The sequence below is a fragment of the Pantoea sp. SOD02 genome (assembly GCF_024707505.1).
GTDB classification, from domain to species: Bacteria; Pseudomonadota; Gammaproteobacteria; order Enterobacterales; family Enterobacteriaceae; genus Pantoea; species Pantoea symbiotica.
The window spans coordinates 1,895,790-1,952,506 of the sequence record NZ_CP102604.1; the positions used below are offsets into that span (position 1 = coordinate 1,895,790).

55 protein-coding genes (2 of these 55 cut by a window edge) are annotated in these 56,717 nt (G+C 57.1%); 35 read left to right on the forward strand and 20 right to left on the reverse strand.

Going from position 1 to position 56,717, the window contains the following annotated elements:
• Positions 1-628, reverse strand: the 5' portion of a protein-coding gene (manA, locus tag NR302_RS08875) for a mannose-6-phosphate isomerase (RefSeq protein WP_258145020.1). Its footprint begins 548 nt before the window's first position; 628 of the gene's 1,176 nt are visible here — the first part of the coding sequence; its start codon is at positions 626-628; the stop codon falls past the left edge of the window.
• 197 nt (positions 629-825) lie between these two features.
• Between manA and fumC the strand changes: the two genes are divergently transcribed.
• Entirely contained in the window at positions 826-2,223 is a 1,398-nt protein-coding gene (gene fumC, locus NR302_RS08880; protein WP_258145021.1) for a class II fumarate hydratase, read from the forward strand.
• Between the two features lie 44 nt (positions 2,224-2,267).
• Here the strand turns inward: fumC and NR302_RS08885 are convergent, their stop codons facing one another.
• The 4 genes from NR302_RS08885 to tus all read right to left on the reverse strand — a co-directional run bounded on the left by NR302_RS08885 (position 2,268) and on the right by tus (position 5,094).
• Positions 2,268-2,912, reverse strand: a complete 645-nt coding sequence (locus NR302_RS08885) for an anti-sigma factor domain-containing protein (RefSeq protein ID WP_258145022.1) — start codon at positions 2,910-2,912, stop codon at positions 2,268-2,270.
• Positions 2,909-3,463 (reverse strand): sigma-70 family RNA polymerase sigma factor, encoded by a 555-nt coding sequence (locus tag NR302_RS08890; RefSeq protein WP_008110146.1) that lies wholly within the window; start codon positions 3,461-3,463, stop codon positions 2,909-2,911. The genes NR302_RS08885 and NR302_RS08890 overlap by 4 nt, the downstream gene beginning before the upstream one ends.
• A 43-nt stretch (positions 3,464-3,506) precedes the next feature.
• On the reverse strand, positions 3,507-4,070 hold the full coding sequence (locus tag NR302_RS08895) for a fasciclin domain-containing protein (RefSeq protein ID WP_008110148.1): 564 nt from the start codon (positions 4,068-4,070) through the stop codon (positions 3,507-3,509).
• 94 nt (positions 4,071-4,164) lie between these two features.
• Positions 4,165-5,094, reverse strand: coding sequence for a DNA replication terminus site-binding protein (gene tus, locus NR302_RS08900; protein ID WP_258145023.1), 930 nt, complete (start codon positions 5,092-5,094; stop codon positions 4,165-4,167).
• Between the two features lie 157 nt (positions 5,095-5,251).
• Here tus and NR302_RS08905 point away from each other — a divergent pair, with 157 nt between their 5' ends.
• Complete coding sequence (locus tag NR302_RS08905) at positions 5,252-6,451, forward strand: MFS transporter (RefSeq protein ID WP_312664799.1); 1,200 nt, start codon at positions 5,252-5,254, stop codon at positions 6,449-6,451.
• 158 nt (positions 6,452-6,609) lie between these two features.
• The gene (locus NR302_RS08910) at positions 6,610-7,095 is read left to right on the forward strand and encodes an Rrf2 family transcriptional regulator (RefSeq protein WP_008110154.1); all 486 of its coding nucleotides are present in this window, start codon (positions 6,610-6,612) and stop codon (positions 7,093-7,095) included.
• A 216-nt stretch (positions 7,096-7,311) separates the two neighbouring features.
• On the opposite strand, the gene oqxB is transcribed toward NR302_RS08910, so the two are convergent.
• The gene (gene oqxB, locus NR302_RS08915) at positions 7,312-10,464 is read right to left on the reverse strand and encodes a multidrug efflux RND transporter permease subunit OqxB (protein WP_258145024.1); all 3,153 of its coding nucleotides are present in this window, start codon (positions 10,462-10,464) and stop codon (positions 7,312-7,314) included.
• Positions 10,465-10,482: 18 nt separating this feature from the next.
• Entirely contained in the window at positions 10,483-11,637 is a 1,155-nt protein-coding gene (locus NR302_RS08920) for an efflux RND transporter periplasmic adaptor subunit (RefSeq protein ID WP_008110157.1), read from the reverse strand.
• Positions 11,638-11,930: 293 nt separating this feature from the next.
• On the opposite strand from NR302_RS08920, the gene NR302_RS08925 reads away from it, so the two are divergent.
• The 3 genes from NR302_RS08925 to NR302_RS08935 all read left to right on the forward strand — a co-directional run bounded on the left by NR302_RS08925 (position 11,931) and on the right by NR302_RS08935 (position 13,074).
• Positions 11,931-12,278 carry a helix-turn-helix domain-containing protein gene (locus NR302_RS08925; RefSeq protein ID WP_008110158.1) on the forward strand — a complete coding sequence of 116 codons (348 nt, stop codon included), beginning with the start codon at positions 11,931-11,933 and terminating at the stop codon, positions 12,276-12,278.
• A gap of 86 nt (positions 12,279-12,364) precedes the next feature.
• Complete coding sequence (locus NR302_RS08930) at positions 12,365-12,799, forward strand: ribonuclease domain-containing protein (protein ID WP_258145025.1); 435 nt, start codon at positions 12,365-12,367, stop codon at positions 12,797-12,799.
• Positions 12,800-12,801: 2 nt separating this feature from the next.
• A complete protein-coding gene (locus NR302_RS08935) occupies positions 12,802-13,074 on the forward strand; it encodes a barstar family protein (protein ID WP_258145026.1) in 273 nt (90 codons plus the stop codon).
• Position 13,075: 1 nt separating this feature from the next.
• On the opposite strand, the gene NR302_RS08940 is transcribed toward NR302_RS08935, so the two are convergent.
• From NR302_RS08940 to NR302_RS08955, 4 genes are all read right to left on the reverse strand, one after another.
• Positions 13,076-15,448, reverse strand: coding sequence for a virulence factor SrfC family protein (locus NR302_RS08940; RefSeq protein WP_258145027.1), 2,373 nt, complete (start codon positions 15,446-15,448; stop codon positions 13,076-13,078).
• Complete coding sequence (locus NR302_RS08945) at positions 15,445-18,417, reverse strand: virulence factor SrfB (RefSeq protein ID WP_258145028.1); 2,973 nt, start codon at positions 18,415-18,417, stop codon at positions 15,445-15,447. The genes NR302_RS08940 and NR302_RS08945 overlap by 4 nt, the downstream gene beginning before the upstream one ends.
• A 2-nt stretch (positions 18,418-18,419) precedes the next feature.
• Positions 18,420-19,760, reverse strand: a complete 1,341-nt coding sequence (locus tag NR302_RS08950) for an SrfA family protein (protein WP_258145029.1) — start codon at positions 19,758-19,760, stop codon at positions 18,420-18,422.
• Positions 19,761-19,912: 152 nt separating this feature from the next.
• Positions 19,913-21,091, reverse strand: a complete 1,179-nt coding sequence (locus tag NR302_RS08955) for a benzoate/H(+) symporter BenE family transporter (protein WP_258145030.1) — start codon at positions 21,089-21,091, stop codon at positions 19,913-19,915.
• 96 nt (positions 21,092-21,187) lie between these two features.
• Here NR302_RS08955 and NR302_RS08960 point away from each other — a divergent pair, with 96 nt between their 5' ends.
• The 3 genes from NR302_RS08960 (at position 21,188) to NR302_RS08970 (ending at position 22,851) form a co-directional block, all read left to right on the forward strand.
• Positions 21,188-21,733, forward strand: a complete 546-nt coding sequence (locus tag NR302_RS08960; RefSeq protein ID WP_258145031.1) for a helix-turn-helix domain-containing protein — start codon at positions 21,188-21,190, stop codon at positions 21,731-21,733.
• A 120-nt stretch (positions 21,734-21,853) separates the two neighbouring features.
• A complete protein-coding gene (locus NR302_RS08965; RefSeq protein WP_258145032.1) occupies positions 21,854-22,279 on the forward strand; it encodes a MarR family winged helix-turn-helix transcriptional regulator in 426 nt (141 codons plus the stop codon).
• A 17-nt stretch (positions 22,280-22,296) separates the two neighbouring features.
• On the forward strand, positions 22,297-22,851 hold the full coding sequence (locus tag NR302_RS08970; RefSeq protein ID WP_154152342.1) for an isochorismatase family protein: 555 nt from the start codon (positions 22,297-22,299) through the stop codon (positions 22,849-22,851).
• A 123-nt stretch (positions 22,852-22,974) separates the two neighbouring features.
• Here the strand turns inward: NR302_RS08970 and pqqU are convergent, their stop codons facing one another.
• Positions 22,975-25,086: a TonB-dependent receptor PqqU gene (gene pqqU, locus NR302_RS08975; protein ID WP_258145033.1), complete on the reverse strand. Its 2,112-nt coding sequence runs from the start codon at positions 25,084-25,086 to the stop codon at positions 22,975-22,977.
• A gap of 219 nt (positions 25,087-25,305) precedes the next feature.
• Between pqqU and NR302_RS08980 the strand changes: the two genes are divergently transcribed.
• Positions 25,306-26,169 carry an NAD(P)-dependent oxidoreductase gene (locus tag NR302_RS08980; RefSeq protein ID WP_258145176.1) on the forward strand — a complete coding sequence of 288 codons (864 nt, stop codon included), beginning with the start codon at positions 25,306-25,308 and terminating at the stop codon, positions 26,167-26,169.
• 1 nt (position 26,170) lies between these two features.
• Complete coding sequence (locus NR302_RS08985) at positions 26,171-26,953, forward strand: helix-turn-helix transcriptional regulator (RefSeq protein WP_258145034.1); 783 nt, start codon at positions 26,171-26,173, stop codon at positions 26,951-26,953.
• On the opposite strand, the gene leuA is transcribed toward NR302_RS08985, so the two are convergent.
• Complete coding sequence (gene leuA, locus NR302_RS08990) at positions 26,904-28,589, reverse strand: 2-isopropylmalate synthase (protein ID WP_258145035.1); 1,686 nt, start codon at positions 28,587-28,589, stop codon at positions 26,904-26,906. The genes NR302_RS08985 and leuA overlap by 50 nt on opposite strands.
• Positions 28,590-29,251: 662 nt before the next feature.
• Between leuA and NR302_RS08995 the strand changes: the two genes are divergently transcribed.
• From NR302_RS08995 to pqqF, 8 genes are all read left to right on the forward strand, one after another.
• Positions 29,252-30,184 carry an ABC transporter substrate-binding protein gene (locus NR302_RS08995; RefSeq protein WP_258145036.1) on the forward strand — a complete coding sequence of 311 codons (933 nt, stop codon included), beginning with the start codon at positions 29,252-29,254 and terminating at the stop codon, positions 30,182-30,184.
• A gap of 78 nt (positions 30,185-30,262) precedes the next feature.
• Positions 30,263-31,288: a dipeptidase gene (locus tag NR302_RS09000; RefSeq protein WP_258145037.1), complete on the forward strand. Its 1,026-nt coding sequence runs from the start codon at positions 30,263-30,265 to the stop codon at positions 31,286-31,288.
• A 148-nt stretch (positions 31,289-31,436) separates the two neighbouring features.
• Entirely contained in the window at positions 31,437-31,508 is a 72-nt protein-coding gene (gene pqqA / locus NR302_RS09005; RefSeq protein ID WP_002905689.1) for a pyrroloquinoline quinone precursor peptide PqqA, read from the forward strand.
• Between the two features lie 55 nt (positions 31,509-31,563).
• Positions 31,564-32,490 carry a pyrroloquinoline quinone biosynthesis protein PqqB gene (pqqB, locus tag NR302_RS09010; RefSeq protein ID WP_258145038.1) on the forward strand — a complete coding sequence of 309 codons (927 nt, stop codon included), beginning with the start codon at positions 31,564-31,566 and terminating at the stop codon, positions 32,488-32,490.
• A complete protein-coding gene (pqqC, locus tag NR302_RS09015; protein WP_179451032.1) occupies positions 32,487-33,242 on the forward strand; it encodes a pyrroloquinoline-quinone synthase PqqC in 756 nt (251 codons plus the stop codon). The genes pqqB and pqqC overlap by 4 nt, the downstream gene beginning before the upstream one ends.
• Positions 33,243-33,246: 4 nt before the next feature.
• Complete coding sequence (gene pqqD, locus NR302_RS09020) at positions 33,247-33,525, forward strand: pyrroloquinoline quinone biosynthesis peptide chaperone PqqD (protein ID WP_061720121.1); 279 nt, start codon at positions 33,247-33,249, stop codon at positions 33,523-33,525.
• Positions 33,512-34,651: a pyrroloquinoline quinone biosynthesis protein PqqE gene (pqqE, locus tag NR302_RS09025; protein WP_258145039.1), complete on the forward strand. Its 1,140-nt coding sequence runs from the start codon at positions 33,512-33,514 to the stop codon at positions 34,649-34,651. The genes pqqD and pqqE overlap by 14 nt, the downstream gene beginning before the upstream one ends.
• Positions 34,651-36,972: a pyrroloquinoline quinone biosynthesis protein PqqF gene (gene pqqF / locus NR302_RS09030; RefSeq protein ID WP_258145040.1), complete on the forward strand. Its 2,322-nt coding sequence runs from the start codon at positions 34,651-34,653 to the stop codon at positions 36,970-36,972. The genes pqqE and pqqF overlap by 1 nt, the downstream gene beginning before the upstream one ends.
• 159 nt (positions 36,973-37,131) lie before the next feature.
• On the opposite strand, the gene dld is transcribed toward pqqF, so the two are convergent.
• The gene (gene dld, locus NR302_RS09035) at positions 37,132-38,832 is read right to left on the reverse strand and encodes a D-lactate dehydrogenase (protein ID WP_258145041.1); all 1,701 of its coding nucleotides are present in this window, start codon (positions 38,830-38,832) and stop codon (positions 37,132-37,134) included.
• Positions 38,833-39,267: 435 nt separating this feature from the next.
• Between dld and NR302_RS09040 the strand changes: the two genes are divergently transcribed.
• The 7 genes from NR302_RS09040 to NR302_RS09070 all read left to right on the forward strand — a co-directional run bounded on the left by NR302_RS09040 (position 39,268) and on the right by NR302_RS09070 (position 44,128).
• Positions 39,268-40,248 (forward strand): 6-phosphofructokinase, encoded by a 981-nt coding sequence (locus NR302_RS09040; protein ID WP_258145042.1) that lies wholly within the window; start codon positions 39,268-39,270, stop codon positions 40,246-40,248.
• A 10-nt stretch (positions 40,249-40,258) separates the two neighbouring features.
• Positions 40,259-40,573: a PTS sugar transporter subunit IIB gene (locus NR302_RS09045; RefSeq protein WP_008110086.1), complete on the forward strand. Its 315-nt coding sequence runs from the start codon at positions 40,259-40,261 to the stop codon at positions 40,571-40,573.
• Positions 40,566-41,939 (forward strand): PTS sugar transporter subunit IIC, encoded by a 1,374-nt coding sequence (locus NR302_RS09050; protein WP_258145043.1) that lies wholly within the window; start codon positions 40,566-40,568, stop codon positions 41,937-41,939. The genes NR302_RS09045 and NR302_RS09050 overlap by 8 nt, the downstream gene beginning before the upstream one ends.
• Positions 41,926-42,768 carry a class II fructose-bisphosphate aldolase gene (locus NR302_RS09055; RefSeq protein WP_008110083.1) on the forward strand — a complete coding sequence of 281 codons (843 nt, stop codon included), beginning with the start codon at positions 41,926-41,928 and terminating at the stop codon, positions 42,766-42,768. The genes NR302_RS09050 and NR302_RS09055 overlap by 14 nt, the downstream gene beginning before the upstream one ends.
• A gap of 62 nt (positions 42,769-42,830) precedes the next feature.
• Positions 42,831-43,100 (forward strand): hypothetical protein, encoded by a 270-nt coding sequence (locus tag NR302_RS09060; RefSeq protein ID WP_008110081.1) that lies wholly within the window; start codon positions 42,831-42,833, stop codon positions 43,098-43,100.
• A 9-nt stretch (positions 43,101-43,109) separates the two neighbouring features.
• Positions 43,110-43,547: a PTS sugar transporter subunit IIA gene (locus tag NR302_RS09065; protein WP_091003163.1), complete on the forward strand. Its 438-nt coding sequence runs from the start codon at positions 43,110-43,112 to the stop codon at positions 43,545-43,547.
• The gene (locus NR302_RS09070) at positions 43,544-44,128 is read left to right on the forward strand and encodes an AAA family ATPase (protein WP_061720113.1); all 585 of its coding nucleotides are present in this window, start codon (positions 43,544-43,546) and stop codon (positions 44,126-44,128) included. Before NR302_RS09065 ends, NR302_RS09070 begins: the two co-directional genes overlap by 4 nt.
• On the opposite strand, the gene NR302_RS09075 is transcribed toward NR302_RS09070, so the two are convergent.
• Positions 44,101-45,006 (reverse strand): LysR family transcriptional regulator, encoded by a 906-nt coding sequence (locus tag NR302_RS09075; protein WP_258145044.1) that lies wholly within the window; start codon positions 45,004-45,006, stop codon positions 44,101-44,103. The genes NR302_RS09070 and NR302_RS09075 overlap by 28 nt on opposite strands.
• Before the next feature lie 113 nt (positions 45,007-45,119).
• Between NR302_RS09075 and NR302_RS09080 the strand changes: the two genes are divergently transcribed.
• The 7 genes from NR302_RS09080 (at position 45,120) to NR302_RS09110 (ending at position 51,231) form a co-directional block, all read left to right on the forward strand.
• A complete protein-coding gene (locus NR302_RS09080; RefSeq protein WP_308713894.1) occupies positions 45,120-45,428 on the forward strand; it encodes a serine hydrolase domain-containing protein in 309 nt (102 codons plus the stop codon).
• Positions 45,425-46,594, forward strand: coding sequence for an MFS transporter (locus NR302_RS09085; RefSeq protein WP_258145045.1), 1,170 nt, complete (start codon positions 45,425-45,427; stop codon positions 46,592-46,594). Before NR302_RS09080 ends, NR302_RS09085 begins: the two co-directional genes overlap by 4 nt.
• A 79-nt stretch (positions 46,595-46,673) precedes the next feature.
• Entirely contained in the window at positions 46,674-47,468 is a 795-nt protein-coding gene (locus NR302_RS09090) for an SDR family NAD(P)-dependent oxidoreductase (protein WP_154183430.1), read from the forward strand.
• 140 nt (positions 47,469-47,608) lie between these two features.
• Positions 47,609-47,965, forward strand: coding sequence for a hypothetical protein (locus NR302_RS09095; RefSeq protein ID WP_154152305.1), 357 nt, complete (start codon positions 47,609-47,611; stop codon positions 47,963-47,965).
• A 49-nt stretch (positions 47,966-48,014) separates the two neighbouring features.
• On the forward strand, positions 48,015-50,015 hold the full coding sequence (locus NR302_RS09100; protein WP_258145046.1) for a protein-disulfide reductase DsbD: 2,001 nt from the start codon (positions 48,015-48,017) through the stop codon (positions 50,013-50,015).
• Positions 50,015-50,737, forward strand: coding sequence for a DsbA family protein (locus NR302_RS09105; protein WP_258145047.1), 723 nt, complete (start codon positions 50,015-50,017; stop codon positions 50,735-50,737). Before NR302_RS09100 ends, NR302_RS09105 begins: the two co-directional genes overlap by 1 nt.
• Entirely contained in the window at positions 50,734-51,231 is a 498-nt protein-coding gene (locus tag NR302_RS09110; protein WP_258145048.1) for a protein disulfide oxidoreductase, read from the forward strand. Before NR302_RS09105 ends, NR302_RS09110 begins: the two co-directional genes overlap by 4 nt.
• Positions 51,232-51,247: 16 nt before the next feature.
• On the opposite strand, the gene NR302_RS09115 is transcribed toward NR302_RS09110, so the two are convergent.
• Positions 51,248-51,577 (reverse strand): cupin domain-containing protein, encoded by a 330-nt coding sequence (locus NR302_RS09115; RefSeq protein WP_008110063.1) that lies wholly within the window; start codon positions 51,575-51,577, stop codon positions 51,248-51,250.
• 128 nt (positions 51,578-51,705) lie between these two features.
• Between NR302_RS09115 and NR302_RS09120 the strand changes: the two genes are divergently transcribed.
• The gene (locus tag NR302_RS09120) at positions 51,706-52,344 is read left to right on the forward strand and encodes an RpiB/LacA/LacB family sugar-phosphate isomerase (protein WP_258145049.1); all 639 of its coding nucleotides are present in this window, start codon (positions 51,706-51,708) and stop codon (positions 52,342-52,344) included.
• Between the two features lie 176 nt (positions 52,345-52,520).
• Positions 52,521-53,546 (forward strand): Fic family protein, encoded by a 1,026-nt coding sequence (locus NR302_RS09125; RefSeq protein ID WP_258145050.1) that lies wholly within the window; start codon positions 52,521-52,523, stop codon positions 53,544-53,546.
• 142 nt (positions 53,547-53,688) lie between these two features.
• On the opposite strand, the gene NR302_RS09130 is transcribed toward NR302_RS09125, so the two are convergent.
• The 4 genes in view from NR302_RS09130 to NR302_RS09145 are tightly spaced (at most 18 nt apart) and all read right to left on the reverse strand, a layout consistent with a single transcriptional unit that may run on beyond the window.
• The gene (locus NR302_RS09130; protein ID WP_258145177.1) at positions 53,689-54,444 is read right to left on the reverse strand and encodes an ABC transporter ATP-binding protein; all 756 of its coding nucleotides are present in this window, start codon (positions 54,442-54,444) and stop codon (positions 53,689-53,691) included.
• Between the two features lie 18 nt (positions 54,445-54,462).
• On the reverse strand, positions 54,463-55,329 hold the full coding sequence (locus NR302_RS09135) for an ABC transporter ATP-binding protein (protein ID WP_258145051.1): 867 nt from the start codon (positions 55,327-55,329) through the stop codon (positions 54,463-54,465).
• Positions 55,301-56,206 carry an ABC transporter permease gene (locus NR302_RS09140; protein ID WP_061720102.1) on the reverse strand — a complete coding sequence of 302 codons (906 nt, stop codon included), beginning with the start codon at positions 56,204-56,206 and terminating at the stop codon, positions 55,301-55,303. Before NR302_RS09140 ends, NR302_RS09135 begins: the two co-directional genes overlap by 29 nt.
• Positions 56,203-56,717, reverse strand: partial view of an ABC transporter permease gene (locus NR302_RS09145; protein WP_258145052.1) — the 3' portion only. The gene runs 511 nt beyond the window's last position; the window shows 515 of its 1,026 coding nt (coding positions 512-1,026); its start codon lies beyond the right edge, outside the window — the gene reads right to left on this strand; its stop codon occupies positions 56,203-56,205. Before NR302_RS09145 ends, NR302_RS09140 begins: the two co-directional genes overlap by 4 nt.

Sequence of the window (56,717 nt, forward strand, 5' to 3'; positions counted from 1 at the left end):
CTTCACGCGCGTTGAGCGCCGATTTCAACACGCCAATAGCGCGCGATTTGGCCTCGTCCTGCAGCGAAAGTAGCGTGGCGAACAGTTTTGCCAGATTGGCTTCATCAGCATTCTCGAGGAAGTGAGCGATTTGCGGATGCGCACCGGCCACCGGTTCCAGCAGCGAAACAATTTCATGCAGCTCGCGGAAACCGTTCATCGCCTGGAATGGCGTCAGCGCATACACCAGCTCGGGCTTGTGATTGGCGTCTTTATAGTTACGTTCAGCGGCGCTGAGTGGAATGCCAGCAGCGTTTTCACGCGCAAAACCCTCTTCAGCAGCGGCTTTGCTCGGATGTACCTGAATCGACAGCGGCTGATCGGCGCACAGCACTTTAAACAGGAATGGCAGCTCGCCGAAACGTTCCGCCACCGCATTGCCTAGCGTGGCGATTTTGTCGGCATCAATCACCTCACGCAGCGAACGCGCTTCACCGTTGATCTCAACGGTCGAAGGGCTTTTCGGGTGTGCGCCCATCCACAGTTCCGCCATCGGCAAACCTTGTGGATTTTCGATGCCGTAGAGTTCTGTCAGCGCAGTTTTGCTGCCCCAGGCGTAATTTTGCAGCGAATTGTTCAATTTTTGCATCGTTTACCCTTAATAACCGTAAGTAAATAGGCTTATTAAAGCAGAAAGTGCCATAGAAAATACACGAACAAGTGCAATAAAGGCGATAGGCTCGCATAATGTTAAATTCTTGTATGTGACAATCTTGCTCGCTCAACGGCGTCGCGGGAAGGCGTTTAGAGCGGAAACCTCAAAATCTGAGCTAAGGAGACGTAGTCATGGCAGCCAATCGCATTGAAAAAGACTCAATGGGACCTATCGAAGTACCGGCAGATAAGTTGTGGGGCGCACAAACCCAGCGTTCGCTGGAACATTTCAAAATCTCAACCGAGAAAATGCCAGTGGCATTGGTGCATGCGCTGGCGCTGACCAAGCGTGCGGCGGCGCAGGTGAACCAGGATCTCGGCTTGCTTCCTGCCGATCGCGCTCAGGCGATTCTTAAAGCCGCCGACGAAGTGCTGGCAGATAAACACACCGACGAGTTCCCGCTGGCGATCTGGCAGACTGGCTCCGGCACCCAGACCAACATGAACATGAATGAAGTGCTGGCCAACCGCGCCAGTGAAATTCTTGGCGGCGAGCGTGGCATGTCGCGTCTGGTGCACCCCAATGACGACGTGAATAAAAGCCAAAGCTCCAACGATGTGTTCCCCACCGCCATGCACGTGGCCGCGGTCATCGCCGTGCGGGAGCAGCTGATTCCGCAGATTCACGTGTTGAAAAAGACGCTGAGTGAGAAGTCCGACGCTTTCAAAGATATCGTCAAGATTGGTCGTACCCACTTGCAGGATGCGACCCCGCTGACGCTCGGCCAGGAGATCTCCGGCTGGGTGGCGATGCTCGAGCACAATCTTAAGCACATCGAAAACAGTATTCCGCACGTGGCGGAGCTGGCGCTGGGCGGCACGGCGGTTGGTACCGGCCTGAATACCCATCCGGAATACGCGGTACGCGTGGCGAAAGCGCTGGCCGATTTGACCAAACAGCCGTTTGTTACCGCGCCGAATAAGTTTGAAGCGCTGGCGACCTGCGATGCGCTGGTCCACGCGCACGGTGCGCTGAAAGGTCTGGCGGCTTCGTTGATGAAAATTGCCAACGATGTACGCTGGCTGGCTTCTGGCCCGCGTTGCGGCATCGGCGAACTGGCGATCCCGGAAAACGAACCTGGCAGCTCAATTATGCCGGGCAAAGTGAACCCGACGCAGTGCGAAGCGCTGACCATGCTGTGTTGCCAGGTGATGGGCAACGACGTGGCGGTGAACATTGGCGGCGCGTCCGGCAACTTTGAGCTCAACGTATTCCGTCCGATGGTGATCCACAACTTCCTGCAATCGGTGCGTCTGCTGGCCGACGGTATGGACAGCTTCAATCACCACTGCGCGATTGGCATTGAGCCGGTACGCGAGCGCATCGATCAGTTGCTGAACGAATCGCTGATGCTGGTGACTGCGCTGAATACCCATATCGGTTACGACAAAGCGGCGGAAATCGCCAAGAAAGCCCATAAAGAGGGCCTGACGCTAAAAGGCTCGGCGTTGAAGCTTGGGTATCTGACCGAAGAGCAGTTCGATGAGTGGGTACGTCCGGAAGAGATGGTTGGCAGCATGAAGCAATAGTTGCTGAACAAGCTAAGGCCGTTCATTTGAACGGCCTTTTTCGTTTACAGCTGACCGCTATACAACACCGGACCGGTTGGCTGCCCAGTTGGCGAGCCGCCGCGCGGTTCAAGGCTGATAGCGATCACGCCTGAGCGGGAAATCGTGCTATTCAACGCAACATCGGTTGCCTTCTGGTTATTCAGTAAACCCAGCGAAATCGGCGCTTTGCCCGGCGGAATCAGCCACAGCTGCAAACTGTTGTTATCGGCGATGGCCACCGGATGTAACGGCGTTAGGCTCAGCTGCGCCAGCTTGCTGTCCGCGCTGACCACCCATTGCTGTTGATGCTGAGCATCGTTCAGTACCGTCAACGGCGTTAACGTCGGCTGCTGCAGGAACAGTGAGGCGAGCAGGGCGATCGCCGCGATACTGGCGGCCGCCAGCCAGCCGGCATAATGACGTTTGGCTTGAATCGCGCGTTGCTCGGGCAAGCTCAACGTAATCTTCTTCCACACCTTTTCCGGCGGCGTGACCGGCGCAAGCTGATTATCAAGGCCCGCCAGCATGGTTTGCCAGCGTGCGACGTTAGCCGCAAGCTCGGGCTCGTTACGCAGCCGGCGCTCAAAGCGCAAACGCGCCAGCTCGCTTAAAGTACCCAGCGCATACTCGGCCGCTAAGGCATCATCACGTTGTACGTTATCGTTCATAGGCCCACACACTCCCGCAGATGCTCCAGCGCGCGGCGAATCCAGCTTTTTACCGAGCCAACCGGCTGTTGCAGCCAGGCGGCAATATCACTGTGGGACATCCCCTGATAATAGGCGAGCGTGATGCTTTGCTGCTGTTCGCTGCTCAGATGACCAATGCAGTGTCGCAGGCGATCGGCTTGCGCCGGATCGTGCCAGGTATTCTGTTCGTCTTCCGCCGTTATCTGCAGCAGATCGTCAAACTCTTCTGTATTTAGCGTCATGCGCGCTTGTCCGCTGCGTAACCCGTCAATGCAGCGATTGCGCACAATGTGCGTCATCCATGTCATCGGCGCGCTAAGGGCGGCATCATAGGCGTTGGCGCGGTTCCAGATAGTGAGATAGCAATCGTGCAGCACCTCTTCAGCCCAGCCTTGCTGGCGTAACATACGCAGGGTGAGGGCGAAAAGATGTGGCGAAGTCAGTCGATAGAGTTGTTCAAACGCGCGGCGATCGCCCTGTGCGATCGCCGGCAATAACGTCACTAGCTGTTCTGTTAGCCTATTATCCATAATCTTCCCGGTTGGCTAAAATGCCCAATCCGAGTATAGGCAATTACTTAGGCATTAAGACGGTATCAATCACATCAATCACACCATTTTTCTGATTGACGTCATAAGTGCTGATATTCGCCACATTGCCTTGACCATCTTTCAGCTGAATATTGTGCGGGCCATTATTCATAATCCACAACGGTTGGCCGTTGACAGTTTTCAGCTCGGCATGACCGCCACCTTGCTTGATTTTCATCTCCAGCGCTTTCATGTCGTATTTGCCCGCCACCACATGATAAGTCAGGATGCTGGTCAACTTCGCTTTGTTCTCCGGTTTCACCAGGCTATCAACGGTGCCCGCTGGCAACTTGGCGAAGGCGGCATTGGTTGGCGCGAAGACGGTAAACGGACCTTTACCTTCGAGGGTTTCCACCAAACCCGCCGCTTTAACAGCAGCAACCAGCGTGGTGTGATCTTTAGAGTTCAGCGCGTTTTCAACGATGTTCTTTTGCGGATACATCGCCGCTCCGCCTACCATCACGGAGCCATTATCCATCGCGGCGAATGCACCTGCGGTGAACAGTAAAGTGCTGGATACGACTGCAATGCCCATTAGCTTTTTCATCATAAATCCTCGTAGTAGGGAGCGAAGAAGTTGCTCACACTCTGATATACGAGGACAGGTGATGAATTGGATGCAGTGATTTTGAAATTTATTTTTAAACCTGCCGATCGCTCCATAAATGCAGGCGCGGAATGATCAGATGCAGCGGCTCGGCCAGCGGTTTGTGGCGATAAGCCACGTTATCGGCATCGTAATTCAGCAGCTCACCCAGAATCGGTACCTGGGTGCGATCGCGGCACAGCACCAGCAGCGGAGAAGGGCAGGCAAGCTGCACCTGTTTCTTTTCGCTGGCGCGCCACACGCGGGCAATCGGCTGCACCTTAACCGGACGTTTGATTTTCAGTTTCGCACCCGCCGGTAACGCGAGGATCGCTTCCAGCTCCAGCTGCACTTTTTCCGCCCACTGCTCACGCGTCCACGGCGCCTGAGCGCGATTGGCCTTCAGGCTGCGCTCCAGCTGTTCAACCACCTCATCACGCGTGACGTTTTTGATGATATTTTTATTTGCCCAGCCGAAGCGCAAACTGTCTGGCGAATTCATTAGTGTCACGCTGCGGTAAGCATTGAGCGTAATTAACCCGCGCAGATGCTGGTGGACGAACTCAAAACGCGCCTCGCTCGGCAAGCCCGACTCCACGGTAATCAGCTGTTCCAGCCGCTGCTTTAGGGTATTTATCTCCGCAACCTGTTGCGTAATTTGTTCATGCACATCGCCATCGGCTTCGATGCAAATCGCGCCCGGCAAGCGCACGGCAGCTTTGGTGCTGAGCTTTTCCGATTGATGCTGCATAAACAGGCGGCAATAGTGCGCCAGCGCCATATCGCGCGCCGTTTTGCCAAGATGCTGCGTCACCGCGATGCGTTCAATTTCATCATGCTCGCGGCCTTTCTCAATTTCCGGCAGGCCAAACACGCGCGCAATCAGCAGCGGTTGCTGCTCAATCTGTTGACGCAACGCACCTAGACCCGCTTCCAGCGCGTTGACGCAGTCGTGCAGATCGGCAACCAAATCATAACGAGCCATAAATGGCCTCCATAGTTACAACATACTTTTAAGTGTACTGGCTTAGGTGCCGGTCTGCCAGCGCAGCGCAAGGATTTTGTTAAGCAGCCAACGGCGGGATTTTTCCAGCGGGATGAACGTGTTATAACAATGCTTTGCCTGCTAATGGATAATTGTTGTGAAGCCTCAGCCAAAGCCACCTGCCGCCGCCATCGTTACGCTTGGATTAGTGCAAATCCTGTCATGGGGCGGATCCTTCTATCTTATGGCGGTGATGGCTAATCCCATCGTGGCGGAAACCGGCTGGTCGCAACAATGGGTGTATGGCGCGCTATCGCTCGGCATGCTGATTTCCGGTTTGCTGGCACCGCTGAGCGGGCGACTGATTTCCCGCACTTATGGCCGCGCATTGCTGGCGGCGAGCGGGGCGGTGATGGCGCTCGGTCTGGTGATTATGGGATTGAGTCATAACCTGCCGCTGTTTCTGTTTGCCTGGCTGATTATCGGCATTGGCATGGCGATGGGCCTGTACGATGCGCTGTTTGCCACGCTCGGTACGCTTTACGGCGGCCAGGCGCGCGGTGCGATTACCGGCATCACGCTGATCTCCGGTTTTTGTACCACCTTAGTGTGGCCGGGCACCGCGCTGCTGATTCACTGGCTGGATTGGCGCGGCGCCTGTTTTGCTATCGCCGGATTGCTATGTGTTTCAGTGTTGCCCGCGTATCTTTACGCGCTTCCCGCGCCGGAAGGTAAAATCGCCGCCGCCAAAGCAAAACCAACCGCGCAGGGCGACGAACTGGCGCCAACGCTGTTTTGGCTGCTATGCAGCATCTTCACTCTCGCATCGGTGATCATGACGGCCATTTCGGTGCAGCTGATCACCTTGCTGCAGGCCAGCGGCCACACGCTAGCGTCGGCGTTGGCCATCAGCGCGATTCTCGGCCCGTGTCAGGTGGGATCACGCATCGTGGATATCGCCTTTAAGCGTGGTCACCCGATCTGGACCACCTTTTTCTCGGTGGGATTAGTGGCGCTCGGCTTGCTGCTGCTGGCGTGTTATCCGCAGTTTGCGGTGCTCAGCATGGTGCTGTACGGTGCCGGGAATGGTTTGCGTGCCATTGTGCGGGGAACTTTACCGCTGGTGATGGTCAAACCAGAGGCTTACGCGATTGTGGTAGGGCGCATGGCGCGTCCCGCTTTAATCGGCCAGGCATTGACGCCGCTGGTTGGCGGCTATGTGTTTCAGCACCTCGGAGCCAGCGCCACGCTGTGGTTGTTATGCGTTCTGGCGTTGATTAACGTGCTGTTGGTGGTGCTTTTGCAGCAGAAGTTGCCGCAGGCCATCCCACAGTCGGAAAGGGGAGTGATAAACTAAGCAGCCTGTGCGCTTCTGCCCGATTAAATGGGGAATACGTGCCTGGATCACGGACGTTGACTTCTAAAAAGCAACAGTGTTTGTTATATTTATTGCTCATTGATTACTCACTGTCGCGGCATAAAAACAACAAGATAACCGCAACTCAGGATATTGAAATGCTTGATTACCGCTTCCCGACAGCTTTGCAGATGGTTTTGAGCGTAGCGATGGCGGAGCAACTGGGTAAACGCTCGACCAGTGCCATATTGGCGTATGGTCTTGAAGCGAACCCCAGTTTCATTCGGAAACTTATGGTTCCGCTCACGCGTGACGGCATCATCGTCTCAACGCTTGGCCGTACCGGCTCGATTCATTTGGGTCGCCCGGCCGCTGAGATCACGCTGCGCGACATTTATACTTCTGTGATCGAAGATAAAAAACTCTGGGCATCGCGCCCTGATGTGGCACCGCGTTGTCTGGTCAGTGCCAACCTGTGTTGGTATTTCAAATCGATTGCGGAAGAGGCTGAAGAAGCGTCGTTAAAAGTGCTGGAAACCCGCACCGTCGCGGACGCGCTGGCCGAACTGAAGCATAACGACACCAGCAACTGCGAAGAGCTGCCCGATCTCGAACTCGCTGATCTGTGTAAGAAAGGTCGCTAAAACCACACCCCGTAGGGTCGCCATTCATGGCGACCTTTTTTATTGCTTCGAACTCCAGCCATCAAATCCAATGCACATTGGCGTATTGCACTTCATTTTTAGCGAATTGGTCACCATAAATGGCGACCCTACGGTTGTTTGACAAGGTTTCTGTAGGCTGCACATTTATAAAAAATCCGGGCACTTGGCCCGGATTGTTCATTTCACCTAAAACCCTTACACGGTTTGCACTTCACCCTGTGGCTGCTTACGCGTCACCAGCTTACGCAGCGTCACATAAAACACCGGCGTCAGGAACAGACCAAATAGTGTCACGCCCAGCATGCCGGAGAACACGGTAATTCCGGTAACGCCGCGCACTTCCGCGCCTGCACCTTCGCCAAGAATCAGCGGAATGGTACCGGCGATAAAGGCAATCGAGGTCATGACGATGGGACGCAGACGCAGACGACAGGCTTCCAGCGCCGCATCGACAATGCTCTTGCCCTGCATCTCCAGCTCGCGCGCAAACTCAACGATAAGAATCGCGTTCTTACACGCCAGCCCCATCAGCACCACCAGCCCAACCTGCACAAACACGTTGTTATCGCCACCGGTCAGCCACACGCCGACCAGCGCAGAGAGCATGGTGACCGGCACAATCAGGATCACCGCCAGCGGCAACGTCCAGCTTTCATACAGCGCTGCCAGCACCAGGAACGCCAGTAAAACGGCGACCGGGAAGACGATCAGTGCAGTATTGCCCTGCGTTGATTGTTGATAGCTCAGGTCGGTCCATTCAATGTTCATGCCGTTTGGCAGCACCTGCGTCGACATCTCTTCCAGCTTCTGCATCGCCTGCGCCGAAGAGAGCACGCGTGGGTCGGCATCGCCAATCAGGTCCGCTGCCGGATAACCGTTATAGCGAATCACCGGATCCGGGCCGTACGTGGTGGTGATATTCACCATGCTGCCAATCGGCACCATTTCGCCGCGATCGTTTCGGGTACGCAGATTACCGATATCCTGCACGCTATCGCGGAAATCGCCGTCCGCCTGCGCCATTACGCGCCAGGTACGACCAAACTTATTGAAATCGTTAACGTACGACGATCCCAGATAGGTTTGCAGCGTGCTGAATAGTTCGGTCAGCGACACGCCTTGCGCTTTGGCTTTATCACGATCCACCTGCACATCCAACTGCGGCACGTTGGCCTGGTAGGATGAAATCGGGAACATCATGCCCGGCGTTTGTAGCACCGCACCCGTCATGGTGTTGATGGCGGTTTGCAGCGCACCGTAACCCAAGCCTGCGCGATCCTGCACATACAGTGAATAACCCGAACCTTGTCCCAGACCCAAAATCGGCGGCGGCATAATCGAGAAGCCAAAGCCTTGCTGGATTTTCGAGATTTTGGCGTTGATCTCGGCATTGATCTCCGCCGCACTGCGCTTACGCTCGTTGAACGGTTTCAGGCCAAAGAACACCGTACCGGTATTCGGCGTGTTGGTGAACTGCAACGCATTCAGACCGGGGAAGGCGACCGAATAGGCCACGCCTTCAGTGTTCATGCCGATTTCGCTCATCTTGCGAATCACTTCATCGGTACGTGCCAGCGATGAACCTTCCGGCATCTTCACGCCGCCAATCAGATAGAGCTTATCCTGCGTCGGAATAAAGCCGCCCGGCACGGTATGGAACATAAAGCCCGCACCGGCCAGCAGCAGCACGTACACGCCGAACACCGAACCACGACGACGCAAGGTTTTACCCACCAGCGATTCATAGCCATCCGAACTGCGCTGGAAGAAGCGGTTAAACGGACGGAACAGCCAGCCGAGCAGGCGATCGATAATACGCGTCGGCATATCCTTCGCGGCATCATGCGGCTTCAGCAGCAGCGCCGCCAGCGCCGGTGACAGCGTCAGCGAGTTGATGGCGGAGATCACCGTCGAAATGGCAATTGTCACTGCAAACTGCTTATAGAACTGACCGGTAACGCCGGACAGGAACGCCATCGGCACGAACACCGCACACAGCACCAGCGCAATGGCGATAATCGGTCCGGACACTTCACGCATCGCCTGATGCGCCGCCGCCGTCGGCGACAAGCCTTGTTCGATATTACGCTCGACGTTCTCCACCACCACGATGGCATCATCCACCACGATACCGATCGCCAACACCAGCCCGAACAAACTCAGGGTATTGAGCGAAAAGCCGAGCAGATAGAGGATGCTGAAGGTACCGACCACCGAAACCGGCACCGCCAGCAGCGGGATGATCGACGCGCGCCAGGTTTGCAGGAACAGAATCACCACCAGCACCACCAGCACAATCGCTTCGAACAGCGTTTGCACCACGGCACGGATAGAATCACGTACAAACACCGTTGGATCGTACGGCGCGGCCCACTGCACATCGTCCGGGAAGCGGGTTGCCAGTTCAGCCATTTTGTCGCGCACCGCATTCGACAGGTCGATAGCATTGGCGCCCGGCGCCTGGAAGATACCAATACCCACCGCATCTTTGTTGTTCAGCTGCGAACGCAACGCGTAGCTGCCGGAACCCATCTCGATGCGCGCCACATCACGCAGGCGCACCAGCGTGCCGTCGTCGGCGGTTTTCAGGATGATATTGCCGAACTGCTCTTCGCTCTCCAGACGACCTTGGGTGTTGATCGACAGCAGGAAATCACTCTGTTTCTTCAGCGGCTCCGCGCCAAGCTGACCGGCAGAAACCTGCACGTTCTGCTCCTGCATAGCGCTGACCACATCGGACGCGGTCAAGCCACGCGCCGCCACCTTATTGGGATCGAGCCACACGCGCATCGCGTATTCACCGGCCCCGAAGATCTGAATCTGACCCACGCCCGGCAGGCGCGCCAGTTCATCTTTCACCTTCAACGTGGCGTAGTTGCGCAGATAGAGCGAATCGTACTTGCCGTGCGGCGAGAACATGTGCACCACCAGCGTCAGCGTTGGTGACATCTTCTGCGTGGTGAGGCCGAGTTGTCGCACCTCTTCCGGCAGACGCGCTTCAGCCTGCGCCACGCGGTTCTGCACCTGAACCTGCGCCTGATCCGGATCGGTGCCTGGACGGAAGGTCACGGTGGTGACCAGCACGCCATCAGAACCGGCCACGGATTTCATGTACATCATGTTTTCTACCCCGTTAATGGCTTCTTCCAGCGGCGTCGCCACGGAATCTGCAATCACTTTGGGGTTGGCGCCGGGATATTCCGCGCGCACCTGCACGCTGGGTGGCACCACGTTGGGATATTCACTGATCGGCAGCAGCGGAATGGCGATCAGTCCGGTGGTAAAGATCAAAATCGACAGCACCGCGGCGAAGATCGGTCGGTCGATAAAAAAGCGGGAGAAATCCATAAAAGGCAGTCTCGAAGGTTATTGAGCGGAGCGCATCGCCACCGGTTGGGCGGTCACCGGCATGCCAGGCATAAAGACTTTTTGCAAGCCGTTAACGATCACCTTGTCGCCAGGTTTCAGGCCTTGCTGCACAATGCGCAGGCCATCGGCTAAATCACCGGCCTGAATATCGCGGCGTTGGGCTTTACCTTGCGCATCAACCACGTAAACGTACTTACGATCCTGATCGGTGAGCACGGCTTTATCGTCGATTAACAGGGCGGTGAAGTCGGCGCTGCCCGGCAGGCGCACGCGGGCAAACAGGCCTGGCGTGAACTGACGCTGCTGATTATCCAGCGAGGCGCGCATGCGGATGGTGCCGGTGCTGGCGGTCAGCTGGTTATCAAGGAAATCCACGGTGCCGCGATGCGGGAAACCCTCTTCGCCGGTCAACGCCACTTCCACCGGCAGCGATCCGCGATTTTCGCCTTTACGCGCCATCGCCTGATAATGCAGATAGGTGGCTTCATCGACATCGAAATAGACGTACATGCGATCCTGCGACACTAACGTGGTCAGCACGCTGGCGCTGTCACCGGCGGTAACTAAGTTGCCGGTGGTGATCATCGCGCGGCTGGCGCGACCTTCAATCGGCGCGGTGACACGGGTGAAATCGAGGTTCAGCTGCGCCATATCTACCGCCGCCTGTGCCGACAGAACGCTGGCCTGCGCCTGATTGGCCGCCGAGCGACGCTGTTCCCACTCTTCGCGTGACACCACATTGGTGCCGATCAGTTTATCGGTACGCGCCGATTCACTGCGGGCCAGCGTGGCCTGGCTGCGCGCATTGGCGAGTTCAGCCTGCGCCTGCTCGAGCGTGGCGCGATAGGTGCGATCGTCAATAGTGAACAGCACCTGACCTTTTTTCACCTCGTCGCCTTCGCGATAATTAACCTGATCGATATAGCCGGAAACGCGCGGCCGCAGCTGCACGCTCTGCACCGCTTCGAAACGGCCATTGAAGCTATCCCATTGGCTGACTTTCTGCTCTACCACCTGCGCGACACTTACTTCGGGCGGCGGCGGCGGGGCGTTTTGCGCCACCCCGCGATCGCAACCGGCCAGCAGGCTTCCCAGCAACATCACTCCTGACAGGCTTACCGCCCATTGAACCCTATATGTTTGCAGATGCATTGTTGTTATTCCGCATTGGTGAAAAAGAAAGGAGACGTACGAAAAATCTGCAACTTTTATGATTGCATTAAAACGCCACGAGTGTAGGCTTGCTCAAACTGCATCTGCAAGAATATCTGATACACTTTATGTGCTGTTTTGATCATTACGTTGCAGAAGGATCAAAGCCCCTACGCGCAGTGCGGCATTTAATGCAATAATAAAACTTGCATTAACTGGCATAGTCGTTCAACCTTAAAGTGTAATTGCAACTGATACTGATACTGTTCGCAACGGCGACCGGAGAAAACGAGATGATGACCACCGCATTTATTCACGATTTAATCGACTGGATTGACAACAATATTGAAACGCGTCTGGATCTGGATACCGTAGCGGGGCGCGCCGGTTATTCGAAATGGCACCTGCAACGTATGTTCAAAGAGCACACGGGTTTGCCTCTGGGCGAATACATTCGTGAGAAGAAGCTGAAAAAGTCAGCGGATCGCTTGACCACCAGCAATGAACCGATTCTTAACGTGGCGATTTCACTCGGTTTCGACTCGCAGCAGTCGTTTAACCGCAGCTTCAAACGCCAGTATGGCGTAGCGCCGGGAGCATGGCGTCGTCACGCCGCGCCATCCGCCAGCGCAATGCAGTAAACCCCGCCAGGGCCAGCAGTGCTGGCCCGCGTTTTTCCCTGCCTTAAATCTGTTATTATCGTCGTCCTGTTTTTCAGGATGCCACCATGTCAAAAAAACTCTGGATTGCCTTAATTCTGGTCCTCGCCGCGCTGTGGCTCGGGCTGAAACCGCGTTTGTCCGATAAATGGTCAGCCAGCCATCCCGATATCTCGCAGCTCACCGATGCCAACACCGTGGCGCGTTGGGTGCAGCAGCATCACAAATTACCCGATCTCTATCTCACCAAAAATGAAGCGCGTCGTCAGGGCTGGAATCCCAGCAAGGGCAACTTGTGTGAGGTATTGCCGGGCCGCGCGATTGGCGGCGATCGTTTCAGCAATCGTGAAAAAAGGTTGCCGATGCAGGCGGGCAGGCAGTGGTATGAAGCGGACGTGAATTACGATTGCGGTCACCGCGATGCCGATCGTCTGCTTTACTCTTCCGATGGGCTGATTTTCCTCACCACCGATCACTATCGCAGCTTCAAACAGGTGCCTTAACCATGTTGACGCTCCATTTTGACTTTGAAAACTTGTCGGATCGCCAGGCGTTTTACCGCGCGCTGGTGCAGCAAAGTGCCTGCCCAGTGGATTTCGGCAACAATCTTGATGCGCTGTGGGATTGGCTGACCGGCGGCATGGCGCTGCCGGCGACTTTCTATTTAGCGCATGCCGATGACGCCAACGAGAGTGCCGAATTCGCGCCGGTGCTGGCGTTACTGGAAGAGGCGCAGCAGCAGTTAGAAGGCGAGCTGCGCCTGGTGCGTGGCGAGTAAATTACGCGTGCAGCGGTAACAGCAAAATCGCCAGCATCTGGCGGGCATTGGCGGGCAAATCGCCGCCGCCGGTATAGCCGTTATTCTCAACGATCACCGAATTCAACCCCACCAGCCAGTCATAGATGTAGTAAGCGGTATGATTGGCGGGTGCGGCCGACAGACGCGTCAAACGCTGTCCCGGCGAGAAGCTGACGCTTGGTGCAGGCGGACGGGCAAAAATCGTCTGACCGCGATTGACGCGACTTTCAGGACGTTCGCTCTCCGGGCGCTGTAAAAAGCCCAGCCACGCGACAAAATCACCCAGCACCGTCATGGCACGAGAAACCTGACGATCGGTTCGCGCTTCGTGGGCGCTGGCCTGCGCATCCGGCTCATTCAGCGCACTCTGCAGTTTGCTCAGCACTTTGAGACGGAAGCTGGCGGTAATCAACTCTTCCACCAGCATCTCCAGCGTCGGTTTATCGACGTTGAGCAGTGCCAGCAGGCTGCGGCTCTCCGGCAACTGACGCAAATGCTCTAGCCACAGCGCAAACACCTGCTGCGGAAATTGCTGATCGCGCTGACCGCCCGAGCTACGCGGCTCAGCGGCGGCCACCGGCTCGTCTTTAAACAGATCGAACTCGAAGCCGATGCCAAAATAGCTCTGCTCAGCGGCTGCGGTTTTGGCGCTATGTTGAGTATGATTGCTGCTGCTTTGGCTCAGCCACAGCTGACGCACCGCTTCGCGTGACGGCTGCAAACGTTCTAGCAGTTCACCGTGCAAACCGGTGCGATGTTGCAAACATTTCAGCAACGTATCGGAGATCGCCTGCTTGCGTGCCGCCTGTTCTGGCGTGGCGCTGGATTCGGTCCACGGCTGCAAACGTTCCACCAGCTTCTGCTGCAGCGCGCCGAGCTGCAGCGCCAGACGATCGCGGCGCGCTTCCGGCTGCATCTCATCCTGCAACCAGCTGCCCATGCGATCGACGCCTGCGCGATCCAGCGCCAGCATCGAACCCCAACTCTGTCCCGGCTGACCAATCTGCCGTTGCACCGCTTCATCAACGTTAATCTGCTGCTGCTGATAGCGCGCGTCATGCGGCGTGATCGCCCAAATCAGACGCGGCTTTTCACCGCTGGCAGCGATGGTTTGATGCATGTGCCACTCGCGCAGCGCGCTGGCGGCGACATCGGTATCCTGACGCTGGCTGGCGGCGGTACAGATCAGCATCAAATCAATGCCCTGACGCGCGGCGTACAGGCCCGGCAGCAGCGCACGTTTCTGTTCCAGCAGCGTGGCGCGCAGCGGATCGCGTTTGCGCAGCTGCGCCAGTTCATCCTGTTGGGCGCGATCGGCTGGCGTGCCCGGCGCGGGCAGCTCGAGCATATCCGCATCATCGTACAGCGCCTGACGCGGCGTGGAGCTGAGCGGCAAAGTGATCTCCAGCGTCAGCAGCGACAGCAATCCCAGCGGCACATGCTGCGCTTTCCCCGCGCGATTGGCGACGATCGGACACACTTCGATCATTTCTTGCCAGTCGGCATCGTTGCCAATCAGTTTTTCTGCCGGCAGCGCAGCATCGTCCACCAGCACGCTAAGCGGTGCTAACACGCGCGGTGCGTGGCGCAGCTGGTGACGCAAGTGCATCAGGCTGCGCAGGCTTTCGTTCAGCGCGTTTTGGCCCGGCCACAGCAGAGCAAACAGCTGTACGCGATCGTCGACGTTGAGCCACGGCGCCAGCGCAATCGCCTGCGGCCAGAAGTGGCGATCGAGAATCTCGGCATGACGATGATGACGACGGCTCCAAGCCCACAGCGTGATCAGCGCATCGCTGTCGAGGCCCGGCTGAGGTTCATCCTGGCGATGGCGCTGCAAACGCTGCAAAGCGGCATCGATCTGCACGGTGTCGGGCTGAAGCTCGGTTTTGGCGCAGGCCAGCATCAAACGAATCAGTTCCACTTCGCTCAGCAGCGTCATCTCCAGCGGCCAGGCGTTGGATTGGGTTTCGCGCTGATGGCTGAAGCGGGTAGCGATAGCGAAATCGAGATTGCCGGGATTGATGTTCTGGAAATAGTTCAGGGTTTTATCGCCGAGACGCGCAATAAGTTGGCCCTGCGCATCGCCGACCATCTCACTCAGCAGCCAGGCTTTGCCCGCCTGCGACTGACCAAACAGCGCCAGCGTCACCGGACGCGCCAGCTGGCGCGCCAGTGCATGGCTTTCCACCCGCGCGCGGCGCAGCTGCAGCGTCAGGGTTTCGGCTTCCAGCGCCAGACGCGGTGCGTGCGCCTGATGGGTTTCCACCCAGTTCAGCGCGCCATCCAGCGTTTCCTGCATCAGGCTCAGACGTTTCGCGGGCGTAACCGGCGAGGCTTTTTTGGCAGTTCTCATCGTTTGCAGACGCTCCCGCTGTCGATCCAATATTGCGCATTCGCGTTGCCGGTGGCGGAAAGCGTATTCAGTTTCAGACTCAGCTGCTCCAGCGGCACGCGCGTGCCGTCATCCATGCGTGCATCGCTTAACACTAAGCGTTCAGGGCCGAGATTATCCGGGCCCGGCTGCACCGCCAGCTTGATGCGCAGTACGCTTTCACCGGCAACCTGACGCGCCAGCGTCGGGTCGACAATGCTCAGGCTATACAGCGGCGATGCCGGCCAGCGATCGTTCTCCAGCTGGCGGAAGCCAAGGCAAACGTTGCCGCGAATGCGGAAGCTGCTTTTGCGATCCAGCGCGAAACTGCTGCTGTCGAGGTCGATTTCGCTGTAGCACAGATTGTCGTCGCTGAGCGCCGAGGTCTCATCCAGCACGCCGAGATAGCGAATGGTGGAGTAAGGTTCGAAATCACCGGCACGGAACCAGAAGCTGCTGAGGCGCAAATCGAGCGCCAGCAGGCACAGCATCGCGCCCACCGCGGCGGTGGATTTCGGGTTATCAATACGGCCTTGCTTGTTGAACGGATACCAGTCGCTGGTGTGATAGCCTTCCAGCGACAAAATACGGCTGCCCGGCAAGGGTTGCAGATGGCGCACCAGCGCCTGAATGCCGGGGAAGCGTGACGGGCGACCGGTGAGCAGCAGCACATCGCACTGATACAAAGACACCACTTCGCACATCGCGCGCAGCGCCGGAATAATCGCCATGCGGTGTTGCAGGAACTCGCCGTGCAGCTGCGCCATGCTGACCACCAGCGGCACCTGAAGCAGATCGAAACGGCTATCGCCGCCGAGCGTGCGCTGAATTTCACCGTTCACAAACGCCAGCACGCTGCTGGCCGGTTTTTGTGGCACCAGCTCGCCGAACAGCGCATTGATTTCGCTGTGGCTGTCGAGCGGATCCCAGTTTTCATACTGCTCCAGCACCGCCTGCGCCAGCGGAATAAACAGCTGCAGCGTCACTTGCTGACGCAGCGTGGCTTGACCGTCCATGCGGCTGTCGTGACCAAACAGCTTGTTCATTAGCGGTTCGGCCAGTTGCAATCCGGCTTTCTGCAAGCTCTGCTGCAATGCCGGCAGAATCCACAGCTGAATCACGTCCAGCAGAATATCGTCACCGGCGACTTTGAAGCCTTCGCGGAACAGCAAGCGCGGGGTTATTTTGACGTTGTTGCCCTGGCCGTCATCGAGGCGATATTGGGTGATGGCTAAATCAGTGGTGCCGCCGCCAATATCAATCGAGGCGATGCGCAGGCTTTTACCCGGCAGCTCATCGACTTCACGCGGGCGATCCGGGCGCGCCATGCTGCTGAAGAAATCTTCTGCGCGACCAGCAAAGTTGACCTGAGTTTCGTTGAACAGCCACACCATTTGACCGCAGGTAGCTTCGTCCCACTCCATCTGCACATCCGGCACCGGACGCAGGCTGGTTGCCTGGCTGGCGGCGGTGAACTCTTCTTCGGCGGGATGCCAGCCTTCGGCTTTCCATACCAGCGCGATGGCTTCCTGCATGCGGCGACGGAAAATCTCACGCTCCGGCTTCGGCATCGCCGACGGCAGCGTCAGAATCACATGACGCAGCTGGCGCGGTGCCTGGCTTTGCGGCATGCGCTGGCGCTGCGCCACGCTGTTCATCTGCATCATCGCCTGCGCCAGCAGTTCGCACAGCATAAAGGTCATCAGCGAACTGCGGCTGTAGCTGGCGGAGAACACTGGCAGACGATCGTCTTCCGCCAGCGCGTGCAGCGGCTGGCCTTCGTCATTGATCAGTAAAGTGAACGGCAGCGCAGTCGCCTGCGGCTCATCGCTGCTGCCGTTGGCGTTGAAGCGCCAGCCTGGCTGATAGCGCGCTTCATCCCATAAATAGCGGCGCGGACTGGACAAGCCGGTGCTGCCTTCGGTGCCAGCACGCAGCAGCGCCAGACGGCTGGCTTCACGGCCCACGCGCGTCAGCGACGGCCACATAAAGGCATTTTCACGGCCGCTCTCTAGCGAGAAGTTAGCCTTGCCGAAACGGGTTTCCGCAAACTCCAGACGGCTGTCGAACAGTTCGTTGTACACCTGATGCGGCTCAGAGAGATCGCGCAGCTGCAGCTCGTAGGTTTGACGCAGGCCGCTGCTCTCTTCGGCGTGATCTTCCACCAGAATGCCGCAGGTGTGCGAGTTGCCGACGTCGAGAATGATATCGACGTTGACCGCCGGCGTTTGCAGCGACGTCGCCTGAATATAGATCTCCGCCAGATCGAGCTGTTCGCCCAGCAGTTCCAGCAGGTTGAGATAGTGCGCCTGATATTCGAACTCACGCAGCGCCTGGTTTAGCTCCTGCTCACGGCGTGATTCCAGCGCATGCACTTGCTGGCTAAAGGTTTCACGCAGCCAGCCATCGACCCAGGTGTGATCAAGAAATTCGCCCAGCTCGTAGTTGTGCCAGGCGAGGGCGAAACTGACGCCGTTCTGCGCATCGGCTTTGCTTAAACCGTGCTGCTCACCGCCATCTTGTTCTGAAACAATGCGCGTATCGAAGGCGAGGGTAATGCGATGAGTGTTGCCTGCCGCATCAGGTTGGGCGAGCGGCGCCAGATGCAGACGCGCCCAGTTATCCGGGCCGCCAATAAAACGACGTCCGCTGGTGCAGCGCAGCACCGGCAGCGGCAGCCATTGATGAGCCAGCAGCTTCAGCGAATCGGCCAGCGCGATATCCGTTTCCGGTCGCACCACTTCCGCCGCGCCGCCATCTTCTGGATAGAGCAGGAACTTGCCGCTGTTGCCGTCGACGTTGAGGCGCAGCAGCGGGCCGTTGGCGGTTTGACGCACGAACTGGCGGCGAGCCTGCAACGCAGGCAAACGCAAACCGAAATCAAGAAACTGCACACCGCTATCTTCAATCAGCGTGATTTTCTGTTTGTCATCGATGAGGGGAGCCAACATGTTTACTTACTCTCACGCTTAATCGTCAACGGGAAGACCTGATCTGCGCCGTATTGCGCAGTACAGCTGGCGATGCCATCACCGGCTTTACACACCAGTTCCGGCATGCGGTAACGCGATTTATCGCTGCAGGTCGCAGTATAGCGGCTGCGCACTTCCATGCTGCCGGCGCTGGTCATCGCGGCGGTGACATCGGCTTTGCAGCGGATGTTGTCGCCCTGGGTAATGGTGGCGGAGCCTTTGCCGTTGCGGATCTGATAGCGCAGGCTTGGCGGTTTGCCGGTCGGCAGATTGGTTTGACGCAAGGTCACGCGCCAGGTGCCATTGATAAATTTCACCGAGCCAACGCGCGCGTCTTCGGTGGTCATCACCAAATCATCGGCTTTGGCCGGTTCGGTGTGTTCAGCGACCACCTCAGGCGGTGCGACAGGCGCAGCAACCGGCGCTGGGGCGGCAATGACGGTGGCGGCGGTTTGTGGCAGCGTGGCGGCGAGCTTTTCCGCTTTAACCATCACGGCTGGCGGCTTACTCACCGGCACAGGCACATCGGCAACGCTAATCGCAGCCGGTTGTGGTGCGCTGTGCAGCCAGAAGGCGACGCCCGCAGCGACCACCGCCGCAACCGGCAACAGCAGCATCAGTGGACGCACGGCAAAGGCGCGACGTGGCGGCACAACAGGTGCCGGTTCAGGCGCTGGCTCAGGAATGACTTCGGCTTCTGGTTCTTCGACTTCAGGTTCCGGCTCGATCAGCGGTTCGGCAGCAGCAGGCGGCACGTCGATCAGCGGCGCAATCACTGGTGCCACCACCAGCGGAGCGGGCGCTGGCGGTTCCGGCAATAGCGGCGGCAGTTCATCTTCCAGCGAATCACGCAGGCAAGCCAGCGCGTCATCACGCGAACGCGCCTGCGGATCGACAAAGCCCCAGAAGGTGATCACCGGTTTGCCATCCACCAGATAAACGTACTGCTGATCCGGGAACTGCAACGTCTTGCTCAGCAACGCACCAAACAAGCGCATCGCCGGATTCTCCGCGTCGCGCGCGCGCAGGCTCAGCGCTTGCAAATCTTGCTGGTTGAGCGTCAGCAGTTCCAGCGCCTGACGGCGCTCGTGATCGCTGGCACCCAGCCAGGATTTTACTTTGCCATTAAACGGGGCGTACCAATCGAGGCGGTCACCGCGCTCGTTGACCTGCGGAATCGCGAGGCAATTGGCCAGCGTGGTTTGGCGGCGCAGGCGCAGGGTTTCACGGATTTGCAGCGCGGACGTCCAGACCGGCTGGCCGTTTTCACCCAGTGCCAGTACCGTGTCCAGATTGCCGCTGCGCAGAAAAGTTTTTGCCACTCGTTGGGCCCTTATCGGTGGTTGTCTGAGGCAGAACAGTGTGTGTTTTTGGCGATGATAGTGATCTTAAGCCAAATGCTGCGAAATCAAACGGCTGATAAAGGGGGAAAAACAGGGCGTTTTTCCCGGGTGCGGAGAAGATTGCTGAAATTTTAAGCGCGGCGTTGTGGGGAAAGAATCAAATAGGTCAGCATGCCGCCGAGCAAGCCCCAAAAGGCGGAGCCGATGCCCAACAGCGAAATGCCGCTGGCGGTGATCAGGAACGCCACGATGGCGCTATCGCGCTGATCCGGCTCCGCTAAGGCGCGCTGCAAGCTGCCGGAGAGCGTGGCCAGCAGCGCCAAACCGGCCAGCGTGGCGATCAATACCGGCGGCAAGGCGCTCAGCATGATGGCGATCAATCCGCCGGTAAATCCGGTCAGCAGGTAGAACACGCCCGCCAATGCGGAGGCCATCCAGCGGCGCGCCGGATTCGGATCGACATCGTCGCCCATGCAGATGGCGGCGGTAATGGCGGCGATACACACCGAAAATCCACCAAACGGCGACAGCACTAAGGCGATAAATCCGGTCCAGCCGGTCAGCGCCGAAACCGGCGGCTGGTAACCGTGCGCCTGCAAGGTGGCGATGCCCGGTGCGTTTTGCGACGCCATGGTGACGAGGAAATAGGGCAACCCCACGCCAATCAGCGCTGCCAGATTAAACTGCGGCATGATGAATTCGGGACGATTGATCGCCAGCGCATGCGGCGGAAAGTGGATCGATTGCTGGCCCAGCGCCACCAGCACGCCGGCGATCAACGCCAGAATAATCGCGTAGCGCGGCAGCCAGCGACGGCTCAACAGCCACACCAGACACATGCTGCCGCACAGCGCGAAATTGCTCTGCAAACCGCTAAAGGTGCCGATGCCAAACTTCAGCAGAATCCCGGCCAACATCGCCGCCGCCAGCGACTGCGGAATGTGATTCATCAGACGAGCAAACAGGCCGGTGACGCCGCACAACACAATCAGCAGGTTAGTCGCGACAAATACGCCAACCACTTCATTCAGCGTCAAACCCTGCACGCTGGTGGCGAGCAGCGCCGCGCCAGGCGTTGACCATGCGGCGAGGATTGGCATGCGTGTCCACAGTGATAAGCCGAACGAGGCCAATCCCATGCCGACGCCAAGCATCGACAGCCAGCCACCAATCTGCTCCGGCGAAGCGCCCGCCGCCTGCGCCGCCTGAAAAATCAGCGCCGCCGTGCTGCTGTAGCCCACCAGCACGGCGATAAATCCAGAAATCAGCATCGGGAAAGAGAAAGCACTGCGCTTGGTGGCGGTTGTCATCAGGTCACATCCAGTTGTGCGTTATAACGCACATAGTGGCATGGAGCGTTATAGCGCACAAGTGTTACACTGCGCGCGAGCTTTTCGGGAGAACACATGGAAAATTTGCATCAACATTTGAGTCTGGCGCTGAAGCAGCTGCGTCAGGCCAACGGCTGGAGCCTGACGCTGGCATCGGATCGCACCGGCGTGAGCAAAGCGATGCTAGGCCAGATCGAGCGCGGCGAATCGAGCCCCACGGTGGCGACGCTGTGGAAAATCGCCACCGGCTTTAACGTGCCGTTTTCCTTCTTTGTGCAGGGCAGCGATCAACCGCCGGGCAACGTGGCGACCTTCAGCCAGCCTAATGCGCAGATGCAGGTTAAGCCGCTGCTGCCGTACGATGCCAAACTGCGTTTTGATCTACTGGAAGTGACGCTAGCGGGTGGCGCGCAGAGCGATTCATCGGCGCATGAAAGCGGGGTGATTGAGCAAGTGGTGGTGCTGGAGGGCGAACTGCTGTTGGGCGTGGAAGGCACATGGCGGCGTTTGCTCGCGGGTGAAGCCAGCCAATTCGCCGCCGATACGCCGCACAGCTACCGCAATCCTCTCAGCACGCCGCTGCGTTTCCACAGTTTGATCCATTATCTGCAACGCCCGTAGGGTCGCCATTCATGGCGACCAACTCACAACACATCACAATTACAAATTGATACGAAGGTAAACTACACAGTTTGCCTTCGTATTTATATACTCGCGGCTCATCAGTAAGGAGAAGGTGCCATGAGCGACCTCAACAGCGCGGCGGCGTTACTGCGCAGCATCAATGGCAAACTGGCGCGTCGCCTGCGTGAATCGGCGCCGCCGGGCGATCTCACCTGGCCGCAGGTATCGGTCCTCGGTTATCTGGTGCGCGAGGGAGCTATGACGGTAACGGAATTGGCTACGCTGGAAGGTGTGCGCACGCAGTCGATGGGCGCCACCGTGGCCAGCTTGCAAACGCTGGGTATGGTGCAGGGCGCCGCCGATCCGCAGGATGGCCGCAAAACCCGTTATCAACCTACCGATGCTTGCCTGAAACTGATCGCCGCCAACCGCGCACAACGTGATGACTGGCTGCTCAACAGCATCGCGACGCAGTTGAATGCGCAGGAACAACAAACGCTGCTGGCCGCGATTCCCTTACTGCAACGACTTGCCGACCAATAATCCTGAGAGGACTCAACATGGCTTTAACTACCCTTGACGACAACACCGCGCTGATTGTAATTGACCTGCAGAACGGCATCGTTGCGCTGCCTGTCGCACCGTTAGAGGCGCATGAAGTGATTGAGCGCTCAGCGCGTCTGGCCGATGCTTTCCGTGGGCAAAAGCGCCCGGTGGTGCTGGTCAACGTTGCGGGCGGCGCACCTGGCCGTAATGAGCAGCCGAAGCATGGTGGCGATCTGCCTGCCGATTGGGCTACTTTGGTGCCGGACCTGGCGCAGCAGCGCGGTGATATCGCCATCACCAAAAAAACCTGGGGCGCATTCCACAACACCGATCTGCATGAGCAGCTGCAGCAGCGCGGCATCACGCAAGTGGTTGTTTGCGGTATCGCCACCAGCATCGGTGTGGAATCCACGGCGCGCCAGGCGTATGAATTGGGTTACAACGTCACGTTGGCAACCGATGCTATGACCTGCCTGAATGCCGAAACGCACAAAAACAGCGTCGAGCGCATCTTCCCGCGCCTGGGCGAAACCGGCACAACCGATGATGTGCTGGCGTTGTTGAAGTAAGGTTCATCGTAGGGTGCGCATTCATGCGCACCTGGCTTAAAGGTCGCCAATAATGGCGACCCTACGGTAATTGGCGAGGCTTTCGTAGGGTGCGCATTTATGCGCACCGGCATTAAAGTTTATTTACAGAAACGCATAACTCACCGTCAGACCCACGCTGTAATTGCGGCCCGGTGCCGGTTCGTAATAGCGGCCGTTGCTTTCATTGACGATCACCGAACCGATGTAGTTGCGGTCAAACAGGTTATCGACGCGGCCAAACAGATTCAGCGTCCAGTTCTGCACCAGCCACTTATAACCGCTGTTTACGCCGACCACGGTGTAAGACGGCGCTTTCACATCGTTCTCATCATCCGCCGCGATATCGCTCAGGTAGCGCACATCGGTTCCGGCATACCAGCCTTGATCGGGCGCGTAAGCCAGACCGGCGTAGGCCATGTTACGGGCAATGCCGGGAATGCGGTTGCCGTCGCAGCTTTCGGTGCCGCAGGCGTTGGAGCGATAGCGGGCATCCAGCAAGGTCCATGCGGCTTTGAAGCGCCAGCTCTCGCCAAACTGCTGGTCGAGGCCGAGTTCTAATCCACGACGGCGAGTTTCACCGGCATTTTTGTAGCTGGTGCGGCCTTCAAAGCTGCTGTCAGAAACGATCTCGTTTTTGGTATCGGTCTGGAAAATCGCCGCAGTTAACAGGCCATTGCCGATCCGTTTCTTGCTGCCCAGTTCAACCGTTTCGCTGGTGGCGGGTTGCAGGTTGAGATTCAGTCCGGCCTGATCGGCGGCGCGATAGGACAACTCATTCAGCGTCGGCGTTTCGAAGCCGCGACCAGCAGAAACGTAGGCGTTCCAGCTGTTATCAATCGCGTAGTTCAGGGCCGCGGCAGGTAACCAGCGATGGTAGCGACGATTGCCGCTGTCATCCGGATCGCTGTCGGTGACGTAATAGTCATTGGAGTCGAAATTCACCGTGCTGAAACGCACGCCGGCATCCAGCGACAGTTTATCGGTCAGCTGCCACGCGGTTTGCATATAGGGATCGAGGTTCCACATCAGGTTGCGTTCGTTACGACGCATCTCGCCCTGTACGCCCAATTCGTCGCCGCTAAAGTTCTGATAACCTTTGCGCTTCTCGGTCATAGTTTCATAGTCGAGGCCGCCGGTGAAGGTCACCGGAATGGTGAACAGCGCGTCGCGGTGCGTCCAGCGGGTATCGATGCCCTGATAATGACGAGACAGAGAAATGACGCCGCCGGGATAACCTGGGCGCAACTGGGTGGCTTTAGGAATCGATTGATACTGCGTCGTTTCGCGTTCACCGGCGTACATCATCACGCTCAGGTCGTCGTTTTCACTCATCTGGCGCTGATAGTGCAGGCCCGCCTGGGTTTGATCGACGGTTTTACGCGCGTCGTACAAAGTCACGTTGCTGGCGACCTGGCGCGGATTGTCTTTCCACTGCTCGGCGGTCAAACCGCCCGGATCCTGCGCATCAACGTGCACGCTGTTGAACAGCAGCGTTAGGGTGCTGACATCATCAATGCGCACGCCGAGTTTGGCGTTGCCGAGATTTTTCTGCGCCGAGCTGTGATCGCGAAAGCCGTGCGTGGTAAAGCGTGAGGCGGAAACCGTGTAATTAACGTCGCCGGCTTGCGTACCGTCACCGGTCGCGCCGCTGGCTTTAACGCTGTTGCGCCAGCTACCGTAACTGCCGTACCAGCTGCTGGCTTCCAGCGTGGTGGGTTGCTGACCGGTTTCGGTTTCAACGTTAATCACGCCGCCCGACGAGTTGCCATATAGCGCCGAGAACGGGCCGCGCAGCACGTCGATGTGATCGATTGAGCCAATATCGATATTAGAGGTTTGTCCCTGGCCGTCAGGCATGGTCGCTGGAATGCCATCAACGTACATGCGAATGCCGCGCAGGCCGAAGGTGGAACGCGAACCAAAACCGCGCACCGAAATCTGCAAATCCTGCGCATAGTTCTGGCGGTTTTGTATCTGCAAACCCGGCACGCTGCTGAGGTTTTCTGACAAATTGACGCGCGGTGCCGCATGGCGCATATCTTCGCCGGAAACCACGCTAACTGCGGCTGGCGTATCGAGTTCAGAAAGTCCGGATGCGGACGGCGCCGCGCTCACCACCATGGTGTTATTGGCCGCGTTCGCCGCCAGCGCTGAGACCGGCAACATCGCAGGCAGCATCAGCAACGAAGCCTGTCGCAGTAAAGCTATTTTCATTATGAAAGACCGTAAAAAGGGCGTGGAATGTACCGAATGGAACATTAATGGCGCGTATGTTAATCGTTTTATCATTTGTTTGAAAAGCGTTAATAGTATGACGGATTATTAATAATTGCGGTGTTGAAAATGTTTTTTCATCGCATCTCTGGCCTGGCTGCGTCAGGGAAATTCTGTCAGTCTGGCGGTTTTGTCTGAAAGCACAAAAGAGAGGGAATGATGAGTCAACAACCTGTGGTCGCGGTACTGGGATTAGGCGCGATGGGCCATGCGTTTGCCGCTAACCTGTTGAAAAAAGGTTTCACGGTACGCGGCTGGAACCGTACACGCGCCAAAGGCGAAGATCTGCTGGATGCTGGCATCACGCTGGCCGATAGCGCCGCACAAGCGGTGAGTGGCGCAGATGTGGTGATCGCCATGCTGGCCGACGGCGATACCACGCGTCAGGCGCTGAACGACGCCAGCAGCGCGCTTAAGCAGGGCGCGACGATTTGCCAGATGGGCACTATCGGCGTGGAAGCCACCGATCAACTGATCGCCGAATTCAAAAGCGCGCGCCCGGACGTGGTATTTATCGATGCACCGGTTTCCGGCACCAAAGCGCCGGCAGAAAATGCGCAAATTCTGGTGATGGCCAGCGGCGATCAGAGCAAAGCGCAGGCCGCCGAGCAGGTGTTTGCCGCGATTGGTAAAGGCACGCAGTGGCTGGGCGAGGCGGGCGCTAGCTCGCGCATGAAGCTGGTGGTGAATAGCTGGTTGATTGGTCTGATGCAGAGCCTGGCGGAAAGTACGCGTCTGGCGGAAGAGTTTGGTTTCAGCACCGACGATCTGTGGAAAGTGCTGGATGGCGGTCCGCTGGCGGCACCGTACGCCAAAATGAAACTCGGCATGATCGCCAGCGGCGATTTCACGCCGCAGATGCATCTGGTGTGGGCGCTGAAAGACGCCAAACTGGCGCTGGATGCGGCAGGCGACAGCAAACTGCCGGCGCTGGAAAACATCGTAGATGTCTGGCAGCAAGCGGTGGACGCCGGTTACGGCGAGCAGGATCTGGCAGCGGTTTATCAATATCTGAAACGCTAACATGAGTGCGCGACTCAACTTCGACTTCGCCCATCGTCCGCTGGTGCCCTATGCGCATGATTATGCGCATGGCGACGCGGAGCCGTGGCATCACCACGATTGCGCGCAGCTGATCCACACGCTGAGCGGCGTGGTGAAAGTTGAAACGCAGCACGGCAGCTGGATTGTGCCGCCGAGTCGCGGCGTCTGGCTGCCGGCGGGAACGCGTCACGCGCTGCACATCGTCGGTGCAGTCGCTGCGCGCACGCTGTTTGTTGATCCGCTGGCGCGCGCCGATCTGCCCGCCAGTTGTCAGGTGGTACAGATTTCGCCGCTGCTACGTGAGTTGATTGTCAGCGCGCTGGCGCTGCCGGAGCAGTACGTTCCCGGCAGCCGCGCCGAGCGTATTTACGAGCTAATCCTCGATGAAATTCGCGTAATGGATGTGCTGCCGTTTGGCCTGCCGCTGCCGGAAAGCGAGCGTTTGCTGAGTCTGTGCCAGCACATCCAGCAAGCGCCCAGCGAAAACTGGACGCTGGCCCGCGCCGCCACGCAACTCTGCGTGGCCGAACGCACGCTGGCGCGCCATTTCAGCCGCGAAACCGGTTTGCAGTTCAGCGACTGGGTGCGCCGCGCGCGACTGAGCGTGGCGTTAACCCGCTTAGCGCAGGGCGATAGCGTGCTGACGGTGGCGCTCGATCTCGGTTACGACAGCCCAAGCGCCTTCAGTGCGATGTTTCGTCGCGTGCTCGGCGTTACGCCAGCGAACTACTTTCCTGCGGCAGAAAAGCGTGCGCTGCGTTGAGCAGCGCCTGCAATGACGCGCGCGCCACATCGTTATCAATACCCACGCCCCACGCGCGTTCACCGCGTGCGTTAATGCAACTGATGTAAGTGACCGAACGGCTGTCGCTGCGTTTGCCCAGCGTGTGTTCGTGATAATCCTCGATGGTGATGACGATGTCGTAGCGCTGACGCAGCGCGGTGACGGCGGCAGAGAGCAAGCCGTTACCTTTGCCTTCCAGCGTCACCGGCTGCGCGCCCTGTTGCAGTCGCGCTTTGAAACGCGTTTCACCTTTATCGTCGCTGTGGCTTTCCGCTTCCTGCAAACGACGTGCAGGCTGCGTTAAACCGTAATGCTGACAAAACAGCTGCCACAGCGCATGGTGCGTCATCTCCTGACCGTGCTGGTCGGTTTGCTGCTGCACCAGTCGGCTGAAATCCTGCTGCAAGCCGCGCGGCAGTTGCAGGCCGTGATTCTGCTCCAGCAGCCACGCGGCGCCACCTTTGCCTGATTGGCTGTTCACGCGGATCACCGCTTCGTAACTGCAGCCGATATCCAGCGGATCGAGCGGCAGATACGGCATCTGCCACAGGGTTTCTTCACGCTCAGCGCGTTCGGCAAAGCCTTTGCGAATCGCATCCTGATGCGAACCGGAGAAGGCGGTAAACACCAGCTCACCGGCATACGGATGGCGCGGATGCACCGGCAGCTGGTTGCAGCGCGTCACCACTTCCAGCACCTGCTGGATATCGCTGAAATCGAGTTGCGGCGCCACGCCTTGGGTATAGAGATTGAGCGCCAGCGTGACGATATCGACGTTGCCGGTGCGTTCGCCGTTGCCGAACAAACAGCCTTCGACGCGATCAGCACCCGCCAGCAGCGCCAGCTCGGCGCAGGCAATGCCAGTACCGCGATCGTTATGCGGATGCACGCTGATCGACACCTGCGATCGCTGGCTGAAGTGGCGACAGAAATACTCAATCTGATCGGCGTAGACGTTCGGCGTATTCACTTCGACGGTGGCAGGCAGGTTGATGATCATCGGACGCGCCGGTCCCGGCTGCCAAATCGCCGCCACCGCTTCGCAAATCTCCAGCGCAAACTCCGGCTCGGTAAAACAGAAGGTTTCTGGCGAATACTCGAAGGTCCACGCGGTATCCTTTTGTGTTTCGCAGCGGGCGCGAATTTGCCGTGCACCGGCGCAGGCCAGTTCAATAATTTCTGCTTTACTCTGGCGGAACACACGCTCGCGGAACAGCGGCGCGGTGGCGTTGTACAGGTGAACAATGGCGTTCGCTGCGCCACGCAGCGCCTCAAAGGTACGATCGATCAGGTCGCTGCGCGCCTGGGTCAGCACCTGAATCGCCACATCGTCTGGAATGTGGTTTTGCTCAATCAGCAAACGGACAAAATCAAAATCGGTCTGCGATGCCGCCGGAAAGGCCACCTCAATCTCCTTGAAGCCACAGCGCAGCAGCAGTTGCCAGAACTCCAGCTTGCGCGCGCTGTCCATCGGCGTCGCCAGCGCCTGATTGCCATCGCGTAAATCGGTAGAGAGCCAGCGCGGTGCCTGCGTCAGCTGGCGCGATGGCCACTGACGATCGGGTAAGTCGATGACCGGAAGCGGGCGGTATTTTGTAGCGGGTTGCGTGAGCATAACGATCTCCTTGTGATGTTGTATTCAGTCTCACCCAGCAGCACGCGGCCCGGCTCGCGCATTGCTGACAACCACACGCGCAAAAGTGACAACCGCGCGGTCATGCCGTTGGTCGCCATAAATGGCGTAATGCTTATTAGATAAGCTGTGTACTGGCATCGCAGTGGTTCCGCCCGCTAAGCATCTGGCAGTTTCAGAATGCCTGAAGCAGGCGGCCGGGCTAAGGTCCGAAGGCGCGGACCTTAGCAATCCGCGCTTTCGCCGACGTCGTGTCGGCTCATCCTGGCCGTCACTCTGCGCTCGGCGCTGCGGATGGCGCGCAACACCGCTGCCTGTGATGACAGTTCTCAAACTGGTTTTTCGTAGGGTGCGCATTCATGCGCACCTGGTCGCCATAAATGACGACCCTACGGGATTTGTAACGACTGTGAGTCAAAATAATGCATTGATGCAGCAGCGCGGGTGTTGAGGCGTCCTCTTCTCGGTCGCCGCACAAAGTTACTGCAACTGCCCCAGCACATGGCGAACGAAAGCTGCTCCGCGCCTAACTGAGCGGCATCTCACCGCTATATACCATTGTCGGCATATCTCATGCGAAATCGGCATCGGTCATTTGGCGCGCGCGGGTTAGGCTGGGGTTTTGCGCGATGGGATAAAACACAATGAAAAGAGCAGCTTTGGCACTATTGATCGTGGCAGCGAGCGGCGCGGCAGCGGCAGAAACAGTGACGCTACGCATTGCCGATCAGAAGGGAAATATGCACGCGGAAATGGCTGCGGCGCAGCAGTTGAACAATCTCAATTATAAAATCGAATGGGCCGAGTTCCCGGCGGCGGCACCGCTGGCGGAAGCGCTGAATGCCGGTGCGGTGGATGCCGGTATTATCGGCGATGCGCCGCTACTGTTCTCGCTGGCGGCCGGTTCGCAGGTGAAAGCGGTGGCGGTGAGTAAGTCGATACCCGAAGGTTTGGCGGTGCTGGTCAGCCCGGATTCACCCATCAAAACCGTGGCCGAGCTGAAGGGCAAAAACATCGCCACTGGACGCGGATCGATTGGCCATTTTGAGGCGCTTAAAGCGCTGGAGCAGGCGGGCGTCAGCGATAAAGAGGTCAAGTGGCGCTTCTTAACGCCGGCGGATGCACGCATTGCGCTGGCAAACGGCTCGGTGGATGCCTGGTCAACGTGGGATCCCTATACCGCGCTGGCGGAAGTGACCCATACCGGCCGCGTGCTGGTTAACGGCGTCGGGCTGTCCAGCGGCAACAGTTTCCTCGCCGCTACCGACGCTGCACTGCAAGATGAGGCCAAACGCGCGGCGCTGCAGGATTACGTCAATCGCTTAGCGGCGGCCGATCGCTGGGCCAACAGCCATGTCGATGAGTACTCCACTACGTTGGCGAAAATCATCGGCTTCCCGAAAGAAGCGGCGGCGAAATCCTTCTCACGGCGCAAATCGCACTGGCAGAGCATTGATGATGCCACCATCGCCCAGCAGCAGGAGACCGCCGATTTTTACCAGAAATACGGTTTGATCCAGCAGCATCTGGATGTGAAACCAACCTTCTATCACGGCTTAAAGGTTGCGCAGAACTAACCCTTTGTGCGCCTATATTTGGCGAAACAGCAGCGCGCGCGTAGCATGGCGGCATGTTGTTTCGCCAAAGATCTCCCCATGTTGCTAAAAACCTTCGACGGTCATAACGACCTGCTTCTCAATCTGTGGCTGCATCATCGCGATGATCCGGCGCAGGCATTTTTTCACGGCATCGAAAAGGGCCACCTCGATTTTCCGCGCATGCAGCAGGGCGGTTTTGCCGGTGGGCTGTTCGCGATGTTCGTGCCGCCACAGCGTTATGTCAAAGAGGTCGCGCCGCAGCGAGCGGAGGAAAATCTCGAACCGCTTGATATTCTCTGGCAGCAGCTCGACATCCTGAAAACGCTGGCGGCGCAATCTGACGGTCGCGCGCGTTTATGCCTCCGTGCCTCTGATATTGCTGCCTGTCGTGCGGACGGCGTGCTGGCGCTGGTGGCGCACATTGAAGGCGCAGATGGGTTTGATGGCGATGGCGCTGCGCTTGATGCGTTCTATAAAGCGGGCGTGCGCAGCATCGGGCCGTTCTGGAATCTGCCTAATCGCTTTGGCGAAGGCGTCAGTGGATCATTCCCCAACTCGCCGGACAGCGGACCGGGTTTGACCGCACAAGGCGAGCAGCTGATCGACGCAGCCAACCGCCATCGCATGCTGATCGATATGTCGCACATGAACGAGAAAGCCTTCTGGGACACCGCGCGCCTGTCAACTGCGCCGCTGGTGGCGACGCACTCCAATGCGCATGCGCTCTGCGCGCAGCCGCGTAATCTTACTGACGATCAGCTGCGCGCCATTCGCGACAGCGGCGGCGTGGTGGGCGTGAATTTTGGCAACGCTTTCCTGCGCAGCGACGGAAAACGCGACAGCGACACCGCATTGATCGAAATTGTTAAACATGTTGAGCACCTGATCGCGATAATGGGCCGCGATCATGTGGCGCTGGGCTCCGATTTTGACGGCATTAGCGTGCCTGATGCGCTGAAAGATGTCAGTGGATTACCGCATCTTTATGCGTTGTTGCGTTCATTCGACTACGATCAAACAGCACTTGAGCAGCTCGCATGGGGCAACTGGCAGCGCGTGTTGCAACAAATTTGGCAGGATTAGCACAATTCCCTTACCGAATCAGGGTTGATCTGCTCGCTACATTGGCGCAACATCTGCGCGCGTACGGATTGCGATGTGATCTACGTCACAGCCGCAATTCTCTTCAGCAGAGATTTCTCTGCGTTTTTGCTTTATGAGGAAGACCATTATGTGGAAAAAACCTGCGTTTATTGACCTGCGTCTGGGCCTGGAAGTGACTCTGTACATCTCCAACCGCTAAGACTTCTGCCCGCCGTTCGTGCGGGCATTTTGTTTTCTCTCTCTGGTCAACTTTCATGTTTATTAAAGTCCTCGGTTCAGCAGCGGGCGGCGGCTTCCCGCAGTGGAACTGTAACTGTGCCAATTGCAGCGGCCTGCGTAACGGCAGCATCCAGGCGCAGGCGCGCACGCAATCTTCGATCATTGTCAGCGACAACGGTGAAGATTGGGTGTTGTGTAACGCCTCGCCGGACATCAGCCAGCAAATTGCCCACACGCCAGAACTGATCAAAAAGGGTGTGCTGCGCGGCACGGCAATTGGCAGCATCATTCTGACCGACAGCCAAATCGATCACACCACCGGCTTGCTGAGCCTGCGCGAAGGTTGTCCGCATCAGGTATGGTGCACGCCGGAAGTGCATGGCGATCTCACCAGCGGCTTCCCGATTTTCACCATGCTGCAGCACTGGAATGGTGGCTTGCAGCATCATGCGTTAACGCCGCTGGAACCGTTTCGCGTCGATGTCTGCCACAGTTTGCAGTTCACCGCGATTCCGATTCTCAGCAACGCGCCACCGTATTCGCCGTATCGCGATCGCCCGCTGCCGGGCCACAACGTGGCGCTGTTTATTGAAAACACCGCCAACGGCCAAACGCTGCTGTACGCGCCGGGACTGGGTGAGCCGGATGCGGTGATCATGCCGTGGCTGCAAAAAGCCGATTGCCTGTTGATTGATGGCACTGTGTGGCAGGACGACGAGCTGCTCGCTACCGGCGTCGGCAAAAATACCGGCAAAGCGATGGGCCACTTAGCGTTGGCTGAAGAACAAGGTTTGATGGCGCTGCTGGCCGCGCTGCCGGCCAAACGCAAGATTTTGATTCACATTAACAACACCAATCCGATCCTTAATGAGCAATCGCCGCAGCGCGTCTATCTGACGCAGCAGGGCATTGAAGTGAGTTGGGATGGCATGGCGATTCATCTGCAGGAGTTTGCATCGTGATCATTACTGAAGCGTTATCGCCCGCCGCGTTTGAGCAGGCGCTGCGCGATAAAGGCGCGTTCTACCACATTCATCATCCGTATCACATTGCCATGCACAACGGCGATGCGACGCGCGAGCAGATTCAGGGCTGGGTGGCGAACCGCTTCTATTATCAGACCAATATTCCGCTGAAAGACGCGGCGATCATGGCGAACTGCCCGGATGCGGCGACGCGGCGTAAATGGGTGCAGCGCATCCTCGATCACGACGGCAGCAACGGTCACGAAGGCGGCATTGAAGCCTGGCTGCAGTTGGGTGAAGCGGTGGGCCTGGATCGTGAGGTGTTGCTGTCGGAGAAGCTGGTGCTACCAGGCGTGCGCTTTGCGGTGGACGCTTACGTTAACTTTGCGCGTCGTGCAAACTGGCAGGAAGCGGCCTGCAGCTCGCTGACCGAACTGTTTGCGCCGCAGATTCATCAGTCGCGCCTCGACAGCTGGCCGCAGCACTATCCGTGGATCAAAGAGGAAGGCTATTTCTACTTCCGCAGCCGTCTGAGCCAGGCGAACCGCGATGTGGAGCATGGACTGGCGCTGGCGCTTGAGGTGTTCACCAGCGCCGAACAGCAGAACCGCATGCTGGAGATCCTGCAGTTCAAGCTCGATATTCTCTGGACCATGCTCGATGCCATGACCATGGCGTATGCGCTGCAACGTCCGCCTTATCATACGGTCACCGATCAGGTGTCCTGGCACAGCACAAGACTGGTATAACAATATGAAAGATAATGTGATTCCCGCTTTCCGTCGCGGCTACCGCATGCAGTGGGAAGCGGCGCAAGACAGCCATGTGGTGCTCTATCCTGAAGGCATGGCCAAACTGAACGAAACCGCTGTGGCGATCCTCGAGCTGGTGGATGGCAAACAGGATGTGGCGGCGATTGTTGCCACGCTGGATGCGCGTTTCCCGGATGCGGGCGGCGTCGGCGATGACGTTAAAGAGTTCCTGCAATCAGCCATCGAACAAAAATGGATACAGTGTCGTGAACCCGAGTAAAAGCGTGACGCCGCCGCTGTGGCTGCTGGCAGAACTGACCTATCGCTGCCCGCTGCAGTGTCCGTATTGTTCCAATCCGCTGGATTTTTCCCAGCAGGAGAAAGAGCTGACCACCGAACAGTGGATTGAGGTGTTTCGTCAGGCGCGCGCCATGGGCAGCGTGCAGCTCGGTTTTTCCGGCGGCGAACCGCTGACGCGTAAAGACCTGCCGGAACTGATCCGCGCCGCGCGCGATCTCGGTTTCTACACCAACCTGATCACCTCCGGCATTGGCCTGACGGCGAAAAAACTCGACGCCTTTGCCGATGCCGGGCTCGATCATATTCAGATCAGTTTCCAGGCCAGCGATGAAACGCTCAACGCCGCGCTGGCCGGGTCGAAAAAGGCCTTCCAGCAGAAGCTGGAGATGGCAAAAGCGGTGAAAGCACACGGCTATCCGATGGTGCTGAACTTTGTGCTGCATCGCCACAATATCGACCAGATCGACAAAATCATCGATCTCTGTATCGAACTGGAAGCCGATGATGTTGAGCTGGCAACTTGCCAATTCTACGGCTGGGCGCAGCTCAATCGCGAAGGTTTGCTGCCGACGCGCGAGCAGATCGCCAACGCCGAAGCGGTGGTGGCCGATTATCGTCAGCGCATGAGCGCCACCGGTAATCTCACCAATTTGCTGTTCGTGACGCCGGACTACTACGAAGAGCGCCCGAAACCCTGCATGGGCGGTTGGGGATCGATCTTCCTTAGCGTCACGCCAGACGGCACCGCGTTGCCGTGCCACAGCGCGCGTCAGCTGCCGGTCGAGTTCCCGTCGGTGCTGGAACGCACGCTGGACGATATCTGGTATAACTCCTTTGGTTTCAACCGCTATCGCGGCTTTGACTGGATGCCGGAGCCGTGTCGCTCCTGCGATGAGAAAGAGAAAGACTTTGGCGGCTGTCGCTGTCAGGCCTTTATGCTGACCGGCAATGCGGATAACACCGATCCGGTGTGCAGCAAATCGCCGCATCACGGCAAGATCCTCGAAGCACGGCGTGAAGCCAACTGCAGCGATATCAAAATCCAGCAGCTGCAGTTTCGCAATCGCAGCAACTCCGAACTGATCTTTAAGCAGCGCGTCACCTGATGAAGGCGCGCCAGCTGACGCTCGCCAACGGCCTGCGCTGCCATCTTTATCATCAGCTGGACGCGCGTGAGGCGGCGGCGCTGCTGCGCGTGCAGGCCGGGAGTCTGGATGAAGCCGATCGCTGGCCGGGTTTGGCGCATCTGCTGGAACATCTGCTGTTCTGCGACAGTGAAGGTTTTAACGGCGAGGATCGCCTGATGCCGTGGCTGCAGCAGCAGGGCGGACAGGTGAATGCCACCACACAGTTGAGCCGCAGCGCCTATTTCTTTCAGCTCCCAGCTTCAGCGTTGTCAGCAGGCGTGCAGCGGCTGTGCGATATGCTGGCGTCGCCATTGCTGTCGACGCAGGCCATTCAGCAGGAAGCGGCGGTGATTGAGGCAGAGTATCAACTGCTGCAAAACCATGCCGACACGCTGAGTGAAGCCGCCATCTTAAATAAGCTAAAGGGACGCTTTCAACGCTTCCGTGTCGGCAGTCGGCTTGCGTTTGGTGACAATGTCACGGAGTTGCAATCCGCGTTACGCGATTTTCATTGCCGCTTCTATCGCGCTGAAAATATGGAGCTTTGGCTGCAAGGGCCGCAATCGCTTGACGAGCTAACGCAGCTGGCGGCACGCTATGGCGGCAGTTTGCTGGCGGGTGGAGAACGCGCTGCGGCTGTAGAACCCGCGCTGCTGCCCGGCGATCGTTTGCTGCAATTAGGCGGTGAAGAAAACTTCTGGCTGACGTTATTGATCCCGGGCGATGAACAGACTGTTCGTGACAATGTCACCTTGCTTAAGAGGTTCTGGCAAGACGAAGCGCCGTGCAGTTTGCTGGCGCAATTGCGGGCTGAGGCGCTATGTGAAGCCCTTGACGTGCAATGGTTATGGCAAGATGAGCAACACGCATTTTTGGCGCTGCGTTTTAGCGCAACGCGCATTTCTTCGGAACTGGCGCAACAGATTGAACAACGCGTTTGGCAGCATCTGGCTGCGTTAATCGAGTGTAATGCGATTCAGCTGCAGCATTACGCGCAACTCGCGCAGCAGGACTTCGCGGCCTTGTCGCCGCTGGAACAGTTGCGCGGCCACGCGTTGGGTTTCGCGCCTGGTTTAGCGGTTTCAGATAACTTCACGGATTTTGCCGCCGCGTTGCCGTGTTGGCCGCGCACGCGTCTGCTCACGCAGCACCACATCGACGGCGCACCGCATCAGACGCAAGGCTTTACTCTGCAACTGGCCGAGTGGCTGCCGGCGTTGCCGGATGCGACAGAATCCGCAGTGTTTCACTTCTATCCCGCTTCGGCGGAAATTCAGTTCCCCCGTCTTCCGCCGGTGGCGCAGCAACTGCCGCTGATTGCACCGGTAAAACAGGTTGAGACGTTGCTGCTGCGTCCGGCGTTTTATCAAACCTTGAGCGATGAAGAAGCGCAGGCGCGGCAGCGCCAGTTGCGTCCAGTGCTCGCAGAACTGCGCCACGCCGGCGGCAATGGCACCTGGCAACAAACGCAGGGAAGCTGGCAGTTGCTGCTCAATCTGCCCGCATCCGAAGACCGTGCATTGTTAAGCGTGTATCAGGCATTACGGGCGCTGAACACACCGGTGCTTACGCAATCCGTAGCGACAACGCACTCCATCGTCATTCGTCAGCTGCTCGCCGCTTTGCCAACTTGCTTGATTAAGCCATCGCCCTCGCCGCAATGGCTGGCGGCATGGTGCGGCACCAATAGCGCATTAAGCCAGCGCGTGGCGCATCTGCTCAGCGATTTTGCGCCGGATCTGGCGCGCTACACGCCGCCCGCAAAATTACAACGCGGCATTGTGCCCATCGACTGCGACGGACCCGATCAGGCTCTGTTGCTGTTTATGCCGTTACCGCACGCCGACGATGCCGCCCTGGCCGCTTTACGCGTGCTGGCGCTAATGCTGGAAACGCGTTTCTTCCAGCGGCTGCGCGTGGATCAGCAAATTGGTTATGTGGTGTCGGCGCGTTATCAACGGGTGGCAGATGTGGATGGCTTAATGCTGGCACTGCAATCGCCGGATATCACCTGGCGCGCGTTGCTGGGTCACTGCAAACGCTTTATGCGTGAGATGGTTGCCGAGATCGCGGCAGTTTCCCCTGAAAAGCTGGCGGCATGGCAGGCAAGCTTACTAACGCAGTGCGCAAGCAAAGACAATGGCGATGCCGCACTCGAAACCCTGCGCCAGCAGCACGGCCTGGCGACGCTCAATCGCGCTGCCATTCAGGCTCTGACGCTGCCGCAGCTTGAGCAACTGCACCAGCGTCTGCTGCGCGAACGGCATCGCTGGTTGATTTTGGTGACCAGGTGCGCATAAATGCGCACCCTACAAAACCTGCATCGTTGTCGTAGGGTCGTCATTTATGGCGACCAGGTGCGTATAAATGCGCGCCCTACGAAACCCGCACCGTTGTCGTAGGGTCGCCATTTATGGCGACCAGGTGCGCATAAATGCGCGCCCTACAAAACCCCGAGGCTACATCTCCCGCCAAAACTTCTTCTTACTGGTTTTACCAATCCCCGGATTACAGCTGTTGGTGGGATCGAGCTGTTTCCAGTGCTCGACATGTTCACACGATGCCTGATAAAGATGTCCAACATTGTGCTCGGCGGGATACTTCGCGCCGCGCTGTTCCAGATAGCGCTTCACCTCTTCCTTAAACACTTTCGCGTCGTAACCCGGTTTCAGCACGTAATCCTGATGATTGACGAAGCAGAAAAAGTGCCCGCAGCATGAATCAACCTGCACCTGGGCCGCCAGATGATCCGGCAGCGTCAAACGCCATGCATCGTCATTGCGGCGCAGCGCCACGTCAAATGCCACCAGCCGTTCGTTGGGGTTGTAGCCCAGCGCATCGCAGTAGGAAATGGTGCAACCGCCCACGCCGAAACGCACCAAAAACGCATCCGCCGCTTCACGCGAATTACAGTGGAAAAAGCCACCTGGCTGCTCAGCAAAGAACTGCTGTAACAAGCTTTGTAATTCTGCGGTTTGCGGCGACTCCACTTTGATCATCAGATGATGTTGATACTCGCTGCGGTAATCCATGATGCGCGGCGCGATAAAGCTCGGCGTTAGCTGGTTGAAAAATTGCAGCACCCGATCAACAAAATTGCGCGGCAGGAATTTCAGGTGGCTGACGCGCACATCCCATTTGGCTTTATTGGCCATCATCTGCGGAATGGCCTGCGGACCCAGTTTGCGGATCGCCAAATACATATGCTTGGCGTAGCGCACGGTTAAATCGAAGGCGTTGCGATGAATATATTCCGCCTGCAACGGCAGCTCGCTCATCTTCGTTAGCAGGAAACGGCGCAGCGCCACCAGCACGCTCTCATCGTTAGTGCCGATGTAAAAGGTATCGCTGCCGGTGCTGGCTTCAAAGGTCGGCAAGCGCACGGCAAACACTACCACTTTGCCGGCGCTGCCCGAGCTGTCGTGCAGGTAACGCAGATCGCCATTGAAACGCGCCGGGGAATCTGCGGCCACATCTCGCAGGCGGTCGGCATAATCATCCGCCCAGATTTTTCCCTGCCAGTCGGGCTGCTCGCCGGTTTGATACCGCTGCTGCGCCAGGTTTTCCAGCATCACTTCTGGCGTGTCGCCCAACTCGATGCCGAGATGATTGACCATCTCTAAACGACCATCGTCATGAATGCGGGCGAACAAGGATTTTTCGGTGAAAGCGGGGCCGCGCCGAATCAGTGAGCCACCGGAGTTATTACAGATGCCGCCGACCACCGAAGCGCCGATGCAGGATGATCCAATCACCGAGTGCGGTTCACGACCCAGCGGCTGCAAGGTGTGCTCCAGTTCGGTCAAGGTGGTGCCAGGGAAAGCAATCACCTGACGCGCCTGATCGATCACCTGCACGCCTTTGAGCTGGCGGGTACTGATAATCACTATATCGCGGTCATAATCATTGCCGTCGGGCGTTGAGCCGCCGGTAACACCGGTATTCGACGCCTGCATCAGCACAATGACATCGTGCGCCACGCAAACCTGCAGCGTTTGCCACAGCTGCAACAGTGTTTGCGGTAACGCCACCGCCAGCGCTTCACCGCGTCCGACGCGGAATCCCTTTATGTACCAGGCTTTATCATCCGCATGGGTTAATACCTGTTTCTCGTCAATCACCTCTGCCAACTTACGCAACATATCCTTCTGCATGCTCATTTTTTCTCTTCTTTATTCTTTATCTGCCACGGTATTGGACAAGTGCATCGGCATTGAGTCAATCATTCACTGGCCCTGACGCATAAATAACGCACGTAATCATTATCCCTTTATCTGATACGGAATAAGCGTCAGGAACCGATAAAAATGCGCGGGAAATCACAAAATAGATCGAAAGAAAAACAGCGAGTAGGGTGTTTATTTAAGTCGCCGGTTTTACTGCGCAAAATGAATATAACTATATGATTTTATTTGTTATTAATGATTTAAGGTGAAAAGTGACATGTGATTTATATCACAAAATCTAGCCTGTATTGGATGCTGTCAATGATCTCACTCGGGGAATTCATCGCAAAAGTGTGACATTCGTTGCAAATAACAATGTCGTTAATCGGAAGAATGAATTCCAGACGCACAGCATAAAGGGTGATGACAATGAGAATTGGCATAGTGATCAGCGGTGGCGATGTTACCGGGATTAATAACTTTGTGTATCAAATATCGCGCTTAACTAAGGCGGAAATGGTGTTATTTAACGGTGGCATTCCGGGCTTGCTGGAAAACAATCACCAGGAAATATCCCAGCGCGATTTAGTGGATTACGCCATCGCTGCTATTCCGGTGATGCAATCGGGACGAACCAATAGAAAATTAATTCGTCCAGAATATGAAACCATCGCCAAACATCTTAAGTCGCTGCGCATCGATGTATTAATTATGGCGGGCGGCGATGGCTCATTACAATTCCTGCATACGCTAAGCGAATTTGGCGTTAACTGTTTTGGCGTCGGCATGACCATCGATAACGATGTGTTTGGCAGTGATTACAGCATCGGTTTCTCCACCGCCTGCGAGCAGGTTTTAAAAGAGGTGGCGAAATTACGCAATACCGGCCGCGCCTTAACCGGTCGTGTGTTTATGGTGGAGCTGCTTGGCGGTTATTGCGGTGAATTAACCTTGCAGTCGGCGATCAAATCCAATGCGGATTTCGCGCTGATCCCGGAATGCCAGATTGCGCCACAAGAGCTGGCCGAGCGCATCACGCAGCGGCTGGCGGCGCAGAACAGCGTGATTATTTTGTGTTCGGAAGGCTACACCCGTGAATATTCGCCGGGCTTTCAGGGCGCTATCGATACCTTAATTAAACAAATTGAACCGTTAATTGGTGTGCGTATTCGTAAAACAATTATCGGTTATGGCCTGCGTAATGGCGATCCTACCTGTGAAGAGATTTATCAGGGCACCATTATGGCCAGTGAAGTCGCGCGTTGTATTCAGTCGGGAATGCGCAACAAAGCGGTGATTATTAATGGCAGTAATCGACCGATTCCGATTGATTTAATAAGCATGAAAAAACGCCTGGTCGATACGGAAGGGCATCATTATAAACTCGCTAAACAACTGCAAATTCTGTGAGGAAATAGCCATGCTGAAAATATTATGTGTCTGTGGATGTGGTTTGGGTTCAAGCTTTGCGATTGAGATGAGCGCCAAGTCAGTATTAAAGAAACTCGAAATTGATGCTGATATCGATCACACCACCATTTCTGAAGCCAACGCCTTTAAATCCGACATGATTTTAACCCAGAAAGCCTTTGCTGATGTGTTAAATGCCGATGCCAGCCCGGAACAGATTAAACGGGTGATTATTCTCAATAAGCTGACCGACAAAGCGGAAATTGAAGAGAAAATCGTGGCGTTTATGAAAGAACGTAACTTAAAGGTTGCTAATCATGAATAGTGTGATCGACTTCCTGGTAAAAGACTTATTAGGGCAGGCATCAATTCTGATCGCCTTTATTGCCCTGATTGGTCTGCTACTGCAAAAAAAATCAGCGGGCAAGGTGGTGGAAGGCACCTTTAAAACCCTGCTTGGTTTCTTAATTATGATGGCCGGTATCAACATTATTGTCGGTACGCTGACCTTCCTGAACACCATTTTCACCCACGGTTTTGGCATGCAGGGTTATATCACCGACGTTGCCGCCATTGCCGGGTTAGCAAACCGCGAGCTGGGTTCAGAAGTGGCGCTGACGCTGTTGGTGATCTTTATCGTCAACATCATCATTGCGCGTCTGACACCGTTCAAATACATCTTCCTTACCGGTCAGGCGCTGCTGTGGATGGCGACCATCGGTGCGGTGATTGGCTATAAAGCGGGGCTAACAGGCTTACCTCTGATCCTTACCGGCGGCATCTTTGGCGGCATTATGGCGGTCGTGATGCCTGCACTGGCACAACCGGTGGTGCGTCGTATCACCGATTCCGACGACGTGGCGCTCGGTCACTTCTGCACCATCGGCTACCTGCTGACGGCGGCGGTGGCGAAGGTGGTGGGCAAAGGTTCGCGCTCCACGGAAGACCTCAAACTGCCCGACAACTTAAAATTCCTGCAGGACACTTATCTGTCGATGGCGGTGGTGATGGTGCCGATGTACCTGATTCCTGCGGTCGCCGCCGGTCCGGAATTTATCGGCCAGTACAGCAACGGCATGAACTATCTGATGTACGCCTTTATGCAGTCGATTCAATTCGTGTGCGGTGTGTTTGTGCTGTATAGCGGCGTGCGTCTGCTGCTGAACGAACTGGTACCGGCTTTCCGTGGTATCGCCATGCGTCTGGTTCCGGATGCGAAACCGGCGCTCGACTGCCCGGTGATGTTCCCATACGCCCCGAATGCGGTGATCGTCGGCTTCCTCGCCACCACGCTGGGTTCGGTGGTGGGCATGCTGGTGTTCCCGATGTTTGGTCTGGCGATGATTCTGCCAGGTCTGCTGACCAACTTCTTTGCCGGTGGCACCGCAGGCGTGTTTGGTAATGCGCTTGGTGGTCGTCGCGGGGCGATGATCGGCGGTTTCGTGCACGGTCTGTTCATCACCTTCCTGCCGGCGATTCTGGTGCCGATGCTGGAAAGTTACGGTTTTACCGGCGTCACCTTCAGTGATTCGGATGTCATCAGTACCGGCCTGGTGCTCGGCCATGCATTCCAGAATAACTGGCTGTTCGTCGCGCTGTTTATTGCCTTCATTACTCTCATCGCCTGGTTTGTTAACGGAAAATCCACTAAGTCTAAATCCCATGAGGAAAAGCTCCATGAAACTTTATAACTTTACCGATCTGTTACAGGTGGCTAAAGAACGTGAATTTAAAGCGCTCGGTTCCTTTAATTTGCACTGCCTGGAAATGCTGCCGGCCTTTTTTAAAGCGGCGGAGAAAACCAATAGTCCATTAATGATTCAGATCTCAACCGGCACCGCCAAATATCTCGGACACAAATTATTGGTGGATGCGATTCGCTCACTGTCAGAAAGCCGTAACGTGCCGACCTGTTTGCACCTCGATCACTGTTCGGATTTAGACGCGATTCAAACTGCGCTGGATGCAGGCTTCAGTTCAATTATGTATGACGGCTCACATTTGCCGATTGAAGAGAACATCGCCAATACGCGACGTGTTATTGATATGGCGCGCCCGCTGGCTGTTTCGGTAGAAGCTGAACTGGGCGCGATTGGCGGCTCGGAAGATGGCAAAGAAGTGGAAATGAACGATGCGGCGTTTACCACCGTCGATGAAGCCAAACGCTTTGTCGATGAAACCGGCGTCGATATGCTGGCCATCTCCATCGGTACCGTGCACGGCTTGTATACCGGCAAAGCGCATATTCAGCATCAGCGCCTGGCGGATATCACCGATGCCACTAAAACGCCGCTGGTGCTGCACGGCGGAACCGGCGTCAGCGATGAAGATATGCGTCTTGCGGTGCGCAGCGGCATTGAGAAAGTCAACGTCGGCACCGAGATGAATGTGCAGTGGGTCGCAAACTGCAAGCAGACATTTGAAAAGGGCAAGGTCAACGACAGCGTGCGTAATTTCCTTGTGCCGGCCAACGATGCCGTAACCAATGTGCTGGTAGAAAAGATTCAGCTGTTCCGCTAATTCCGACTCACTCATGACGTAATAACCTGAGGTGCCCGGCGCCATTCGGGGCAGGAGACGCTATGTTTGGATTCTTGAAAAAGGGCTCCGATAATAAGAGCCAGGATTCACAGGAAATAGATCTTCAGGCTGAAACCATCAGCGGGAAAATAAGTGAACTGGAACAACAGTTAGCCAATAACCCGCAGGCGACAGAGACGCAAAAACAATTAATGCTGGAATATAATCGTGCATTAAATATCTTTGCGAAAAGCCGCCGCTTTCGTCAGGAAATTGATCCGCTGTTTGTCAAAATCGATGAACTGCGCAACACCATTCGCAAATCATTTTAAGGAGGCAGTATGAGTATTAAACAGCTGCTGCAGGAGGCAAGTGCGATTCAGGTGGGGATCAGCGCCAGGGATTGGCGCGAGGTGATCGCGCTGGCGGCGCTGCCGCTGGTGAACGGCGGTTACATCAAAGCCAGTTATCCGGAAGCGGTGATCGCCAACACGCTGGAGCATGGCGCTTATTACGTGTTTGAGGAGGGCATCGCCATTCCCCATGCGCGGCCGGAAACCGGCGTGCTGAAAGATTGTTTCAGCATGATTGTGCTGGATGAGCCGATTTCCTTCGACGGCAGCGACAAAGCCGATATTGTGATTATGTTCGGTGCGCGTGACAGCAACGCCCACATTGAAGAGGGCATCCGCGCGATTGTCACGCTGCTGGAAGATGAGGAGACGCTGGTGCGCTTGCGCAACGCCAGCAGTGCTGCGGAGGTGATAGAGATCCTATGACAACCGACACTGAAGAGAAGATGGTGGTGCTGGTGAACGGCATTCCGGCTTCCGGCAAAAGCACCCTGACGCGCGCGCTGGCCGAGCAATTCGGTTTTCCGGTGTTGACGCTGGATAGCCTGAAAGAGCCGTTTATGGCCAGCTTTGCGCCGGTGGATCGCCTGCGCAATCGACAGCTAGGCTGTGCGGCGTATCAGGCGATCTGGCAAGTGGTGGCGCAAGCGCCGACGCGTTGCATCTATGTTATCGATGCCTGGTTTGGCTTCCAGCCGAAAGAGGTGTTGCAGCAAGGATTGCAACAGGCGGGCGTGACGCGGGTGCTGGAGTTGTGGCTGGCGATCACGCCAGATGAGGCGGTGGCGCGTTATCAGGCACGTTTAACCGATCGCATGCCGGGACATCCGGGCGCGGAGTATCTGCCAGAACTGCGCAAGCTGGCGGAAACCGCCCAGCCGATGGCGCTGGGTCCGGTGTTGCAGCTTAACGCGCGCAACCCGGACCAGGCGGCGGCCTGCGCCTGGTTGCAGCGCCAACTGCGGCTGCCGATCAGCGCTCAACCGGCTTTATCGGCCTCGGGTTGAAAAACGCGTGCGCTGAGAAAGTCGATCAGCGCACGTACTTTTGGCGACGGATATTTACTGGCGGGCCACAACAAATGGAATACGTTACGGTGGCAGGCGAAGTCGCTCAATACTTCACGCAGCGTGCCTTGTGCCAGTGCCTCACGAATAGAGAAATCCGGCAGCATGGCGATGCCTAAGCCACGCATAGCAAAGCAGACGCGGGTTTCTATGTTGTTACAAATCATGGTGGTGGGCAGCGTCAGTTCCTGTTCATCTTCGTAACCGCGCAGTACCCAGCGCTCAAGCTTGCCCGTGGTGTTGAAGCGATAGTGCAAACAAGCGTGCTGAGTCAACTCTTCAGGCGTTTTGGGTTCACCATGTCGGGCCAGATAGTCCGGCGATGCGACTGCAACAGAGTAGGCATAGCCCAGTTTACGCGCCGACAACCGTGAATCCATTGGCGGACCGCCGCGCATCACTGCGTCATACCCTTCGGCAATCACATCTACCACGCGATCGCTGAAATCCAGATCGAGCTGAATCTCCGGATATGCCCGCATAAAATCCCCCAATACCGGCAAGATCAGCGATCCTACAATCGGCAGACTCAGTTTCAAACGCCCACTTGGGCGCCCAGCGGCCTGTGACAGTTCGCTTTCGGCAGCCTCAATCTCCGCCAAAATGCGGCGACTGCGCTGCAGGAAAAGGGAGCCTTCGGCAGTCAGCGTGATGCTACGTGTGCTGCGGTGAAACAGCCTGACACCGAGTTTCTCCTCCAGCCGCGCCACACTTTTCCCCACCGCAGAAGCAGAGATCCCCAAATGACGCCCGGCAGCAACAAAGCTGCGGGTTTCAGCGACCTGCACGAACACCACAAACCCGTTCAGACTGTCCATGTGATTCCGCCATTGCGGACATTATTGTCCGTTAAGTCGAGAAATATACCCCGCTTTTTCCGTAATTGAGAAGTGGCTACTGTGATGTCATTCATTATTGAGGAGAGAAAAGCATGCAGGGTTTACTTCAGACTGTGATTCAGCAGGCGCTGGACCAGCAGCGTTTAGTCGGGGTAGAGGTGATGGTCGCGCAGCGCGGCGAGATTATTTATCACCAGGCGGCGGGATGGGCCGATCGGGAAAATCAGCGTCCGATGGCGAAAAGGGGGCATTTCCGTCTCGCGTCGATGAGCAAACTGATCGTTTCCACCGCTGCAATGGTGCTGGTGGCGCAAGGCAGTGCGGCTACCATTAGCTTGTTAGGCGCGTTTGTTAATGAACTGCGTGACGCGGTGTATCAGGGGTTGTGGGAGGAACAATGAGAGATCGCTTACCGTTGATTCCGCTGCTGGCGCTAAGTCTGGCGGCGTTTGTCACCATTGTTACCGAAGCACTTCCCGCCGGATTATTGACGCCGATGGCGCAGGATTTTGCCATTTCAGCCGCTGCGGCTGGGCAGAGCATAACCGCCTATGCGGTGGGCTCCTTTCTGGCCGCCATCCCGCTGATGACACTGTTGCAAGGAATGCGCCGCCGCCGTTTATTGTTGTTAACGCTGGCCGGTTTTACCGTGGCGAATCTGGTGACGGCCATTGCCCGTGATTACACCTTGCTGCTAGTGGCGCGCACGGTTGCAGGCGCTGCAGCAGGCGTACTTTGGGCGCTGCTGGCGGGCTACGCGGCAGCGATGGCGCCTGCGCAGCAAAAGGGCAAAGCAATTGCCATTGCGATGGCCGGCACGCCGCTGGCGCTTTCCATCGGCGTACCGCTTGGCACTTTTGTCGGTAATGCCATCGGCTGGCGCGAGAGTTTTATGGCGCTCAGTGCGTTGTCACTGCTGTTGATGCTGGTGCTGCGTCTGACCGCACCGGAGCAGCCGGGACAATCGGGCCAGCAACGAAGGCCACTGCGTGCTGTGTTGCGTTTACCCGGCGTGCGCAGCGTATTGTTATTGGTGCTTTGCATCGTTCTGGCGCACAACATTCTCTACACCTACATCTCACCTTTCTTGCAACCTGCGGGCTTAATGGCGCGAACTGACGCGATACTGCTGCTGTTTGGCCTCTGCTCGCTGGTCAGCATCGTTGTCACCGGCATATTCGTCGACCGATTTTTACAGCCGCTCACGCTAATCAGCATCGGCCTTTTCATGGTGGCTGCGTTTTTGCTGCAACTGAATGCGGCGAGCGTGCAGCTGGTGTGGCTGGCGGTGGCATTGTGGGGATTGGCATTTGGTGGGGCGGCGACGCTGTTGCAAACCGGCATGGTGAATCGCGCCGGTGCCGCGACCGATGTCGCGCAATCGATGCTGGTCACGGTGTGGAATCTGGCGATGGCTGGCGGCGGCATGATCGGTGGCGTGTTACTGCAAAATCTCGGTATCGGCAGTTTTGCCCCGGTGTTATTGCTGTTGTTGGTCATTGCGTTGGGCATTGCCTGGTGGTCAGGTCAGCGCGGGGTGCAGGCCAGCGTTAATCATTTGTCGTGATAATAACCGCATGATTTGTCAATGCATATCCGGCAGTATCAACCAAGCTTTTGTGATTACGCTCACAGAGGAAAGCATGATGAATATCGATCTACACGGAAAAACAGCCTTAGTTACCGCATCAACCGGCGGTATCGGTTTTGCCATTGCACAAGGTCTGGCGGCCAGCGGGGCGGAAGTGGTGCTGAACGGGCGCAGTGAAGCCTCGGTGAGTCGTGCGCGCGAGAAGCTCAACGGCTTAGTCGCGGGGGCGAAAATTCATACCTTCATCGCCGATCTCGGCAGTGCACAAGGTGTTAAGCAACTGCTCAACGGTTTGCCGCCAATCGATATTCTGGTGAATAACGCTGGGATTTACGGTCCGCAGGATTTTTATCAAGTGGATGACGAAACCTGGGATGCCTATTGGCAAACCAATGTGATGTCCGGTGTGCGCCTGTCGCGGGCTTTATTGCCGGAGATGGTGAAACGCGGTTGGGGCCGCGTGGTGTTTATCTCTTCAGAGTCAGCACTGAATATTCCCGCCGATATGCTGCATTACGGCGTAAGTAAAACCGCGCAGCTGTCGCTGGCGCGCGGGCTGGCGAAAGTGGTGGCGGGCAGCGGCGTGACGGTGAACAGCGTGTTGCCGGGCCCAACGCTCTCCGATGGTTTTGCTGCCATGATGGAAGATGAAGTGAAACGCACCGGTAAGCCGCTGGAAGAGTTGGCGAAAGAGTTTGTGATGGCTCAGCGTCCGAGTTCGGTGATCCAGCGTGCTGCTACGGTGGAAGAGGTGGCGAACATGGTGGTGTATGTTTGTTCGAAACAGGCATCCGCGACGTCCGGTGCCGCGCTGCGCGTCGATGGCGGCGTGGTGGATGACATTGTTTAGCCGGGTGCGGTGATTGACAAGGTCGCCATGAATGGCGACCCTACGACGCTCGCACCACAAAGACAAAAGTTTACACAGCAAAGCTTGGTGTTTCTGCTGCGGATGCTTAAAATGCCCGCACTTTTCTCTGAGGCTGCGGCATGACGATATCGCTATCACGCGCAAAATGGATTCTGGCACTGGTTTGTCTGGTGCTGGCGTTTTGTCTCGTCCAGCGCAGCTTCAATTTGCCTTCCGCACCTTTAGCGCAGGTCAGCGCGTCCGCGCAAACTCACAGCAGTGACGATGCCAGCGGCAGTGAAAAACCTTGTGCGCTGAGCGCCAAATCGCTGAGTGCCGCTGCACCCATCCTTGATACCGCATTGCCTTTCCTGCTGTTGTTGCTGGCGCTGATCGCCACCTTTACACAAACCACCACTTCCGTCGGCTATCGCCGCGCACCGCTGTTTCCGCCTCTGCGACGGCGGCATCTGACCTTCTGCGTCTTCCGGGAATAACACCTGCGCGTTACATCGCGTAAACCCTGTTATTCACTGGAGAATTCACATGACTGTATTGATCAGGAGCCTGTTGCTCCTGCTGGCGAGCTGCGCGATTACTGCGCAGGCGGCAGACACCGGCTGGCTGCGTAATGCGCAAAATAGCCATGCCGAAGTGCGCCTGCGCAGCGCCAGCCACAACGATAATCAGCAACTGCTGCTGGATATTCGCCTGCAACCTGGCTGGAAAACCTACTGGCGTACGCCAGGCGAAGGCGGCGTTGCGCCGGAAATCCGTTGGCAAACGCCGGATGTAAAGGCGCAGTGGTTCTGGCCTGCGCCCGAACGTTTTGACGTTAGCGGCTTGACCACACAAGGCTACAAAGGCGATATCACGCTGCCGATCGAACTGGCGAAACTGTCGAGCCAACAGCTCGCGGGAACGCTGACGCTCTCGACCTGTAGCGATGTCTGCATCCTCACCGACTTCCCCTTCAGCCTCGATCTGACGCAGCCCGCTGACGCCGATTTTGCCCGCGATTTCGCCGAAGCGATGGGACGCATTCCGGCCGCTAGCGGCTTAACCGATCAACTCGACGCCAGCTTTGTGAATGGCGAATTGCAGATTCGCGCACAGCGTCAGGGCGGCTGGCAACAACCTGAACTGTTCTTCGATTATCCGCAGGGCAGCATGCTGGCGGCACCGCAAATCAGTGTGAAAGGCGACACGCTCAGCGCACGCGTGGCGGTCACCGATGAATGGGGCGAAGCGGCTCCGGATCTGCGCGGCAAAACGTTGTCGCTGGTGGTGGCCGATGGTGGGATTGCGCAGCAAAGCGCGATAAATATTGGCGCGGAAGCGTTGGTATCCGGCGATGGCGCGCAGACCTTATGGTCGGTGTTGCTGCTGGCGCTGCTCGGTGGCTTGCTCCTCAACCTGATGCCGTGTGTGTTGCCGGTGCTGGCGATCAAACTCAGCAGCCTGGTGCAGCAGCAAGGGCAAACGCAGCGTCAGACGCGCCAGCAGTTTCTCGCTTCCAGCGCCGGGATCATTTTCTCCTTCCTGCTTTTGGCGCTGCTGATGACCGGACTCCGTCTCAGCGGGCAGGCGCTTGGCTGGGGCATTCAGTTCCAGAGCAGCGGCTTCCTGCTGGTGATGGTGTTGGTGATGTTCCTGTTCAGCGCCAGTCTGTTTGATCTGCTGCATTTCCGCTTGCCGTCGGGTTTGAATACCAAACTGGCGACGCAGGGCGGCGACGGCTTGCTTGGTCACTTCGGTCAGGGCGCGTTTGCCACCTTGCTGGCTACGCCGTGCAGCGCGCCGTTTCTCGGTACAGCGGTGGCTTATGCGCTGACGTCACCGCTGCCGCAGCTGTGGCTGCTGTTTGTCGCGCTCGGCGTCGGCATGAGTTTGCCGTGGCTGCTGGTGGCGGCGTTACCGGGCATGGCGCGCTGTTTGCCGCGTCCGGGGCGCTGGATGGTGCATCTGCGCAGCGTGCTCGGCCTGTTTATGCTGCTCGCCACCTTCTGGCTGGTGACATTGCTGGTACCGCATTGGGGCAGCACCTTCGCGCTGTTGCTGGCGGGTATGTTACTCGCGGTGTTGTGTGGCTGGCTGGTGAAGCGTCGCGCGCTGCAGCAGGTGGGCGTGGTGTTTATCACTCTGACGCTGGCCGGTGCGCTGTTCCTGATGACGCGCATCACGCCGGAAGAGGAGACGCTGCACTGGCAGCCATTGACCGAAGCGGCGATCCATCAGGCACTCGAGCAGAATAAACGGGTGTTTGTCGATGTCACCGCCGACTGGTGCATCACCTGCAAAGTGAACAAATCCCGCGTTCTGAATCAGCCCGATGTGCGTGCTGCGCTAAAAGCCGATGACGTGGTGCTGCTGCGCGGCGACTGGACGCAGCCCGATCCTGCCATCGGTGAATTCCTGCGCCGCCGCGACCGCGTGGCGATCCCTTTTAACCAAATTTATGGCCCGGCACTGCCGCAAGGCCAGATTTTGTCACCGCTGCTGAGTCGTGAAGCGGTGATCTCCACTCTCTCTGAGGCGAAAAAATAATGAAGAAATCCCTGTTACTGCCACTGATGTTCCTTGCCATGCCTGCACTGGCGGCCGCGCCTTTTACCCCTGAGCAGGAAGCGCGTATTAAAGAACTGATCCGTGAAACCCTGGTGCAAAATCCGTCGATTCTGGCGGAAGCCGCTGATGCGTTTGATAAAGAGGCCGCACAACAGCAGCAAAATGTGGTGGCGCAGATGGTGAAGAAAAACCACGATGCGCTGTTCAATGATGCCGGTTCACCGCGCATTGGTGCTGAGAAACCGGCGCTGACGCTGGTCTACTTCACCGATTACAACTGCGTATTCTGCAAGAAGTTTGAAGCCGATATCGAAAAACTGCTGAAAGCGCATCCGCAGGTCGCGGTGGTGATTAAACCGCTGCCGTATCGCTCTGAAACCTCACTCACCTCGGCGCGTCTGGCGCTCACCGTGTGGGAGCAGCAGCCGAAAAACTTCCTCAAATTGCATGAACGTTTGATGGCGAAAAAGGGCAATCACGATACCGCTAGCATCGACGCGGCGCTGGAGAAAACCGGCATAAAGCTGAAAGAGCCAAGCAAAGTGAGCCTCGACACCATCAACAGCAACCTGACGCTGGCGCAGCAGCTCGGCGTACAGGGCACTCCAGCGACGCTGGTCGGCGACCAGATGATCAGTGGCGCGGTGCCGTATGAGCAACTGGAAGCGGCAGTGAAAGGCGCGCTGCAGGCGAAGCCATGAGTCGACTAAAGCGCTTGCTGCGTGAGGCGCTGCTCTTAGTGCTGATTGTCGCGGCGGCGCTGTGGGGCATGGATTGGCTGCGTGCACCGCAGCTGCCTGCCGACCTGGCGCAACAGCCGCTCACCTCGCTGCAAGGCGAGGTTAATCTGGCGGAGCTCAGTCAGGATCGTCCATTGCTGGTTTACGTCTGGGCAAGCTGGTGCGGCGTATGCAAACTCACCACGCCAACCGTGGCGGCGATGAGCCAGCAAGGTTACAAGGTGGCGAGCGTGGCGCTGCGATCCGGTAACGATACGCGCGTAGCAACCTGGCTGGAGAAGAAAGGGCTGCAAGGCGTGGCGATCAACGATGAGAGCGGGACGATCGGCCAGCGCTGGGATATTCAGGCCACGCCGACCTTTATCGTGCTGCATCAGGGCAAAGTCATTAGCACCAGCAGCGGCTGGACCAGCGCTTGGGGGCTGAAGCTGCGCCTCTGGTGGGCTTCCCGCTAGTCTCTCTGGCGGCACGTTACGGTGCCGCCAGAAAATCCTCGCGCTGCGGCGTGAACGTATCCAGCAATACGCCCGCTTCCAGACACACGCAGCCGTGCACAATGTTCGGCGCTTTATACAGCGTATCGCCGGCACTGACTTCTTTGGTCACGCCATCAATGGTGAAGGCAAAACGTCCGGATAACACGTAGGTGAGCTGCTCATGCGGATGGTGATGCAGCGGACCAACAGCATCCTGCTCAAAGGTGACTTCCACCGCCATCATGGTGCCGCCGTGCGCCAGAATTCGGCGCGTCACGCCGTTGCCTAAATCGTCCAGTTGGGTTGCGCTTTTATAGATAAACATGGTTTCTCCTTGCAGGTTGCATCGTCAATGTGTGACTTAACTCACAGTCAAAAAGGCATTTAAAGGCTGCATTTTAACGATCTTTGATTAAAATGAAACGGTGTTTCAATTTAATCTGAGGATGGATCATGAAAATCGCTTTGATGATGGAAAACAGCCAGGCTGCGAAGAACGCAACGGTGTTGAAAGAGCTTCAGTCTGTGGCGCAACCGCTCGGGCATCAGGTGTTTAACGTCGGTATGAGCGACGAACAGGATCACCATCTTACTTATATCCACCTCGGCATCATGGCCAACGTACTGCTTAACAGCAAAGCGGTAGACTTCGTGGTAGCCGGTTGCGGCACCGGCCAGGGCACGCTGATGTCGCTGAACCTGCATCCCGGCGTGGTGTGCGGTTACTGCATCGATCCAGCAGATGCCTATCTGTTTGCGCAAATCAACAACGGGAATGCGCTGTCGCTGCCGTTCGCTAAAGGCTTCGGCTGGGGCGCGGAACTGAACCTGCGCTTTATCTTCGAAAAAGCCTTCACCGGCGAAAAAGGGCACGGTTATCCGCCTGAGCGCAAAGAACCACAGGTGCGCAACGCAGGTATCCTGAACGAGGTGAAAGCCGCGCTGTTGAAAGAGAATTACCTCGACTCACTGCGCGCCATCGATCCTGAACTGGTGAAGACCGCGGTAAGCGGCCCGCGCTTGCAGCATTGCCTGTTTGAGCATGGGCAGAATCAGGAAATCGTGGGTTTTGTGCGTGAACTGGCGCAGTAATCAATACGGTTTGAGCAAAGCCAGGGAAACCTGGCTTTGTTGTTTTTCACTTCCAGATTTGAAATCTCATTTTCCCCATCACACGATGACCAAAATTGTAATATCCTCGCAGGTCACGCTTAATTTCATCGTTGTAGCCGTCTGGTAAATATCAGCAATCATCAAGGGAGAGACGCATGGCAGGTTATCAGCCGCCTTACACCATCACGCCAACCATCCTGAATCGGGTGATTGAAGTAGGTGAATTACTAGGCCGCTGGGCTGCTCAGGCAGAACAATCTTCACCGCTTTTGCGCAAAGAGAATCGCATTCGTACCATTCAGGCTTCACTGGCGATTGAGCACAACAGTCTGTCAACCGAGCAGGTGACAGCGATCATGGAAGGCAAGCGTGTATTGGCTCCGGCTAAAGATATTCAGGAAGTGCGCAACGCTATTCTGGCTTATGAAAAGCTCAATGACTGGCAAAGCGCAAAACTAGCCGATTTACTGGCGGCGCATCAGTTGCTGATGATGGGACTGGTCGATGCGCCGGGTCAATTACGTAATGGCAATGTTGGGGTGTATCGCGAACAGCAACTTATCCATATGGCACCACCGGCGAACCAGGTTTCACGCCTGGTGGGGGATTTGCTCTATTGGCTAAAAAGCACAGATATTCACCCGTTAATTGCCAGCTCTATCTTCCATTATGAATTTGAATTTATTCATCCTTTCACCGATGGCAATGGACGCATGGGAAGATTATGGCAAACATTAATTCTCAGCGAATGGCGTCCTGAGTTCGCCTGGCTTCCGGTTGAAACGCTGATCCATAATCAGCAGCAGCATTATTATCGCGTTTTAGGCGAATGTGATCGGGCCAGTGATTGCACTCCGTTTATCGCTTTCATGCTGGAAAAGTTGATTGAAGCATTAGTTGAAGGTATTGGTTTGCACTCTTCTTCTACCGACATTTCGACATTAGAAATGTCGGAGAAAGCGTCGGAGAAAATGTCGGAGAAAAATAATGCTAAACTTCCTGCCACCGCCGTAAAAATATTTGCTGCCCTGAGTAAATCACCTGATATGACCATTGCTGATCTGACTCAGTTGTTGGGAGTGAGTAGCAGAACCATTGAGCGTAATTTAAAACTCCTCCAATCACATCATCGGCTGGAAAGAGTGGGGGCGGCTAGGGGCGGCTATTGGCGAGTGATTTGATAGGGTGAGCTTTGCATAAACTCATTCAACTACTGCGTGCGTTTCGGTCACCATAAATGGCGACCCTACAAAGGACTGGCGCGTTTTTCGTAGGGTGCGCATTCATGCGCACCTGGTAAAGTGGTCGCCATAAATGGCGACCCTACGCCAAAACCCCGTTATCCTGCCGGCTCGCATCCACTAGCATCTGCGTATAGGCCACCTGCGCGCGATTGTGCACCAGCGCATCGACATCCAGCGTCTCCAGTACTTTGCCGTGCTGCATCACCGCCACGCGATGGCACAGATGCGCCACCACGGCGAGATCGTGCGTCACCATCAGATAGGTCAGTTTCTCCTGCTGCTGCAAATCGCTGAGCAGATTGAGGATCTCCGCTTGCACCGAGACATCCAGCGCCGAGGTCGGTTCATCCAGCAGCAGCACGCGCGGTTCCAGAATCAGCGCGCGGGCAATCGCGACGCGCTGGCGTTGACCGCCGGACAGCTGATGCGGATAGCGGGTTTGCCACGCGCGATTGAGGCCGACCTTCTCCAGCATGGCGATAACGCGCTGCTGGCGCTGACCGATGCCGTGAATCTGTAGCGGCTCCTCGAGAATATCGCCGATGGTGTGACGCGGATGCAGCGATCCGTAGGGATCCTGAAACACCATCTGCACGCTGCGGCAGCGCTCGCGGGCGATACGATGTTCGAGCGGCACGCCATCAATCGCCAGCTCACCGTGCCACTGAGTAAACAGCCCGGCAAGGCATTTGAGTACCGTGGTTTTACCCGATCCCGACTCGCCGACCAGGCCAAAAATTTCACCCTGACGAATCGACAAATTAACGTCGAACAGCACCTGATTACGCCGCTCCTCCTCACCGAAACTGAGGTTGAGATTACTTACGCGGATCATCTCGTTCATCATTGCTCCTTAGGGTTGCAGCCAGCTGGCCTGACGTTGCAGCACCGGCAGACGGGCGCGACGTTGATCCATATCCGGCAGCGCGGCGAGTAAGCCTTGTGTATAGGGATGCTGCGCCTGATCGAGCTCGCTGGCCGCCAGCGACTCCACCACGCGCCCGGCATACATCACCAATACGCGGTCACAGAAGCGCCGCACCAGATTGATGTCGTGACTGATAAAAATCAGCCCCAGACCGCGCTGTTTCACTAAATCGTCCAGCAGCGCCAGCACCTGCAAACGCACCGAAACATCCAGCGCCGAAGTGGGCTCATCGGCAATCAGCAGTTCAGGATCGGTAATCAGCATCATGGCGATCATCACGCGCTGGCCCTGACCGCCGGAAATTTCGTGCGGATAACATTGGTAGATGCGGCCCGGATCGCGCACCTGCACCACTTCGAGCATCTCCATCGTTCGCTGCCGCGCAACCTCGCGCTGGCCGGGATGATGGCTGCGCCAGGCTTCAGCAATTTGCTCGCCCACGCGCACCACCGGATTCAGCGAGTATTTCGGGTCCTGCATAATCATTGAGATGCGCTTGCCGCGAATGGCGCGCATCTGTGCTGGCGTGGCGCGCAGTAGATCCACGTCACCAAACTGCATGCGCTGCGCCGTGACCTGCGCGCTGCGCGGATGCAGCTGTAACAGTGCGCGGCCCACGGTGGATTTGCCGGAACCGGATTCGCCGACAATCGCCAGTTTCTCCTTGCCCAGTTGGAAGGAGATGCCGCGCACGGCGGGCGTCACCAGCCGGCCATTGACGAAATTGACCTGTAAATCCTGCACGTCGAGCAACGGTGCAGCGTTATTCGCTGCGGGGATCGAGGATGTCACGTAAGCCATCTCCTAAGAAGTTGAACGCTAAGCTGTTGATCAGAATCGCCAGACCCGGCACCGTCACCACCCACCAACACTCCAGCATGTAAGTGCGGCCGCTGGCGATCATCGCACCCCATTCCGGATCCGGTGGCTGCGCCCCCAAACCGAGAAAACCCAGTCCGGCAGCGGTGAGGATGATGCCCGCCATATTCATGGTGATGCGGATGATCACCGACGGCAGGCACAGCGGCACAATGTGCTTCCACAAAATGCGCAGTGAAGAGGCGCCCTGTAAGCGCACCGCGGAGACAAAATCGGCCTGGCGCAGCGACAGCGCTTCGGCGCGCGCCAGGCGTGCAATCGGCGGCCAGGCGGTGAGGGTAATAGCGATCACCACATGCTCCAGTCCCGGACCGAGCGCGGCGACAAACGCCAGCGCCAGCACCAGGCTCGGAAAGGAGATGAAGATGTCGGTGACGCGCATCAACACGCTATCGACTTTGCCGCCGAAGTAACCGGCGGTGACGCCGAGCAGCAAACCCAGCGGGCCAACGGTGATCGATACCAGCAGCACGATATACAGCGTGATGCGCGCGCCCCACACCAGACGGCTGAAGATGTCGCGGCCAAACTCATCGGTGCCAAACCAGTGCTGCGCGTTGGGTGGCGTCAGCGCATTGTTGAGATCCTGAATCAGCGGATGGTAGGGTGCGATCCACGGCGCGAACAGCGCCACTATCAGCAGCAGCAAAATGATGCCGCCGCCAATCGCGGTTAACGGGTTGCGCGCCATCTGCCAGAGAAAATGGCCGATACGTGCGCCGGTGCGGCGACAGCGCGCCAGCCGTTCGCGCGTCTGGCTGGCTAACGGCGTATCGAGAGAAATCGTCATACTTTGGTCCTCGGATCGAACACCTGATAGAGCAGGTCAGAGAGAAGATTGAGCAGCACGAAAATCAGGCCGACCACCAGCACGCAGCCCATCACCGCATTCATATCGCCGAGCATCAAACTGCCGGTGAGATAGGAGCCAAAACCGGGCCACGAGAACACGGTTTCAATCAGCACCGCGCCCTCCAGCAGCGAGCCGTACGCCAGCGCTACCACCGTCAGCAGCTGCACCAGAATATTGCGGAACGCGTGCTGCCAAATCACCTGCCATTCGCTGAGGCCTTTCACCCGCGCCGTCAAAATGAACTCCTGCGACAGCTGTGCCAGCATAAAGCTGCGCGTCATGCGGCTGATGTAAGCCAGCGAGTGAAAGCCGAGCAGCGACGCGGGCAGAATCAGATGAGTGAGCGCATTGCTGAACACCGTAAAGTTGCCAACCAGCAAGGCATCGATCAGCAGAAAACCGGTGCGACGGGGCACAATGCCATCGAGACTGAAATCAACACGCCCGG

What these genes read in the sequence shown, in the direction of transcription:
- fumC (WP_258145021.1), top strand. Translation starts at nt 826, where the DNA reads ATGGCAGCCAATCGCATTGAAAAAGACTCAATGGGACCTATCGAAGTA.
- NR302_RS08885 (WP_258145022.1), bottom strand. Translation starts at nt 2,912, where the DNA reads ATGAACGATAACGTACAACGTGATGATGCCTTAGCGGCCGAGTATGCG.
- NR302_RS08890 (WP_008110146.1), bottom strand. Translation starts at nt 3,463, where the DNA reads ATGGATAATAGGCTAACAGAACAGCTAGTGACGTTATTGCCGGCGATC.
- NR302_RS08895 (WP_008110148.1), bottom strand. Translation starts at nt 4,070, where the DNA reads ATGAAAAAGCTAATGGGCATTGCAGTCGTATCCAGCACTTTACTGTTC.
- tus (WP_258145023.1), bottom strand. Translation starts at nt 5,094, where the DNA reads ATGGCTCGTTATGATTTGGTTGCCGATCTGCACGACTGCGTCAACGCG.
- NR302_RS08910 (WP_008110154.1), top strand. Translation starts at nt 6,610, where the DNA reads ATGCTTGATTACCGCTTCCCGACAGCTTTGCAGATGGTTTTGAGCGTA.
- oqxB (WP_258145024.1), bottom strand. Translation starts at nt 10,464, where the DNA reads ATGGATTTCTCCCGCTTTTTTATCGACCGACCGATCTTCGCCGCGGTG.
- NR302_RS08920 (WP_008110157.1), bottom strand. Translation starts at nt 11,637, where the DNA reads ATGCATCTGCAAACATATAGGGTTCAATGGGCGGTAAGCCTGTCAGGA.
- NR302_RS08925 (WP_008110158.1), top strand. Translation starts at nt 11,931, where the DNA reads ATGATGACCACCGCATTTATTCACGATTTAATCGACTGGATTGACAAC.
- NR302_RS08930 (WP_258145025.1), top strand. Translation starts at nt 12,365, where the DNA reads ATGTCAAAAAAACTCTGGATTGCCTTAATTCTGGTCCTCGCCGCGCTG.
- NR302_RS08935 (WP_258145026.1), top strand. Translation starts at nt 12,802, where the DNA reads ATGTTGACGCTCCATTTTGACTTTGAAAACTTGTCGGATCGCCAGGCG.
- NR302_RS08940 (WP_258145027.1), bottom strand. Translation starts at nt 15,448, where the DNA reads ATGAGAACTGCCAAAAAAGCCTCGCCGGTTACGCCCGCGAAACGTCTG.
- NR302_RS08945 (WP_258145028.1), bottom strand. Translation starts at nt 18,417, where the DNA reads ATGTTGGCTCCCCTCATCGATGACAAACAGAAAATCACGCTGATTGAA.
- NR302_RS08955 (WP_258145030.1), bottom strand. Translation starts at nt 21,091, where the DNA reads ATGACAACCGCCACCAAGCGCAGTGCTTTCTCTTTCCCGATGCTGATT.
- NR302_RS08960 (WP_258145031.1), top strand. Translation starts at nt 21,188, where the DNA reads ATGGAAAATTTGCATCAACATTTGAGTCTGGCGCTGAAGCAGCTGCGT.
- NR302_RS08965 (WP_258145032.1), top strand. Translation starts at nt 21,854, where the DNA reads ATGAGCGACCTCAACAGCGCGGCGGCGTTACTGCGCAGCATCAATGGC.
- NR302_RS08970 (WP_154152342.1), top strand. Translation starts at nt 22,297, where the DNA reads ATGGCTTTAACTACCCTTGACGACAACACCGCGCTGATTGTAATTGAC.
- pqqU (WP_258145033.1), bottom strand. Translation starts at nt 25,086, where the DNA reads ATGAAAATAGCTTTACTGCGACAGGCTTCGTTGCTGATGCTGCCTGCG.
- NR302_RS08980 (WP_258145176.1), top strand. Translation starts at nt 25,306, where the DNA reads ATGAGTCAACAACCTGTGGTCGCGGTACTGGGATTAGGCGCGATGGGC.
- NR302_RS08985 (WP_258145034.1), top strand. Translation starts at nt 26,171, where the DNA reads ATGAGTGCGCGACTCAACTTCGACTTCGCCCATCGTCCGCTGGTGCCC.
- leuA (WP_258145035.1), bottom strand. Translation starts at nt 28,589, where the DNA reads ATGCTCACGCAACCCGCTACAAAATACCGCCCGCTTCCGGTCATCGAC.
- NR302_RS08995 (WP_258145036.1), top strand. Translation starts at nt 29,252, where the DNA reads ATGAAAAGAGCAGCTTTGGCACTATTGATCGTGGCAGCGAGCGGCGCG.
- NR302_RS09000 (WP_258145037.1), top strand. Translation starts at nt 30,263, where the DNA reads ATGTTGCTAAAAACCTTCGACGGTCATAACGACCTGCTTCTCAATCTG.
- pqqB (WP_258145038.1), top strand. Translation starts at nt 31,564, where the DNA reads ATGTTTATTAAAGTCCTCGGTTCAGCAGCGGGCGGCGGCTTCCCGCAG.
- pqqD (WP_061720121.1), top strand. Translation starts at nt 33,247, where the DNA reads ATGAAAGATAATGTGATTCCCGCTTTCCGTCGCGGCTACCGCATGCAG.
- pqqF (WP_258145040.1), top strand. Translation starts at nt 34,651, where the DNA reads ATGAAGGCGCGCCAGCTGACGCTCGCCAACGGCCTGCGCTGCCATCTT.
- dld (WP_258145041.1), bottom strand. Translation starts at nt 38,832, where the DNA reads ATGAGCATGCAGAAGGATATGTTGCGTAAGTTGGCAGAGGTGATTGAC.
- NR302_RS09040 (WP_258145042.1), top strand. Translation starts at nt 39,268, where the DNA reads ATGAGAATTGGCATAGTGATCAGCGGTGGCGATGTTACCGGGATTAAT.
- NR302_RS09045 (WP_008110086.1), top strand. Translation starts at nt 40,259, where the DNA reads ATGCTGAAAATATTATGTGTCTGTGGATGTGGTTTGGGTTCAAGCTTT.
- NR302_RS09050 (WP_258145043.1), top strand. Translation starts at nt 40,566, where the DNA reads ATGAATAGTGTGATCGACTTCCTGGTAAAAGACTTATTAGGGCAGGCA.
- NR302_RS09055 (WP_008110083.1), top strand. Translation starts at nt 41,926, where the DNA reads ATGAAACTTTATAACTTTACCGATCTGTTACAGGTGGCTAAAGAACGT.
- NR302_RS09060 (WP_008110081.1), top strand. Translation starts at nt 42,831, where the DNA reads ATGTTTGGATTCTTGAAAAAGGGCTCCGATAATAAGAGCCAGGATTCA.
- NR302_RS09065 (WP_091003163.1), top strand. Translation starts at nt 43,110, where the DNA reads ATGAGTATTAAACAGCTGCTGCAGGAGGCAAGTGCGATTCAGGTGGGG.
- NR302_RS09070 (WP_061720113.1), top strand. Translation starts at nt 43,544, where the DNA reads ATGACAACCGACACTGAAGAGAAGATGGTGGTGCTGGTGAACGGCATT.
- NR302_RS09075 (WP_258145044.1), bottom strand. Translation starts at nt 45,006, where the DNA reads ATGGACAGTCTGAACGGGTTTGTGGTGTTCGTGCAGGTCGCTGAAACC.
- NR302_RS09080 (WP_308713894.1), top strand. Translation starts at nt 45,120, where the DNA reads ATGCAGGGTTTACTTCAGACTGTGATTCAGCAGGCGCTGGACCAGCAG.
- NR302_RS09085 (WP_258145045.1), top strand. Translation starts at nt 45,425, where the DNA reads ATGAGAGATCGCTTACCGTTGATTCCGCTGCTGGCGCTAAGTCTGGCG.
- NR302_RS09090 (WP_154183430.1), top strand. Translation starts at nt 46,674, where the DNA reads ATGAATATCGATCTACACGGAAAAACAGCCTTAGTTACCGCATCAACC.
- NR302_RS09095 (WP_154152305.1), top strand. Translation starts at nt 47,609, where the DNA reads ATGACGATATCGCTATCACGCGCAAAATGGATTCTGGCACTGGTTTGT.
- NR302_RS09100 (WP_258145046.1), top strand. Translation starts at nt 48,015, where the DNA reads ATGACTGTATTGATCAGGAGCCTGTTGCTCCTGCTGGCGAGCTGCGCG.
- NR302_RS09105 (WP_258145047.1), top strand. Translation starts at nt 50,015, where the DNA reads ATGAAGAAATCCCTGTTACTGCCACTGATGTTCCTTGCCATGCCTGCA.
- NR302_RS09110 (WP_258145048.1), top strand. Translation starts at nt 50,734, where the DNA reads ATGAGTCGACTAAAGCGCTTGCTGCGTGAGGCGCTGCTCTTAGTGCTG.
- NR302_RS09115 (WP_008110063.1), bottom strand. Translation starts at nt 51,577, where the DNA reads ATGTTTATCTATAAAAGCGCAACCCAACTGGACGATTTAGGCAACGGC.
- NR302_RS09120 (WP_258145049.1), top strand. Translation starts at nt 51,706, where the DNA reads ATGAAAATCGCTTTGATGATGGAAAACAGCCAGGCTGCGAAGAACGCA.
- NR302_RS09125 (WP_258145050.1), top strand. Translation starts at nt 52,521, where the DNA reads ATGGCAGGTTATCAGCCGCCTTACACCATCACGCCAACCATCCTGAAT.
- NR302_RS09130 (WP_258145177.1), bottom strand. Translation starts at nt 54,444, where the DNA reads ATGATCCGCGTAAGTAATCTCAACCTCAGTTTCGGTGAGGAGGAGCGG.
- NR302_RS09140 (WP_061720102.1), bottom strand. Translation starts at nt 56,206, where the DNA reads ATGACGATTTCTCTCGATACGCCGTTAGCCAGCCAGACGCGCGAACGG.